The organism is Acinetobacter sp. YH01004, from assembly GCF_013420455.1.
Lineage (GTDB): Bacteria > Pseudomonadota > Gammaproteobacteria > Pseudomonadales > Moraxellaceae > Acinetobacter > Acinetobacter towneri.
The window spans coordinates 1-57671 of sequence record NZ_VOXZ01000001.1 but is presented as its reverse complement, the minus strand read 5'-3'; the positions used below and the strand labels follow the sequence as shown (position 1 = coordinate 57671).

Below are 57671 nucleotides of genomic sequence, written 5' to 3'. Positions count from 1 at the left end.
TTGGTTTGGGTGAAGATGGTCCAACACACCAACCGATTGAACAAATTGCATCTTTACGTGGTACGCCAAACTTAAATACATGGCGTCCTGCAGATACCGTTGAAGCGGCTATTTCTTGGAAATCTGCATTAGTACGCAGCGAAGGTCCAACTGCTTTAATTTTCTCACGTCAAAACTTGCCATTCCAAACTCGTACTCAAGCGCAAATTGAGAACGTGGCAAAAGGTGGTTATGTCTTGGCTGAAGAAAAAGGTGAATTGAAAGCCATTATTATTGCAACAGGTTCAGAAGTGGGCTTGGCAATGGAAGCATACGCGCAGCTTGAAGGTGTACGTGTTGTGTCTATGCCGTGTGCAGAAGAATTTGTGAAGCAAGATGCAGCATATCGTGAAGCGGTATTGCCATCACATATTCGTGCACGTGTTGCGGTTGAAGCAGCGCATGTAGACTACTGGTGGAAGTTTGTCGGCTTAGACGGTAAAGTTATTGGTATGACAACTTATGGTGAATCTGCACCTGCAAAAGACTTGTATCAGTACTTTGGCATTACCACTGAAGCGGTTGTTGCTGCAGTAAAAGAATTAACAGCTTAATTTTTTAATCCAGTGTTTTTAAAGGCGTTCCTGCAAAGGGACGTCTTTTATTTTTGCATATTTGTTTGGTATTCGATGTGATGATCCAACAAATTTTGTCAGTGTAAGTCAGGTTTGTGAATAAACCTCTGTGTAATTGAGTGAGATGAGAAATGAGTTTGTACGAGCAAATTAATGATGAAGTCACTTTAATGGATGCGGGTGAGCAAAAGTGGATTGGACAAGATTTACCACTTGAAGCTATGGTGGCGGTAGAGTTGTTGTTACAGGATTTGGCTGAAGATCAGCAAATCAAAATTCGCCGTAAGAACCATGAAAAGCAATCAGGCTTAAAGCAGGTTGATCGTATTTTGATTGAGAAGCTTTAATCTATTGCGATGAATACGGTGCATTAAAAGGTGTATCGTCAAAAACAGCTTTATTCTATGCGTAGGGTAAAGCTTTTTTATTGCTGAAAAATAGTGTATAAAATAGCCTAAGCATAATATGAATTGTGCATAATTAGTAAAATGATTCGATGCAAAAATAATCAGGCAACATCAAAGCTTGCAGACAACTATATTAGATCGTCAATTTAAGCACATCGACATTGTAGCGTTAAGTGAAATCCAATTTGAGCAATGGCAACCACTTTGGCAGGGTTATCAGCAATTTTATCAGGTGCAATTAAGTGATGAGGTTACGCAAAATACGTGGTCAAAACTAATTAATCCACACAGTACGCATATTTATGGTTTTGCTGCCGTATATCAAACTCAAGTTGTCGCCATTGTGCATGTAATTGAACATGACAGTTGTTGGACGCTTAAACCTTATGCCTATTTGCAAGATTTATATACCTTGCCTGAGTACAGAGGGATGGGAATTGCTCAGCAGCTTATTCAGCAGGTGAATCAAACAGCGCAACAGCGTGAATGTGATCGGGTATATTGGCTGACTCATGAAGATAATTTACAGGCACGGCAGTTGTATGATCGTGTCGCAAAAAGAACAGGTTTTATTCAATATCGCAGCCCTGCAACAGCGATGTAAAACGCGCATGCATATTTTTACAAATTTATCGTTTCAGTCATGCAACATACTGTTTTATCTTTAATCCTGTATTTGCAGCAAAAATCTATAAACTAAACCTCATTGAAACGTATCAACACTTTTAGAGATGAACAATATGAACATGAAATCAATTGCTTTAGGTTTGGCTATCGCGTCTGCAGCAACAATGACAATGGCTAAACCAGTGGCTTATCAAATTGACCCAACGCATACTGCTACTGTATTTACTTGGGATCACTTCGGTTTTTCTACGCCATCAGGTAACTTCTCAGACATTCAAGGTACTATCAACATTGATGAGAAAAAACCTGCTAACTCATCTGTGAATGTGACGATTCCATTAAGTAGCATCAACACCAACGTAAAAGCTTTAGATGAGCACTTAATGGCAGCAGATTGGTTTGATGCAGCAAAATATCCAACCATTACTTTTAAAAGTACAAAAGTTGAAACTCAAGACAAGAAAAACTTTAAAATCACAGGTGATTTAACAGTTAAAGGTGTAACTAAGCCAGTGGTACTTGACGCAGTATTGAACAAACAAGGTCCACACCCAATGACTCAGGCAGCGACTGTTGGTTTTAATGCAACAACATCATTCAACCGTTCTGCATTTGGTATCGCAAGCTATGTACCAAACGTAGGTGATAAAATTACTGTCAACATCACTACAGAAGCGTCTGTAGCTGCTAAAAAATAAGTAGTAATGATTTGATCAAAAAGCATCATTTTAAAAATGGTGCTTTTTTATGTCTGTGATTTTTATCCATGATTTTAATGTCAGCAACTTGAGGTCTATGGCTTTAAAATCTGTTTGGATGAATGGCTTTTTTATTTTACTTTTTGTCCATTCGTATATCCAAAACATAAAAAATGCGAACCGAAGTTCGCATTTTCATTCATCATGTTAAGGTTGAATTAACCAACTTAGAAGAAGCCAGCAGGTTTAGTTGAGTAGCTCACCAACAAGTTCTTGGTTTGTTGATAATGTTCTAACATCATCTTGTGGTTTTCACGGCCAATACCTGATTTTTTATAACCACCGAAAGCGGCATGCGCAGGGTAGATGTGGTAACAGTTCGTCCAAACGCGACCCGCCTGAATAGCACGGCCTGCACGGTAAGAAGTGTGCGCAGAACGTGACCAAACACCTGCACCTAAACCGTAAATGGTGTCATTGGCAATTTTAATGGCTTCATCAAAGTCTTTAAATGTAGTCACAGAAAGCACTGGGCCGAAAATTTCTTCTTGGAAAATTTTCATGTCATTGGTGCCTTTGAAAATTGTCGGCTCAATATAGAAACCACTGCCAACTTCATGACGTTCACCGCCACCTGTTAAAACTTGCGCACCTTCGGCACGACCTGTCGCAATACAACCCAAGATTTTGTTTTGTTGTTCTTGCGATGCCTGCGCACCAATCATAGTTTCAGTATCAAGCGGGTGACCTGTTTTAATACGTTTAACACGTTCAATGGCTTTTTCAAGGAAACGGTCAGCAATACTTTCCTGTACGAGCGCACGTGATGGACAAGTACAAATTTCACCCTGATTCAGCGCAAACATAGCAAAGCCTTCGAGTGCTTTGTCTAAGTAGTCGTCATCTTGCGCCATAATATCTTCAAAGAAAATATTTGGAGATTTACCACCAAGCTCTAAAGTCACTGGAATGATGTTTTCAGTGGCGTATTGCATGATCAATTGACCGACCTGGGTTGAACCTGTGAATGCAATTTTGGCAATACGTGGATTGGTTGCCAATGGGCGACCCACTTCTACACCGTAACCATTGACTACGTTTAATACGCCTGCTGGCAATAAATCTTGAATCAGTTCGACCAAAACTAAAATACTAGCAGGGGTTTGCTCCGCAGGTTTAAGTACAATACAGTTACCCGCAGCCAAAGCAGGTGCAAGTTTCCATGTTGCCATTAAAATTGGGAAGTTCCATGGAATAATTTGCCCCACAACGCCCAACGGCTCATGAAAGTGATAGGCAATGGTATCTTCATCAATTTCAGAAATTCCGCCTTCTTGGGCACGAATACAGCCTGCAAAATAACGGAAATGGTCAATCGCCAATGGAATGTCGGCAGCCAATGTTTCCCGAACAGGCTTACCATTATCCCATGTTTCTGCCACTGCCAATAATTCTAGATTTTGTTCTAAACGATCTGCAATTTTAAGCAGAATGTTGGAGCGTGTGGTTGGAGATGAGCTGTTCCATTGTGCTTTGGCTTTATGGGCTGCATCTAAAGCCAGTTCAATGTCTTCTGCCGATGAGCGTGGGACTTTGGTAAATACTTTGCCATCTACAGGAGAGATATTTTCAAAGTATTCGCCTTTTACAGGGGCGACCCACTCGCCACCAATAAAGTTTTCGTATTGTGCTTTAAATTGAACTTTTGAACCGGGTTGATTGGGATCTACGTAACGCATAATTCTCTTCCTTTGATGGTTTTTTATAATCTGCCGTCATCTTTACCTTTTATCACAATCCTGTGTCTAAAATCAGGTTAAATTTACGGCTAAGGTATAAGGTACTTTAGTACGTTATTTGATTAGCATACCAATATAAGGTTGGAAAAAGGTTGGAAAAAGGTTGGAAAGTTGCAGGTTTACAAGCAGCGAACAAATCCTTACAAAAGTAAGCAGTACAATGGATGTAATGCCCACAGGATTGTGAGAATCAGTCATGATGAAAAAACAAGATCTATTGGAAAAAAAACTGCATATTGAACGGTTTAGACAAAGCAGTAGTTTATCGCCGCTGCATGCGCAGCAAATTCAGCAGAGTATTCTAAATTCTTGGCAACGCTCTGAAATTGCAGAAATTCCTGTAGATCGGCAGGCTGCTCCGTTAAATTCCAGTTTATCGCATCCGCAAGGCGGTTCGGCTTTACAGAGAGCTGTGCAAAATTGCGCAGAAGATTTAAAACATATCGCGCAGCAGTCCGACATGGTGGCAGCCGTGGGCGATGTGGGCAGTACGATTATTTGGACGGCAGCGAGCGCTCAAATGCGTAATGTGGCGGAACGAGTACATTTTGTAGAGGGTGGACAGTGGCGTGAAGAGTTGGTGGGTACCAATGCTTTGGCTTTGTCACTCAAAACTCAGCAAGCCAGTTGTGTGTTTTCCAGTGAACATTATATGTCATCGTTACATGACTGGGTTTGTTATGCCGCACCAATTTTAGACCCACATTCCAAACAAGTGTTGGGCGTGATTGATTTATCGACCACTTGGAAAAATCATAACAGTTTGGGTTTGTTGGCAGCAGAGCGCTGTGCTTCTTTAATTCAAAATGCGTTGCTGGAACAGCAAAAACAGCAGCTTTATATTCGCGCGTTTCGTGTGCCACAGGTGTTATTTAATGGCAAAGTGGTGGTGATGACACCGCGTCAAATTGAAATATTGGTGATTTTGGCACTTTGCCCACAAGGCATGAGTTTAGACACTTTACACCAAGCACTATATGGTGAGCGTAAAGTCAGCATGGGAACGCTAAAAGCTGAAATGTCGCAATTACGCGATATTTTAGGGGGGATGCTCGGCTCGCGTCCTTACCGAGTTTTGGCGCATATTGAAGCCGATTTTTTACAAGCTGAGCAGGCTTTAGATGCAGGTTATGTGCAGTCTGCCTTGCAAACGTGTGCAGGGGTATTTTTGGCGAAAACTGAAAGTCCATTTTTATGCGCATGGCGAGATTGTTTAGAATCACGCCTGAGTGATGCCATTTTTAATGCACAAGATACCGATGTATTGCTGAAACATTTGGCGCATAGCCCTGAAGCGATTGATGCGGTAGAGCGTTTAATTGAACTGATGCCAAAGCATCATCCTGCACATCAAATTTTATTAAAATACAAAGCCTAAATGACGAATCAAGTCTTTAGGCTTTCATTTCACTGTCCTTTAGTCTTACTGTTTTTTTTAGTTTTTACAGCCCTTTGCGGTTTAACCAGTCAAACAAGGACTGATACACTTCCGCGCGGACTTCTGGCGCAGAAAGCACCAAATCATGCACGCCATCTTCAATTTGGCAAAGCTGAATATCGCCATGCATGTGATGCCCATATTTTTGCATATCTGCAACATTTAAAATTACGTCAGTGCGTTGCGCAATCTCATTCCATTGGCGTGGATAACTACTTTGACTCGCATGCATAATTAAGGTGGGTACACCCAAATGCACACTGGCATGAATTTCTTTTTGCGCTTCATGAATTGCACGTACAAAACTTAATCGTACTTTAGGATAGCGTGGCTTTTTCCATTCCAAATTAAATAACCATTCACCATGATATTGCTTGTGTAGACTTGGTACATAAAATGGATTGAGGCGGCTTGGAAATTTCATTTCTGGCAGCAATTTGCCCAATTGGCTTAAGCGCGGAATACCGACTTTTTTCTCAATTTCGCTCATATTGAAATCATAAAAAGGGCTGTTACACCATAAACCACGAATCAGTGGATGATTGGGATGATGTGCTACATATAACGTGGTGATTAATCCACCTGTTGAATGTCCCGCCAAAATCACTGAGTCATGTTCTTCTGCGGCAATTTGCTCAAGTGCAGCGGAAATTTCTGCATCATATTCAGACAAGCTGCGCACGTTGTACCAATGCTGATGTGACAAATGCGAACGCCCGTATTTGCGCAAATCTAAGGCATAAAAGTCGTAGCCGTACTGATTAAACTGGTCTGCCATTTCAGTTTGAAAGAAATAGTCAATAAAACCATGAATATAAAGTACGGCTTTACGGGTTTCCTGTTCAGCTTTTTTGCGTACCAAGGTAGCAATCACTTTGCCTTCATAATCAGATGGAAAATCCAGCGTCATTTGTTGGTAATCGGCACCCAAAATATCGGGTTGATAGCTTGGTGTTGTTTTTTGTTTTTTACTTAACAGCATAAGGTGTTCGTCATCCATTTTATTTTGACTATATCCTTGATGAGCTGTGCGCATTTGTCAAATTGAATTATGCAAACCCTCTGCATCTAAATCGCTTTAGTTTTATGCTGCGAGTTCATTTTGTTCTGAACAGCAAAAAAAGCAGAACGCATCTGAGATGGTTCTGCCAAATGGAAGGATAAAAATAAAACAGCAAAAGAGGAAAATTGAAAAAAAGGATGGGAGATGCTGAGCAAATCTTGATTCACTCAGCAGGAGATTCAAATTACATCGCGGCTTTAAAAATTTCGACCACTTGTGCATGATTGGCTTTACGTGGGTTGGTGAGCATGCAGGCATCTTTTTGTGCATTTTCAGCCATAATCGCCAAGTCATCTTCTTTCACGCCTAACTCTGCTAAACCTGTTGGAATACCAATTGAGCTAGATAATTCACGAATTGCATCAATTGCGGCATAGGCGGCTTCTGTGGTGGTTAATCCGTCAGTATTGACTCCCATCAATTCTGCAATATCTGCATAACGCTCAGGGCAGGCAATCAGGTTAAATTCGCAAACATGCGGCAGTAAAATTGCATTACAGACGCCGTGCGGCAAGTTGTAGAAACCACCGAGTTGATGCGCCATGGCATGCACATAACCCAATGAGGCATTATTAAATGCCATACCAGCCAAATATTGCGCATAGCTCATGGCATCACGTGCTTCAATATTTTCACCATTTGCCACGGCAGGGCTAAGCCACTGGCTAATCATACGAATAGCTTTTTCAGCGCAGGCATCGGTAATAGGATTGGCTGCAGTTGAAACGTAGGCTTCTACAGCATGGGTTAAGGCATCCATGCCTGTTGCTGCGGTTAAACCTGCAGGTTTGGCAATCATGAGTTTTGGATCATCAATGGCGATGAGTGGTGTGCAGCGCCAATCGACAATTGCCATTTTAACGTGCGTGTCGGTATTGGTAATGATACAGAAACGGGTCATTTCCGATGCTGTACCTGCTGTGGTGTTAATGGCAATTAGTGGAGTCATTGGCACGGTACTTTTATCAATGCCTTCATAATCACGAATATGCCCACCACCTGCGGTAACTAAGCCAATGCCTTTGGCACAGTCGTGTGAAGAACCGCCACCTAAAGACACAATAAAGTCGCATTGATTGGCATTGTAGGCATCGACACCTTTATGTACGTTAATGTCGGTTGGGTTTGGCTCAGCACCTGCAAAGATATGGCTAGCAACGCCTGCTTCGGTGAGATAGCCTGCAATGGTATCGGCTACGCCAAATTTAAACAGTCCTTCATCTGTCACAATCAGGGCTTTTTTAGCACCTAAATTTTGCGCTCTTACGCCAATTTCTTTGGCACAACCAGGGCCGAAGAGAGACACACAAGGAATATAAAAACCGTTGGTTTGATCTGCAATATTTTTAAAAGCCATGCTCAGATTCCTTCTTGCATTGGGTATTGGAATAATGTGTTGTTATCGCGGTGTTGAACCGTGATTTGAGTATTCAATGCTTTGTGGTGAAATCCTACCTACCAAACACCAACCCTATTTTCTGAGTAAATAATGCAAACTAATCAATTGAAATTTATTTGTTTTTTAATGGGTTTTTATTTTTTCTGAAGTTGTGCGCAGGCTATAGGCAAGGGCTTAAATCTTGTTTATAGTGTTTTTGTATCTCTAATTTTAAGGTGTAGATACCGTTCACATAAATTTCAGGTGTAATTCAATTAATAAGTGGCTTAAGCTCGATTGAAGAATTGTCCACTTTTTGCAGATGGAAATAAAAAACAAAAAATAGGGATGTATCACGTGATGGGTCTAGTCGGTGCAATCAAATAAAAATAAGATGACACTTAGATAGACCGCACTTAAGCATGAGGAGCGTATATGCAGCCAATTTGCCAGCATAGCCAGTTGCATGCCGTTGCACAGCAATTGGTTCGTATTTCCAGTGTGGCCGCAGAAATCTATCAAGATCAAATGGATTTGGTTGGACATTTTACAGCACAAAATTTGTTTCGGATCGATCCTTTGCAGCATCGGGTTGAATTGCTAAACGGTCTATTTAGCCTTGAATTTTATCCGCCTAAATCTAACCCTAGTTTAATTCAGACGCAGTTTGAGTTTGCGGGGCTGCATCAAGAAGCGTTTGAAGATTTTTTTCTGCATGATTTACAGTTTCACACGGGCGATTTAAAGCCACAACACTCCTTATTTTTGCGTAATCAGGCGCAGCAATTACGACATCTGATTATGCAGCAAGCCTATATGTGGGTGGATGGTGCTGCACGTGTTCAACAGTTGCTGCTGCATTTAGATGGTGTACAGGCTCAGATTTTAGATCAAGCCTTGATTCAGTCTGATTATGCCCAACACGCTGTTTTTACAGGTGCTGTACAGCATGGTGCGGTCATTCCAGAGGAAACTTTGACTGCTTTATCTGCATTGTGTGCTTTAGAATTTATTGAGGGTGATACCTTTTTGCCTGTGCAAGCCTTAATGCACAGTTATGATGATTTTTGTTTTAGTGCAGCACAGTTTTTGCCTAAAGCCATGTATCGTATTTTGGCGGTGTCCTTTCCTGAGCGTTTTAATTTACAAGATTTAATTGACCATCAGGATGATATTCAGTTGTTGTATCGGCATGCCGAAGAACATGGTCATTTACTGGGTTTTGCCCGTTTAATGCACCGAGAAGTGTGGCAGCGTTCCGATGCATTGGCAAAACCGCATTTCTTAAAATCCTGTCCTTTAATTTGGCAAAAGAAGGTTGCCAAACTGCCGTTATTTGATTATCCACGAGCGGTGAACTGGCTGTTTAAACAGTCTGCACAAGTGTTGGATTGGCTCAGTTTAAATATGCAGCACACCAGTGTGCGGGTCGCAGTGACAGCGCTCAGTTTTGTCGATTGTAGTCAGGCACATCCACGGATTATTTTGGCAACTTTGCAATATTTTCAATATTCTGCGGCGCGTATGTTTATTCAAAGCTGTAATGTGTATGCGACACAGCAGGCGTGGTTTGCGCATGCACATAATGTCAGCCTAATGCCACATGGTGAAAAACAATCTGTAGATGATCCACGCGTTGCGATTAGTCCTTCCATTTTGTATTTGGATGAATGGATGAGTTTGCTAAAAACAGTGGCGCAGCAAGATGAGTATTTGGTGAAACATGTATTTAGACGTTTGAGTCGTGTCATGCAAAGTTATATGTTGTATTTACAGCAAATCACACAGGATTTACCACCCGCTTTGTTGGATTATATTCAGCCCGAGAGTCAGCAGCAGCGTGACTTTTATACGGTATTGCAGCGTTATCAGCTTCAACCCGATGATTTTAGGCAGCGTTTTTATTTACGGGCGCAGCATACGCGAGTTTCAGTGTTTGACAGTTATGTACGTGACTATTTACTGGAATATTTTGCAGCGCATACACATATTCCTAAGAGTCTGAGTTGGTTGGGGGTATTTCATCAGGCGGTGCGTTGGCATCAACAGGTCTACAAAGCAGAACTGATGGCCAAATTAAAAAAGGAAATTCAGTGCAGTGCATGGCAGGCCAAAAGCCCTATGCCAACGCTAAAATTTTCAGGCTGGTGCTTTGAGGAAATGATTCATTTAGACCGTATTATTGAAGAATCACAAAACTTTAAACACTGTTTGGCACTTAGCTATGCCAAGCTAATGAGTGAAGGGCAATATGTGGCTTTTCACATGGCATCGCCACATTATGCGCAGCAATTGACTCTGGGCTGTCATTTTCGGCAGGGGCAACTTGAATTTGATCAGTTGGAATATCCGAATAATCAAAAAGCGGAACAGTTACTGGTGACCATTGCAGAGCAGTTTATTGCATGGCTGAATCCACAATTGCAAGCTAAAGCATAAGACAACAGTTGTCGTATTCGCAGACTTGAGCCTTAACTTTTAGGCAAAAACTCGTTAGGCTATAGCCGTTCAGCAATGGTATAGGTCTTATGAAACAGGAAACTGCACTTAAACTTTTAAAAGCAGGCGAAAATGTCTTTTTAACAGGCTCTGCTGGTGCGGGTAAAACCTATACCCTGAATCAATACATCAATTATTTAAAAGCACGAAAAGTACCTGTAGCCATTACAGCATCTACAGGTATTGCTGCAACGCATATGAATGGCATGACCATTCACACGTGGGCAGGTATTGGTATTAAAGACTTTTTGTCCGATGCCGACCTAAAAAATATGAAAGAGCGCAAATATCTCAAAGAACATTTAGAAAATGCGCAAGTGTTGATTATTGATGAAATTTCGATGTTGCATGCCAAGCAACTGAATTTAGTCAATCAGGTTTTAAAATATTTTAAAGACAGTGATGAAGCCTTTGGCGGCATTCAGGTGATTGTTGCAGGAGATTTTTTCCAGTTACCGCCTGTAGGAAAAAACGATGAGCGCAATCGTGACAAGTTCTGTTTTATGTCAGAGGCGTGGGTCGAAGCTAAATTTCGAGTCTGTTATTTAACTGAGCAGCACCGTCAGGGCGACGATTATTTAAATGACATTCTCAATGCAATTCGTGCACAAAGTATTGATCATCAACATATTCAGGCTTTGGAGCACACCCGCCATCAAGATATTGGCGACACTTTCACACGTTTATATACGCACAATATGGACGTGGACAATATCAACTTTAAGCATCTGAATGAAATTGAAACTGAGAGCAAGCAGTTTGATGCCGTGTGTGATGGCAATGAAAAGTTGATTGAAACGCTGAAATCATCCGTACGTGCGCCTGAAATTTTAAATCTAAAAAAACATGCCAAAGTGATGTTTGTTAAAAACAACTTCGATATGGGCTATATCAACGGCAGTTTGGGCGAAGTGATTGGCTTTGAAGAAGATGACGATCACGGTATTTTGCCTAAAGTAAAATTGACCGATGGCACAGTATTACTGGTCGAGCCTGAAACTTGGTCGGTGGATAATGATGCAGGCAAAACCATTGCCAGTTTCCAGCAAATTCCGCTGCGTTTGGCATGGGCAATTACCATCCACAAATCACAAGGTATGACCTTAGAAGCGGCAGAAATCAATCTTAGCCATACTTTTGAAAAAGGGCAGGGTTATGTGGCGTTGTCACGATTAAAATCGTTAAGCGGTTTGCGTTTATTGGGATTTAATAGCCAAGCTTTGGAACTCGACAGTTTAGCGATTAAGGCTGACCGCCGTTTTCAGGAATTGTCTGAAGAAGCTGAAACGCACTATGAGCTGATGGATTTAACACCACAACATAATGCATTTATTCGTCACTGTGGTGGCACGTTGAACGAAACCGAAATTTTGCGCAATGAAAAGAAAATTGCCAAAGGTGAAAAAACCAATTATGCGACTGCCACGTTAGATGAAACCCGCGCTTTATTTGAAGAAGGTTATGATATTCAGGATATTGCAGTAGAGCGAGGTTTAACTCCTGCAACTATTATCAACCATTTGGCACGTTTGCAAAAAGAACAAAATCTGGATATTTCAGTGGCACATCCAGGTGAAGAAGTGGTGGAAGAGGTCCGTAAAATTTATAAGCGATTAATGAAGCGTCAAAATGCAGAGCACTTCAGCGATGATGGCGCAATTAAACTGCGCCCGATTGTTGAAGCGACTAGTCCACGCATGGGCTATGATCAGGTGCGTTTAGCATTGCTGTTTATTCAGTAGTTTAGTCATTTGGATAATGATGACTTATACTGCAATTCTGCATTAAAAATGCCCGCTTAACGTCACATAAAATACTATCGTTTTGAGAAAAACTTCGGTTAAACTGCCATCACTGTAAGCCTTAAAATATAATATTCGGTATGGCATTTACACCGTGGTACACATTTCGAAAATTTGTCTATAACAACTTACACGACGATGACTATGAAACATGGTTTAGTCGTTGCATTAACTATTTTTTAATTTTACTGATTTTAGGCAATGCCAGTGCGGTTATTTTAGAGTCGGTGAATGATGTCTATCTTGCCTATCAGGTATTTTTTGACCATTTTGAAAACTTTTCCATCGCAGTGTTTACGCTTGAATATTTGCTGCGGATTTGGAGTATTGCCGAAAAAGACCCGTTTATTTCGCCGTGGAAACAGCGTGTAAAATGGCTTACCAGCGGTGGGGCAATTATAGATTTGTTGGCGATTCTACCTGCTTATATTAACTTCTTTGTGCATCTAGATTTACGGTTCCTAAGAATTTTACGTTTGCTGCGTTTGTTAAAACTGACACGTTACTTTGTATCATTGCAAATTTTATTAAGAGTGATCGAACGGGAAAAAGGATCATTTCAGGCAGTCATTTTTATTCTCTCTATTATGATTGTGATGTCTGCCGCAGGTGTGTATGTGGTGGAAAGCAAGGCACAGCCTGAAGCCTTTAGCTCAATTCCCGCTTCGATGTGGTGGGCAGTGGTGACTTTAACCACAGTCGGTTATGGCGATGTCACACCAATTACCCCTTGGGGCAGAATTTTAGGTGCGTTAATTACGGTATTGGGTGTCGGCTTGGCAGCATTGCCTGCAGGTATTTTAGCCACAGGTTTAGCCAACGAACTTGAACAACGTAAGCAGCATTTAGGGTTGAAATTTAGAGAGCTATTGCAAAATAGTGAGATTGATCTGTTAAATGATCAAGAAAAAATTGAAGATTTACGCAAACAAGTCGGTTTAACCACTGAGCAAACCCAAGATATTTTATTGCAGTTAATTCGTGAGCGTCGTGAAGAAGAGCTGCGTTTAGAACAGGAGCCTTATAAATACTGCCCACATTGTGGAGAGAAGTTGTCGGAGTAAGCGAGGCTTGGGTTAAGAATTTCAATTCTAGTTTGGCTCTGCACGTTGGAAGCCTAAAACATGCTTGCTGAAAGCCATATTATTTTTATGGAATTGTATTGATTTCGTAGTAAATATCATCGAATAAAAACTAAGATGAAGAAAACTCATTATTTACATGCTAAGATTAAATTAATTCATTATTAAATTGAATCATGTTTGGCTTTGTTTCTTATTTTGCAAAATAAAAATGCGACCTAGGTCTAAACATGCAGTCAATAACTTGAAAAACTAGGAACAAGCAATGCTTGAAATTCGCCACTTAAAAACGCTATCAGCCCTGCGTGAACATGGTTCTTTGGTTGCTGCCGCCAATGATTTATGTCTGACGCCATCTGCCATTTCTCATCAACTCAAAGAACTAGATCATTGGTATGGCGTAGAAGTGGTGAACCGTCGTAGTCGCCCTGTGACATTTTCCAATGTCGGACAGCGTTTATTGAAACTGGCGGATGATGTCCTGCCACAAATTCAAATCACCCAAACTGATATTACCCGCATTGTGCATGGTCAAACGGGGCGAATTATTTTTTCTTCGGAATGTCATAGTTGCTTTGACTGGTTGATGCCGCTGCTGAATCAATATCGTCAGCAATACCCTGATGTAGATTTAGATTTTGCTTCAGGTTTTGAAGCCAATCCGCATGAATTATTGCAAAACGCAGAATTTGATTTATTGATTACCGCAGACCCGATTGCCTTAAAAGGTATCGAATATTTTCCAATTTTTGAATATGAATCGCGTTTGGTGTTGTCAAATACTCATCCTTTAGTACGTGCCGAGCGCATTACCGTACAGGAGTTGGCAGAAGAAACCCTGATTACCTATCCTGTCGATAAACACCGTTTAGATATTATGTCTAAGCTATTCATTCCAGCCAATATTCAGCCAAAAGCTATTCGTACTACAGATTTAACCCAAATGTTGATTCAACTGGTGGCGAGTGGGCGAGGGATTGGCGCATTGCCAGATTGGGTGGTGAATGAATATGAGCAAAAAGGCTGGGTAACTTCACGTCGTTTAGACTGCGTTGCTGCGGGAGGATTACGCCGTACCTTGTATGCGGGTTATCGTAGCGAAGAAAAAGAAAAGTGCTATTTTGAAGGCTTTTTGAAGCAATTAGAGAAATTTTCCCAAAAACGCACGCAGTATTATTCAAGTTAAAAATCGTACGATCAGCATCGTAAAGAGAATGCTAATTTATCGCTAAAAACACTAAGCTCATCTAAATCTCCACTAAAAACAGTGAGATGTTCTTGCTAAGCTTGCCTTGCGAAAATTAAGGGAGAGCGCAGTGAGTTCGGTACGTTGGCTGACAAAGGATTTGTGGATTGTTGCTGCGGGTTTTATGGCAGCAATGCATATTGGCAAGTTGCCACCGACTGTACCCATCCTACAAGCTGAACTCGGAATTAGTTTGGTTCAGGCAGGTTTTTTGCTGTCTTTGGTACAAGCTGCGGGCATGTCTTTGGCGTTGTTGCTAGGCAGTTATACCGCAAAAATTGGCTTAAAACGCTGTGTACTTTTGGGTTTGTCTTTATTGGCAGGTGCAAGTTTTGTTGGTGGTTTTGTACATAGCTTTTCCGCACTATTAAGTCTGCGTGTAATTGAAGGTTTTGGCTTTTTACTGATTACACTCAGCGGCCCTGCATTTATTCGTCAACTGGTTGCAGTGGAGCAGTTGCCTGCCAAAATGGGGCTGTGGAGTGCCTATATGGGCGGTGGGATGGGTATTGGTTTACTAAGTACGCCGTTTTTACTGCCCATCTTGGATTGGCAAGGCGTGTGGATGTGTTTGGGATTGTTATCCTTTGCGCTCGCAATCATCATTTATAAAGCCGTACCAAGTGTGCAGATCAGCACGCAAGCCATTGCCATCTTTGAACTGATTAAAAGCACTTTGAGCCATCCACCCGCATGGATATTGGCTTTGGTTTTTGGTGTTTATGCAGGGCAGTGGTTCAGTTTGGTGGGTTTTTTGCCGACCATTTATCAGCAATATCAAATATCTTTACAAACCGCAGGTGTGCTCACAGCTATGGTTGCAATGGCAAATGCGGTGGGTACATTTGTATGTGGGTTGTTATTACAGCGTGGGCTGAGAGCGCAAGTGTTGATGCAAATGGGTTTTGCGGTATTGATGCTATGCGCACTGAGTTTTTATATTTTGCGTGATGTTTTACCATTCATTGTGCAGTTTTTATTGGTCATCCATTTCTCTTTATTTGGTGGTTTAGTCGCAGCTGTGGTATTTGCGCAAGTACTTAATTTTGCACCACAACCGATTGCGATTAGTACCACCGTAGGTTTGGTGTTGCAGTGCTCGGCAATTTCACAATTTTTATTGCCGCCTGTGGTCGCAGCTATCGTATCTGCCACAGGAACATGGCTTTGGGTTGGTATTTTAATGGCCGTTTTATCTGCAATGGGAATGATATTAACATCTATCTTGTTTCGCAAAGTGGCTTAGATTTGGATGGTTTTTATTGAAATTGGTTGATACAAGACGATGAATTCAAGCAAAACCATCTAAACCAAGCGTCCCTAAATCTATGTTAAGAATAGCCAATAAACAAGGTGAGAATTCCTGCTGCAATCAGTGGTCCCACAGGCACGCCACGTAGCACAGCAACACCTGCGACTGTACCAATCAATAAGCCTGCGACCACATCAGGCTGATTGGTCATGAGCTTGACACCACGCCCGCCTAACCATGCCACAAAAACACCAATTGCAATCGCAAGTAAAGATTTCCAACTCAGGAAAGATTTTAGAATTGCTTCGCCTGGAAGTTTGCCACTGGCAATGGGTGTCAGTACGCCAATGGTGAGAATGATAATGCCCAGATTTAAGCCATGCTGCTGCAATAGTGGGAAAAATTCACTTAGCGGCGTAATTCTAAAAACAATCAGTACTGCTGCGGCAATGGTCACAGCCGTATTTTGGCTAAAAATACCGCATGCGAGTAGAACGATCAGCACCATCAGGTTAAGGTCTAATTGAGAGAGCATGGTGATCCATAAAAGGGGAAATAAATTGGAAAAGTGCAGTTATTGTAACTGTTTTGAACTACAAGCGGGCAAGGTACGCAATGTGTTCAGAATTTACGGTGTATTTGGTTTAGAATAGCAGCAAATATATTTATACTTTTTATCATTAGGTCGCTCATCATGTTGTTGGAAAAAATGTTGCAATCACAAGGCTTTGGATCACGTAAACATTGCCAACAACTCATTAAAAATGGTGCAGTCACCATTATGGGCGAAACCCAAACCAATCCTAAATTCGCGATAAAAATTGCGCCTGAAACGGTTTTGCAATTTTCGGTGTATGGGGAAAATTATCAATATCGTGAAAAGGTCTATATCGCCTTACATAAACCACAAGGCTATGAGTGTTCGCATCAGGCGACCCATCATTTTAGTGTGTTTGACTTGTTTGATGATGTATTGCTGAATCGTGGTTTGCAGTGTGTTGGACGCTTAGATCAGGACACCACAGGGCTGTTATTGCTGACGGATGATGGACAGTTTTTACAAGCATTGACCCATCCTAAAAAGCATGTGGCAAAAGTGTATGCTATGCACACCGCAGACCCGATTAATGCAACACAAATCCAGCAACTTGAGCAGGGTGTCGCATTGCGCAATGAATCAGGGACATTTGCTGCAACAGAGGTACAACAGCTTGCTGAACATGAATTGCAGATGACCATTCATCAAGGTGTTTATCACCAAGTTAAACGTATGCTGGCAGCAGTGGGCAATAAAGTAGAACAATTACATCGTCAGCAAGTTGGTGCATTAAACTTGACTGATTTGGCTTTAGATGTGGGTGAATGGATGTATTTAAGCCCTGAACATGTCGAGTTGGCAAAAAGCCGTATGGAATAACATGAGTTTAGCTGAGCTTTCATCAATAGCTTATGAGCAATGGCTTGGGCTAGGTTAAATTTAAATCCATTGTCTAACTCTGCAATCGTCAGATCAGATGACTATTTTAAAAAGCAGTGATAGGTTTGAAATTCATCATCTTTGACAAAACCCATCTTTTCATACAATTGGTGGGATTGGTAATTACTTTTCTGTGTTTCAAGGCTAATCCGTAGCGCATTTTCATGTCGTGCAAATAAAATTGCAGTATCAATGAGCTGTTTGGCCGAACCTTGTCGTCTAAAAACAGGGGTGACATAAACGTCATCTAAAATATAGTAGGTCGAGCAGGCAACCGAAGAAAAGCCTAAATAAAGTAATACAAATCCAGTGATTTTTTGATCTTTGATATGAATGAAAATCACACTTTCCTGATTTTCAAAACGCTGTTTTAAGAATGCTGCTGAAAGGCTTAAATTCGAGGATGCACCATAAAACTGACGATACTCATCGAACAATACAGCAAGCTGGTCTAAGTCTTCTAAAGTGGCACGTCTTACAATCATTACGATACTCCATGCTTTTTTATTGTCCTTGCATGAAGCATAGCTAAGTTTTTAAAGTAAATTTTTAAAGAATTGTTTAAAAATGCAACACTGTTAATTTTTGTCAGTTTCACCCAAAATTGCATTGAGTTCATCAAACAAGTCTAGATGTTCATCATCCAGTTCAAAATCTTCAACACTATTATTGCCAGTTACAGATGCTTCATTGCTTGGGGTTGCATCCACTAGCGTTGCTTTTTGCTCTTGTTTTAATTTGCGTAACTTAATCAATTGTTCCAGATTAATATTCTGATTTTCAATTGAAAAGGGAATTGATTTAGTCAGCACGACTTGCTTAAAAAACAAACGTACCGCTTGCGCAGGCGTAATCCCCAACTGTTTAAACACAGCAAAGGCTTGTTTTTTCTCTTGAGAGTCCAAGCGTACTTGATAGACTTCAGTTTTTCTCATAATTTTTAATAGAAGGAAGTAGATTTAAATTTTAGCAATATTGTAAACAATTCATTTGTAATTTCAATATGACTACAACGAAAATCCACTATTTTGTAATGACAAACATATTACAATGTCAATTCTTGCTGTGCGCTAAAGTGGAATTGTTGCTGGCTAATCGGGTCAAAAAAACTTAAATGCTTGGCAAGCAATTGTAGCGGTGCAGAAAAATCATCTGCTTGTTTGTGCTGTAAAATGGGATAAAACGGGTCGTTCTTAATCGCAATACCTAAGCTATTTAAATGCACACGCAGTTGGTGCTGCTTGCCTGTTGTAGGCTTTAATTCATATTTTGCCCATGTTTGATTATGTTCAAGCAAACGAATTTCTGTTTCGCTGTTAGGTGTGCCTGCCACGACGTGCATCAAATAAAAAGGTTCACCTTTTTCCATGCGTAATTGCACAGTACATGGTAGTGACAAATTAGCTTGATAAGGCGCAATGGCATGGTAGGTTTTTTGCACCTGACGTTCTGCAAATAATTGCTGATACACCGCCCGAGTTTCTGGTTGTTTGGAAAACAGCACCACACCCGCAGTTTCGCGGTCTAAACGATGAATAGGTGTGAGCTGCTCATTCTGTGTTTGTTTTTTTAAGCGTACTAATAGGGTTTCTTGTACATATTGCCCTGTAGGGCTCATGGTCAAAAAATGTGGTTTATCTACAACCAATAAGTGTTCATTTTCAAATAAAACTTGATGCTGAAAAGGCACGGCAACTTCATGCGCTAAAAAACGATAATAAAAAATATCCTGATGTGCGCTATAAGGTGTATCTAAATCTAAACGCTTGCCTTCGGCATCATAAACCAGACCATCCTCAAAGCGTTGCAGCCATTCCTGTGCAGAAATATGGGCAAACTGGGCACATAAATAACGAAAAATTGATTCAGGCTGTGTGCTTAATTTGGGTAAATGCAATTTGCTGGCGCTCACACCATCTAGCATGGGTGGAACAAAGGTGTTGGGATGAGTCGACTTCATCTGCAAATTGCTCATATTCAGGTGGGAGAGTTTCTTTTTCATCATATTGAAAATAGCCTAAGCAGTTTGGGTGCTAAGCTTAATAATCTTGATTCATTGCCTTGTCTAAACTTGTTATAAATTGTCCACATTTACACAGTTTTATCCATCAGTACATAGGCTTTAAAGCAGTGCGATGCTATCATAATTGGTCTTTTGAATCATGTCGTGAGCGTTATGCAGTATTCATTTAATTTGGCTTTAAATAATGAGCAAGATACCCAAAATCTGGCGCAGGTTTTGGCAACGCATTTTCGGTCGGGTGTGATTTATTTAATTGGTGATTTAGGCGCAGGAAAAACCACTTTATCGCGTTATTTTCTACAGCATTTGGGGCATCAGGGCGCGGTTAAAAGCCCGACTTACACCTTGGTGGAACCTTATCAAATACAAGGACAAGATATTTTTCATTTTGATTTATATCGTTTAAATGATCCTTATGAATTAGAGCTGATGGGCATTCGTGATTATTTAGAAACCCCAAATGCCTTGTTTTTATTTGAATGGCCATCAAAAGGTGGCGATGAAATTCCGCCCGCAGACCTGATCATTGAAATTAAAAAATCGGAAGATGAATTAAGCCGTACTGCAACGCTAAGTTCGTCTTCGGTTGCATTACAACAAGCTTTGGAGCAACAATTTAATCATGCCTAATGATGTGTTAAATCTACGTCGGATCCACACGCTTGAACCTGCCTTAGCCAACCAAATTGCTGCAGGTGAGGTGATTGAACGTCCTGCCTCTGTGGTCAAAGAACTACTAGAAAACTCCATTGATGCAGGTGCAACCGAGCTAATTATTCGGGTGGCACAAGGCGGCAGTACACTCATTGAAATTATTGATAATGGTCGTGGCATTCATGCTGAAGATTTGCCTTTGGCGGTGACTCGTCACGCGACCAGTAAAATTCAAACGGCTGATGATTTACATGCTATTGTCAGTTTAGGCTTTCGTGGTGAAGCACTGGCATCAATTGCAGCAGTATCGCGTTTGACTTTGGTCAGCAGCCAAACTGAAGATGGTGTTGGTTATCAGGTTGAAGTCAATGGCACTGCCTTTGACCATCAAGATATTCAGGCCGTTGCTGCACAAAAAGGCACCCATATTCGGGTGCAGGATTTATTTTTTAATGTGCCTGCACGACGTAAGTTCCTGAAAAAAGCAGGTACAGAATTTGGACATATTGAAGAAATTGTCCGTCGTTTGGCGCTGACACATTTTGATATTCGTTTTGTTTTGGAACACAACGACAGCATTAAACTGAATTTACCCATTGCAGACAGTGGCGAATTGCGTTTTCAGCGCGTGCAGCAACTTTTAGGACGAAACTTTGTCGAAAATGCCTATTGGATTGATGCTGATAGTGTCACCATGCGCTTATCGGGTTGGTTGGGGCATCCTTCCGATGCACGTTCACAAGCCGATTTACAGTATGTGTATGTGAATGGACGTATTGTAAAAGACAAGACCATCTCCCATGCTTTGCGTATGGCATACGAAGGTATTTTGCATGGACATCAACATGCTGCATATTTGCTATTTTTAGAAGTAGAACCTGAAAATATTGATGTCAATGTGCATCCGACCAAGCATGAAATTCGCTTTTTAAATCAGCGAGAAGTTCATGAGTTTGTAAGACATTACGCCAAAGAAACCTTAGCGCAATTTCAAACTGCAACTGCAGATTTAGCTACAGCCATGAAAGCCGATCCTATCGAACAAGCTGCGCCTTATGTGGTGCAACCGCGTTATCAGGAACAATTTTTACTGCACAAACATGCCGAGGCAAATCCTTACAATTCCGCTGACGATGCAGTAGATGCGTACACGATGCAGCCTGCTTCACAAGCGGGAAGTGAGTTACTTACCGATTTTAATCAGAGTCAGCCGCAGACAGTTCAATATAACCGACCTGTGCAGAGTAATTATCAAGGTTCGCAACAGCTCAACAATGCTTTAAAAAGCTATCTCGCGCCTTTACGTGATCTAGATCAAGACTCAGCCAATCTTACGCAAACAAACACAACACCTGCGGTGGATGAGCATCCGCTCGGCATTGCAATTGCGCAATTGCATGGTATTTACATTCTGGCGCAAAACAGTGAAGGCTTGATTATTGTAGATATGCATGCCGCCCATGAACGAATTGTGTTGCAACAGATGAAAGCCGCTTGGGATAAACCTGAGTTTTGGACTTCGCAGCAATTGCTGATCCCCAAAGTTATCAGCATTAGCCGCATGCAAGCCATGCGGGTGGATGATTTAAAAGAACAATTGGCACGACTGGGCTTGGAAATAGACCAATATGGCGATGAACAGGTCATTGTGCGCGGTGTGCCCGCGATTTTGCATAAGGCAGATTTTGCCGAATTAATTCCTGAATTACTTGATGATTTAGACCCAAATGATGAAGCGCAGGCGTTACTGCAAAAGCGTGATCATATTTTGGCGGGAATGGCATGTCATAGTGCAGTACGTGCACATCGGATGTTAAGTCTTTCTGAAATGAATGCCTTATTGCGTCAAATGGAACAAACCGAATTTGCTAGCCAATGTAATCATGGTCGCCCGACTTGGCGTGCCTTTCCATTGGCACAACTAGATAAACTTTTTGCTCGAGGAGAGTAGCGTTACATGTCAAATCAATTGCCGGTCATCAATTTAATGGGACCAACTGCAAGCGGTAAAACTGCTTTGGCATGTGAGCTGTATGAAATGGGGCATTTTGAGCTGATTTCAGTCGATTCTGCGCTAGTTTATCGAGATATGGATATTGGTACAGCCAAACCAACTAAAGCGGAACAGGCGCGTTATCCGCATCATTTGATTGATATTATCAGCCCGCTTGAAGTTTATTCTGCTGCACAGTTTGTGGAAGATGCTTGTGCCTTAATTGATGATATGCACGCGCGTGGCAAAACCCCAATTTTAGTGGGTGGAACCATGCTGTATTTTAAAGCTTTGCTTGAAGGACTATCTTCCAATTTACCCAGTGCCAATTACGACGTCCGTGCAGAAATTGAAGATAAAGCTGCACGCGAAGGTTGGGAAGCGGTCTATGCAGAGTTGTGTGCAGTAGATGCACTGGCGGGTGAAAAATTTAAGGTATCAGATAAACAACGTATTATTCGTGCACTAGAAGTTTATAAATTAACAGGAACGCCAATTACCCAGCTTCAGGCGGAACAACCCAAAAATGTACCATATCGTTACACTTTTCATAACCACGCCTTGATGCCTGATCGGGTAGAATTACATCAGCGTATTCAAAAACGCTTAGAGATTATGTGGGAAATGGGTTTTTTGAATGAGGTGCGACATCTTATTGAAAATTACGATTTAGATGCTAATTTACCCTCTATGCGTTCAGTTGGCTATCGTCAAGCTTTAGAGTTTTTGCAAAACGGTGATGAAAGTCGCGAAAAAATGCAGGAAATGGAGGATAAGGCGCTATTCGCGACACGACAACTCGCGAAACGTCAATATACTTGGCTCAGATCGTTGCAAGAATCGCATAAATTTCACACATATTTTACGATAAAGCAGGCTCAAGAAGACTTGCGAAACTGTTACGGATAAAGCAAAATTTACCTACTGTCTTTTTTATAATTTTTAATTGAAAAATAGAGATAGTTTTTGCGCTGATTTTTAATTATTTTTGGAGTTATAACATGTCTAAAGGTCAAACTTTACAAGATCCGTTCTTGAATTCTCTCCGTAAAGAACGTATTCCTGTTTCTATCTTCCTTGTGAACGGTATTAAGCTACAAGGCCATATTGAATCTTTTGACCAGTATGTTGTTTTATTAAAAAATACGGTAAGCCAAATGGTTTACAAACATGCAATTTCTACAGTTGTTCCTGCACGTAATCCACGTCCTGCTGGTGCACCTGCTGGTGGTCAAGGCGCTGGCTTTGGCGGTCAAGGCGGTGGCTTCGGTGGTCAAGGTGGTGGCTTTGGTGGTCAAGGCGGCTTCGGTGGTCAAGGTGGTGGCTTTGGTGGTCAAGGTGGCGGTTTCGGTAGTCAAGGTGGCTTTGGTGGTCAAGGCGGTGGTTTCGGTGGTCAAGGCGGCGGCTTCGGTGGTCAAGGTGGCTTCGGTGGTCAAGGTGGCTTCGGTGGCGGTCAAGCAACTGGCGGTTTTGACAACGATTCTAAATTTGAAGAATCTTCAGAAGACGATAACAACCGTTAATTGATCTTCTTAAAAAACCTCTCGAAATGAGAGGTTTTTTTATGTCTATGGTTTTTTTATCAAAGTCGTATTTTGGTAGTGGCTAAGATGAAGTGCATATGGTAAAAAAGCATAAAAAACCAGTGTTGCTACACTGGTTTTAATTTTGGAAATAGCAGAAAACTTAAGCTTAGTTTTTCTTGCGGTCTAAGCTTGGGTCTTTAATTTCTACAAAAGCATTGTTACGTGTTTCACGTAACCAGCTATCCAATTCAGTATCAAACTGGCGTTCACCTAGTATTTGACGTGCCATACGTTCTTGGTATTCACGAGTCATATCTTGCTGGCGTGTATCGGTCACTTGCAGTACATGCCAACCAAACTGGGTTTGGAATGGTGCGCTAATTTCACCTTTTGCAGTATTTTTCATTTGATTTTCAAATTCTGGCACCATCACGCCAGGATTCACCCAGCCTAGACTGCCGCCATCACGTGCAGAGCCAGCGTCATTAGAGAACGTCGCTGCTAAGGTTGCAAAGTCTTCACCCGCTTTTAAACGGTTGTGAATACTGTCAATCATGTGTTTCGCATTTTCAGGGCTTACGACTTCACTTGGCTGAATCAAGATATGTCGAGTTTGATATTGTGGAACTAGTGCACGTTGCTCAGTACTTTTGCGCTCCAGTAATTTTACGACATGAATACCATCACGGACTTCAATCAGTTCACTGGTTTGCCCCACATCTAATGGCGTAATACGTGCAGCAAGTTCCGCGGGAATATCGGTCAAGTTACGTAAACCCATGTCTGCAGACTGAACGGTTACACCATTGCCTGTATATTTTTTACTAATGGCTTGAATGTCATTGTTCTGCGCCAATTCAGCTTTGACTTGTTGCGCAACTTGTGCGGCATTTTCTGCTCCAGAAACACGCACATGCAAAATATGTACTTGATTGCCTAAGGCAGCCTGACCTTGTGGTGTTTTCAGGAAATTATCAACATCTTGGTCGCTAATTTGAATACGTGACATTACGACTTGCTGACGTAAGCGATTCATTGCCAAATCTTCAGCAATACGGTTACGTAAAAACGCATAACTGCCTGGTGCAGATTTATCTAATTTTTGCTGAAAAGTTTCTAGGCTGTTTGCGCCATTTTGCTGTGCAACTTTTAACACAGCTTCATTCAGGGATTTTTCATCAGCTTTAATGTTATAGCGTTTTACTTGTTCTAATTGAGCCTGACGTACAATTAATTGCTCTAAGGCTTGTTGTTCTAAAATTTGTTGAGGTGGAACAGGGCGCTTTTGCATTTCAAGCTGTTGCTTAAGTTCAACCACGCTTTGCGCTAAATCACTTTTTAAAATGACACTATTGTCAACTACAGCCACAATTTGATCATTCGCAGCGGCAAATGCAGGCAGGCTAACAGCCATGCTCAGTGCCAAGGTAGATGCTTTTAAAAATCGTTTTAACTGTACTGTCTTCATTAACGTTGTGTCCAAGATTGATTAATTTTATTAAAACCTAAAATACGGTTTTCAAGCAAAGAAGCAAGTTTATTATTGAAACTGCCTAAACCTTTTAAATTTAGCTCTGCCATAATGGCACGTTTTGGTTTAACACCTGCATCTGTCACATCGTCCAAGTCGTTATAGTAAGAGCGACCATAGACTGAAATACCCCAGCAGCATGATTCGTAATTTACACCCAGTAAATACTCACGTGCCACACTGTTATCTAAGTCATATTGTGCGTGACCTAAAATACGCCAGTTGTTGTGAATGGGTTGAATGAATGATGCAACCACTTGATCATAATGGTCTTGGCGGTTTGGAATATAACGACGGTTAATATAGCCAAAGTTATATAAGTTACCCTGATCGCCAGCGTAAAGCAGATTTACATTACGCTGAGCATTGTCGCCATTAGACATCCAAGCAGCATTGGCACCCACACTGAGGTTTTGACTTAGCTGACTGGTTAAGCTCACAATTGGCCCAGTACGGTTTTCCGTATTAAATTCGTCTTCGGTATTATCCAACGTGACACGACGATCTTCAAAGTAAAAACTTTGACCAATTCCTGCTCTAAGGCGTTCTAAACCAATTTCATCAAACAGGCTATAGCTTAAGCCTAAAGATAAGAAATTATTATCTTCTAAACGGTCATGTCCATAGAAACGGTTTGGACTGAATAATTGATCATAATTGATTGATGCTGTTGCAGAATCAAAGTTAGGGTGATCATTTTGATTTTTATACGGTGCATAGGCATAGAATGCACGTGGCGTAATCGTTTGTAGGAAGCGACCATTTTTTTCAAAGGTAATCCCTGTGTCCAATGTAAATTGTGGCACAGTGACAGATTCACTTTCACTAGATGAGTTATATTGATTCAACGCATTTCGAGTGTCTTTGTCATAGAAGGTGTTAATGTTGCGTAAAGACACTTCTGGAATAACAAATGACCACGGATTGCGGTAGTTATAACGCACTGCAAAGTCGTTATAAATACGGGTGCCGCTTGGTTCGCCTACATCTAATGCACCAATGTCTTTTTTGAAGTAAGCCGTGTCGTTATTAAACTCGACTTGGAAACCTTGAGGATTACCTGTTTTATAATTCAACAAGAATTGTGGTAAACGTGCATAAGGGCGTTTTTCATAGGCAATAGATTGATCCAGCGTTTGGAAATCTTCAACTTTGAGCTGAGCTTTTAAGCCAGGAATACCATTGCGATAGTTAAGTTCCCAAGCACGACGTAAATTAAGATCGGTTTTGGAGTTCGGGTTGTTATTTAAATCGGCAAAGTAGTCTTTGTCCGATGCATAGTTATATTCTAGGTTGGTTGAAAATTGCTCGTTAATTTGCCAGCCGTGTAAAAAATGTAGATCTTTACGGTCTTGATCAACATATTTGGCATCCGATGCTAAATAACCGCCCCAAATTTTACCTGAACCAAAAATTTCAGTTAAATAACGGAATTCACCTTCTAGCATCGCGCCACGATCGGCAATATAACGCGGGCTAACGGTTGCATCAAAATTCGGTGCAAGGTTTAAATACACAGGCACAGACAGCTCGACACCACCATCATTGGTAAAGCCAAAACTAGGCGTCAAAATACCTGTGGTACGGCGGTCATCAATTGGGAAATTGAAGTAGGGTACAGCTAAAACTGGTACATTTTTCACATACAATTTGGTGCCGCGTGTTTCACCGCGTCCCGTTTCCTGATTCAGCTTAATTTCATTGGCTTGAATTTTCCAGGTTGGCGCTTGCTCGGGTGGGCAGGTGCTGTAGGTGGCGTTATTGAGTACCATGGTATTGGTTGAGGTACGTGCAATTTTTTCTGCCATGCCATGCGCATGCTGTTTTTCAGCAATATAAAAACTGTTATTTAAATCGCCTTGCTGATTTTTAAGGTTGTAGTTAATTTCATCACTTTGCGCAAGTAAACCAGCTTGTGCCATTTGTACACGACCTTCGGCTTTGGCAAAGGTTTGGGTTTGATCAATGGTAATTTTATCGGCGCGAATTTGACGGCCTTGCTGGTCAATCAGGACATTGCCTTCCAAGACGGAATCGCCATTTGGGTCATAGTGACCATAATCGGCAGTAACGGTAGAGGTCGCTTCTGCAGCATCTACGGCAACGGTGCTTGAGCTGATTGGCGTTAGCCATGCACCTTCACAATAGGCAGAACTTTGAGTGTGCCCAAATTGTTGTTGTGCTTCAGGTGCAGCTTTATCAACATAATATTGCTCAAAGAACTGCTGCCCAGGATAAGCTTCCTGAATGGTGTGTTTAAGCTGCTGGTTATTGAGATTTGTGACAGATGAAGTCTGATCTGTGGTCTGCGCATAGCTGGAAACAGAGTGACCACATAACAGAGTTAAGACCGCAGTCGCTAAAGGATTAAATTTAAACTGATGCTTCATTTATCTCATCAACCAAGAATGCTTAATCGCAATTAATTATTGTCGCATCATAGAGAAAAAGCGCAGAAGTAGCTACACTTAGCACTTTAAAAACTCAGCCTGTATTAGAATTTATTGCAAATGAATACACAACGCGAACAATTGATACAAACATGGATAACATCTGTACTTGGTTCAGATCAATTTGAAACTCATTTTTTAGCAGGCGATGCAAGTTTTCGTCGTTACGCACGAATCAAGTTGAATAATAAAACATTTATGCTCATGGATGCACCACCAGAAAAAGAAGATTGTGGTCCTTTTGTGACGATTGATGAATTTTTTGCTGCCCATGGCGTGCGCGTGCCAAAAATTGTAGCCAAAGACCTGACACAAGGCTTTTTGTTGCTTGAAGATTTTGGTGATGTCTTATTATCTACCTTGCTGAATGATCAGACTGTAGATGACTACTATGCGCAGTGTTTTAAGCAGTTAATTCAATTACAAGATATTGATGGTACGGCACATTTCCCTGAATATTCCTATGACAAACTCATCAGTGAAATGGAGTTACTCACCGATTGGTTATTGCCTGCCTTACAGATTCAGCCAACGGCTGAAGAAAGTGCATTAATTAAACGTACATTTGCAATTTTGGCCAATGCCGCTTTGGCTCAGCCACAAGTGATTGTGCATCGCGATTTTCATAGTCGTAACTTAATGAAAATTAATGATGATACCGAGCTAGGTGTAATCGATTTTCAGGATGCAGTGATTGGTGCAGACACCTATGACCTGATTTCAATTACGCGTGATGCTTATGTACAGTGGAATGCTGAGCGTGTGTATCGCTGGTTTAAAATGTTTTATGACTTGTTGCCGGCAGCATCTAAGCAAGACCGTGATTTTGAACAATTTAAAAAAGATGCCGATATGATGGCGATTCAGCGTCATATCAAAATTTTAGGTATTTTTGTGCGTTTATTTGAGCGTGATGGTAAATCGGGTTATCTCAAGGATTTACCGCGCGTAATGTGGTATTTACTTGAAGAAAGTAAACCTTATCCAGAATTACAACCATTTATGCACTTTATTCACACGACAGTAATGCCAAAATTTACAGCCAAATATGGTCAGTATGAGGTGGTTGCCTAAATGAAAGCCATGATTCTTGCTGCAGGCATGGGTAATCGTATGCGTCCTTTAACGTTGCATACACCTAAGCCATTATTGGAAGTCGGTGGTAAGCCTTTAATTGTGTGGCACATCGAAAAATTACAAAAGATGGGTGTGCAGGAAATTGTCATCAATACGGCATGGTTGGGTGAAAAACTTGCAGATGCTTTGGGTGATGGTTCGCAATTTGGTGTGAAAATTTTGTGGTCGCATGAAGGCGAAGGCTTAGAAACTGCAGGTGGCATCATCAATGCGTTGCCATTATTGGGCAATGAACCTTTTATATTGGTGAATGGCGATGTTTGGACCACCATGGATTTTGCGCCACTATTAAATGTGCAGCTTCAAGACGACTTGGCACATTTGGTTTTGGTGGAAAACCCTGTGCAGCATCCGCAAGGTGATTTCACTTTGGCTGCAAACAAAGCCTATACTTTTGAGCAAGCACGCTCAGGTGAAAATCTGACTTATAGTGGCGTGGCGGTGATGCATCCGCAAATGTTTAACGGTTTGGAATCGGGCAAACGTCCGCTTGCGCCATTGCTCAAACAAGCCATGCAGCAAGAAAAAATTTCTGCACAGAAATTGCAGGGTGTTTGGGTGGATGTTGGCACTCCTGAACGATTAAATACGCTAGATCAACAAATTCAGCAGGGTGTGTACGCTTAAGTGCATATTCACTAAGCATTCGCCCCTATGACTGCAACTATAAATCGGTATACTTCCATTAACTTTTTCGAGATGTGAATTGTGATGCATTCGTTTTTTCAGGAACTCAAGCAAGGTAGTCAGGCTTTAGGTTTAGAGCTCAGTGATGAGGCTTTAAATTTATTACTCAAATACCAAGATGCTTTGGTGCTATGGAACAAAGCGTACAACCTCACTGCAATTCGTGACCCGAAAGAAATGCTAGTGAAGCATTTGCTAGATAGTCTGAGCATCCTCAAAGATTTGCCTGCAGGTCGTTTACTGGATATTGGTACTGGCGGTGGTATGCCGGGCATGATTATTGCCTTGTGTCAGCCTGAGCGCGATTGCGTGTTATTGGACTCGAATGGTAAAAAGATTCGTTTCTTAAAACAGTTTATTGCCGATTTAAAACTGAAAAACGTCGTGGCAGTTCAGACCCGTGTTGAAAATGAAGACAGCATCCGCGAGTTAGGTCAGTTTGATGTAATTACCAGTCGTGCTTTTGCATCTTTAACTGACTTTGTAGCCGCGTCAAAACCATTTATGCATGAGCAAAGTATTATTGCATCTATGAAAGGTTTGATTCCTGCCGATGAAGTAGAGGCATTGAAAGATGAATTCAGCTGTGAAATTATCGAGCTTAAAGTTCCGCGCTTAGACGAACAACGTCATTTACTTTTATTAAAACGTATCTAATTTTCAAAGGACTGGGGTGATCATGGCACAAATTATTGCGATTGCGAACCAAAAAGGTGGTGTCGGAAAAACCACAACCGCAGTAAATTTGGCAGCATCTTTGGCTGTTTTGAAAAAGCGCATTTTATTGGTCGATATGGACTCACAAGGCAATGCCACCATGGGTTCAGGCATTCAAAAAAATGATTTGCTGTATTCAGTGACCGATGTATTGTTGGGCGAAGTGCCGATTGAAACTGCAATTAGCAAGGCAGAAGTTGGTTATAAAGTTTTGGGTGCCAATCGTGATTTGGCTGGGGTTGAATTGGTGATTGCTGAGCAAGAGGGGCGTGAGTTTATTTTGCGCAATGCCTTGCAAGAAGTTGCCAAAGACTTTGATTATATTATTGTCGACTGTGCACCAAGTTTAAGCTTAATTACAGTAAACGCTTTAGCAGCAGTGCAAAGTGTAATCATTCCAATGCAGTGCGAATATTATGCACTTGAAGGTTTGGCTGACCTGACGCAAACCATTGACCGTATTCAACAAGCACTCAATCCTGATTTAGAAATTATTGGTGTATTACGCACCATGTATGATGCGCGCAATGCCTTAACCCGTGACGTGTCTGAAGAATTATCGCACTATTTTGGTAAAAAATTATACGATACCGTGATTCCGCGTAATGTACGCTTGGCAGAAGCACCTGCACACGGTTTACCCGTCATTTATTTTGAAAAAAGCTCGAAGGGTGCAGTTGCCTACCTGAATTTAGCAGCTGAAATGTTGAAAAAAAGCAAAGTGAAAAAAGGAAGTAAAGCATGACCACAAAAAAACGCGGATTAGCCAAAGGTCGTGGTTTGGATGCCTTATTGGGGTCAATCCAGAAAGAAAAATTACAACTTGAAGTGCAATCTTTAGATCATGGTCAGCTCAAACAAATTGATGTCAATTTATTAAAACGTGGTGAATATCAACCGCGTCGTTTTATTCAAGAACAAGATTTGCAGGAACTGGCGGCATCTATTGAAAAACATGGTGTAATGCAGCCAATTGTGATTCGTCCTATTGATGACGAACTACATCCTTATGAAATTATTGCAGGTGAACGTCGCTGGCGTGCTGCACAGTTGGCTGGTTTAACTGAAATTCCAGCAATTGTGCGTGATTTGACCGATCAGGTCGCGATTGCTTTGGCATTAATTGAAAACATTCAGCGCCAAGATCTTAATCCGATTGATCAGGCAATGGCGCTGCAACGCTTTCACGATGAGTTTGGCTTGAGTCATCAAGAAATTGCCGAAACAGTAGGTAAAGCACGTACCACGGTCAGTAATTTATTGCGTTTACTCACTTTGGCTGAGCCTGTTAAAGAGTTGATGCAGCAAGGCTTGCTAGATATGGGTCATGCACGTGCTATTTTAACTTTGAAAGCTAAAGATCAGCTCAAAGTCGCGCAGCATGTAATTGAAAAGAATTTATCGGTACGTCAAACCGAACAGTTGGTACGTGACTTTAATGCGCCAAAACAAGAAAAGCCGAAAACGGCTATTGCGCCTGATATTCAACAACTCACGCAACGTCTTTCTGAGCGTTTTAGTGCAGATGTTAAAATTGATTATAACAAGCAAGGTAAGGGCAAATTGACCATCAGTTATCACTCTCTGGAAGAGCTGGATGGTATTTTAAATATTTGCCTGTCCGATTAATTTTAATTCGTATTTTATTGGGGAAAAGCGAATGTGGGAATTGGTAAAAGCAGGTGGCTGGCTGATGCTGCCGTTGGTATTGTGCTCGGTATTTACCGTTGCAATTACCATTGAGCGTTTTATGCGTTTAAAGAGAGCAGGTATTTTGCCCAATGCGTTGTTGCTCAACCGCGGGCAAAGTTTAGCGACTGTGTTGCAACAACTGAATCAAAGTGCCAACTTAAAAAACAGTACATTAGGCCGTATTTTTGAGGCGGGTGCGCGTAACAAACAACAATCAGAACACTATGCGCGTGCACAAATGGAAGCGACAGCTTCACAAGAAATTGGTTATTTAGAAAAAAATATCAACTTCTTGGGTACGCTCAGTGCAGTTGCGCCATTATTGGGTTTATTGGGTACAGTGCTTGGGATTATTGAATCATTTTTAGTGATTGATGTGGGTGCAAGTAATCCAACCTTAATGATTCCAGGGATTTCTAAAGCCTTAATTACCACTGCTGCAGGTATGTTAATTGCAATTCCAGCCTTATTTGCCTATCGTTATTTTCAGCGTTTGGTGCAAGAATATACTGCTGAGTTAGAGCAGCAAGCGACTTTGTTTCACGCAGGATTATTTCATCAGAGTCAACCTCATCAGCTTGATGCGGATGTGCAAGATGTGAAAAAAGTAAGCTAAGGTGAGTTTATGAAATTCAAACGCTCGCAAGTTGAAGATATTCATATTAACCTGACCCCAATGATTGACTGTTTGCTGTTCATCTTGGTGTTTTTGTTGCTTTCGACCACATTTAACCAATTTAGCCGTATGAATTTAACTTTGCCAGATGCGCAAGGCGTACCACCAAAATCTTATGAACATAAAATTGAAGTCGTGGTAGATTCTTCAGGGCATTATTCTGTCAATGGTCAGGCACTTTCGACTAAGGAAGTGGCAGATTTAAGCACAGCAATTAAACAAATTTCTCAAGATCGACGTGATTTAATGTTTATCATTGCTGCAGATGCCAAAGCCACTCATCAAGATGTGATTCGAGTGATGGATGTCGCAGGACAACTTGGTTTCGTCAACATCAATATCAGTACGAAAGTCCCAACTCGAGGTTATTAGTGAAGAAGGATTTACAGGTCTATCGCCGTCTTCTGAGATATTTGCTCCCATTTTGGGGCTTGGCAATCTTGGTGATTATCGGTTTCGCCATTAATGCAGCCACAGAAGTATCTGTTGCAAAACTCTTGGAAAAAATTATTAATGCCATTCAGGAGCGTGACCAATCTTTCACCACACTATTTCCGCTATTAGTCATTGCACTGATGTTTTTCCGTGGTTTGGGAACTTTTATTGGCGGTTACTATACCGCAGTGATTTCACGTAATTTGGTATTCAATATCCGTCAGGAAGTCTTTGCTAAATTGCTGCGTTTACCTGCACAGTATTACTTAGATAATACCAGTGGGCACATTACTGCCAAAATTATGTATAACGTAGAGCAGTTGACCGCTGCATCTACAGAATCGCTGCGTACATTGGTACAACAGGGTTTGATTACACTCGGCTTGCTCGGCTATTTGCTGTATACCAACTGGCGTTTGACCCTCTGTATTTTGGTATTTGGCCCATTAATTGGCTTGCTGATTCGTAAAGCTGCAAAACGCATGCGTCGTTTATCTATTCAAGTACAAGACACCATGGGGGATGTAAACCACGTGGTGCAAGAAACGGTGAATGGTAATTTGGTCGTCAAAGGTTTTGGTGGTCAGACCTATGAACAAAGCCGATTTAAAGAAAACTCTTTAGAAAACCTGCGTCGTGGTTTAAAGATGGTGGCAGTGCAGCAATTGAACAGCCCTGTGGTGCAGTTCATTATGTCCATTGCTTTGGCAATTATTATCTGGATTGCCTTACGCCCAGAAATTCTACGTGATATTTCAGCAGGCGAGTTTGTAGCCTACATTACTGCCGCAGGTATGTTGAGCAAACCAATTAAAGCCCTTACCGATATTAATGAAAAATTACAACGCGGTTTGGCAGCAGCGCATTCGGTTTTTGAATTGCTCGATATGCCTGAAGAAGACAATCACGGGACGCTTACACCAGACCTAAAAGGCAATTTGCAATTTAAAAATGTGAATTTGGTGTATTCCGATGGACACCATGCCATTCATGATTTCAATCTAGATGTCAAAGCAGGCGAGACAGTGGCTTTGGTCGGTCGTTCAGGTGCGGGTAAAACCTCATTGGTCAATCTGTTGGTACGTTTTCAGGAAGTATCTTCAGGGCAAATTTTGTTTGATCAGCATGATATTCGTGACATTGAGCTGAATAGCCTGCGTTCACAAATTGCTATGGTCAATCAGCAAGTGGTATTGTTTAACCGTACAGTGCGTGAAAATATTGCCTATGGTCAGCTTGAAGGTGCGAGTGATGAAGCAGTGATTGCTGCAGCCAAAGCGGCTTATGCACATGACTTTATTATGGCTTTACCGCAAGGCTACGACACAGCATTAGGTGCGCAAGGTTTGAATTTGTCGGGTGGTCAGCGACAGCGTATTGCCATTGCACGTGCAATCTTGAAAAATGCACCGATTTTAATTTTAGATGAAGCCACCAGTGCTTTAGACAATGAATCTGAATACTTTATTCAACGTGCATTTGATGCGGCCATGCAAGACCGTACCACCATTGTCATTGCACACCGTTTATCTACCATTGAAAATGCTGACCGTATTGTGGTGATGGATCAGGGGCGTATTTTAGAACAAGGAACTCATCAGGAACTCATAGCGCAAAAAGGCGCGTACTTCCAGTTGCATCAACGTAACTTCGAGGAACATTAACTCATGGCTTTGGCACAATTTATTCAGGACGCTTGGCAGCAACAGGCCAAATGGCTGGTTGTGCTTAGACCCTTGTCTTTATTGTACCGTGGTGTGAGTTTGCTCAATCAAAATTTATATCGTTCAGGTATTAAAACCGCTTATACCGCGCCCGTACCTGTGATGGTGATTGGCAATATTACTGTGGGTGGCAGCGGCAAAACCCCTTTGCTGATTCACTTGGTCAAATATCTACAAAGTTTAGATGTTCGTGTTGGCGTGATTAGCCGTGGTTATGGCGGAAAAGGCCCATTTCCAGCCTATGTCAGCATTGACGCTAATGTTGACGTAGTGGGCGATGAACCGACTTTGATTGTGCAATCTACAGGCGTACCGATGGCTGTGGGGCCAAATCGTCAAAAAAGTATTGAATTGTTACTTGCACAGCATGAATTGGATTTAATTATTAGTGATGATGGTTTGCAGCATTTGGCTTTAAACCGTCAATTGGAATGGATTGTTTTAGATAATAATCGTGGTTTGGGTAACGAGAAAATATTGCCCGAAGGTTATTTGCGTGAACCAAAATCTCGATTAGAGCATGCCACGGTGATTGAACATGCAGCGCAACCGAGTTCTGAATTAAATATGCATTTGGCCGTTGCAGCGCCATACTTATTGCATCCCGCACAAGAATTAATTTTTGATCCGACCCAAAATTTTTATGCTGTCGTGGGCATTGGCTTTCCTGAGCGGTTTTATAAAACTTTAGAGTCGATGGGTGTGACCCAATTTCAATGCCATGAGTTTCCAGACCACCATGACTATGAAATTACCGATTTGCAGTTTGAAGATTCGCAACCGATTATTACCACAGAAAAAGATGCAGTAAAGTTATTGCCTCTGTTAAAACAATATCCAGATTTTCAGCGTGAAATTTGGGTTGTACCTGTAGATGCAGTATTGTCATCGGCCTGCTATGTCACCTTACATCAACAATTGAAACAATTGGGTTTAAACCTGCCTGAAAGACCATGATAAGGAAAATTATGAAGCACATTGTTATCCCTGCACGTTATGCTAGTTCACGCCTGCCAGGCAAACCTTTACTGGAAATTCATGGTCGTGCCATGATTTTACGTGTGGTTGATCAGGCAAAAAAAGTGGCAGGTTTTGATGACTTGTGTGTGGCGACCGATGATGCTCGTATTGCAGAATTATGCCGTGCCGAAGGTGTAGATGTAGTGCTGACTTCGGCAGACCATCCATCAGGTACAGATCGTTTAAGTGAAGTGGCGCGCATTAAAGGTTGGGATAAAAACGATATTATCGTCAATGTGCAGGGCGATGAGCCACTTTTGCCTGCGCAATTGGTGCAACAAGTGGCGCAGTTGTTAGAAGCTCAACCTGAATGCTCGATGTCTACGCTATGTGAGCCGATTCAGCAACTAGATGAATTTACTCGCGACAGCATTGTTAAAGTGGTCATGTCTAAACACAATCAGGCTTTGTATTTTAGCCGTGCCACGATTCCTTATGACCGCGATGGTGCAAAAGCAGCGACACCACAATTGCATGCACATGCTTATCGTCATTTAGGCTTGTATGCGTACCGTGTGGAATTGCTACAAGAATATGTGACTTGGGAAATGGGAACATTGGAAAAGCTGGAAAGCCTAGAGCAATTGCGTGTATTGGAAAATGGACATCGTATTGCCATTGCAGTTGCAGAAGCCAATTTACCACCGGGTGTAGATACCCAAGCAGACTTAGACCGTTTGAATGCAATGGATATTGCGCATTTTGAGTAAGTGAAATACCTACCATGCAACGTGATGTAATTGGACAAGTATATCCATGGCAGCAACAAGTTTGGGAAAACCTGACAGGGCGATTTCCCAAAATGGGGCATGGTTTGTTATTTTTTGGCAAACAGGGTTGTGGTAAAGAAGCCTTCGCACAGCAATTTGTGGCTTGGATTTTGTGCCAGCAGCGTGATGTGCAATCACAGCCTTGTGGTGAATGTAGTAGTTGTCAGTGGTTAAAATCAGATACACATCCAAATTATGTCTATATCAGCACCGATGAAGAGAATAAAAAGCAAAACGCGAAAATTAAGATCGAGAAGATCCGTGATTTATTACCTTTTGTCCAGCAAACGGTAGATGGCTGGCGGGTGATTGTGATTGAACCTGCTGAAGCCTTAAATATTGCATCTTCCAATGCGTTGTTGAAAACCCTCGAAGAACCGGGTGATCGCATCGTGATTATTTTGCTGGCAGATCATTATCTTAAATTGCCTGCAACCATTCGCAGTCGTTTACAGCACTTTGCTTTAGACCGGATTGATGCTGCACAGGCTACGGCATATTTGCAGCAACATTTACCTGATGTAGATGCGGAAAAGCAGCAATTATTGATGAATTTATCTAATCAAATGCCGTTGCAGGCTTTACAGTTGGCTCAGGTGGAATGGCTAGAACAGCGTACAGATTTTCTCAAAGACTGGTATAAACTGGTGACGCAAAAAAATATGCCGCTGGCAATCGCAACCAAGTGGAACAAGGCGCTGAGCTTTACTGATTTTAGTCAGATGTTTGAATACTTGTTGTGTGATTTAATTTGTGTCAAGCTAAATCAAAGCATTAAAAATTTGGATTTAAGCACCGCTTTGCAGCATTTGGCTGAACAATATGACTTGGAAAGTCTGTTTGGTTTATATGCAGAATTACAGCAAGCCAAGCCAATGCTTGAGCAAAACGTGCAAAGTAATCTGGTGCTTGATCAGCTATGTATTAAGTTAATGAATATTTAAGGGGAACATGATGCAACCACGTATGGGCGGTATTATTCAGGCCAATATTCCTGATGTCGAAACGCTATATTTAAGTTATATGCCATACGTTGTGGGTGGTGGCTTATTTGTACCCTCAAAACAACCTGTAAAAATGGGTGAAGAAATCTTCGTACTTGCAACTTTGCCTGAACAATCACAAAAAATTCCACTTACAGGAAAAGTCATCTGGATTTCGCAAAAGCAAAATGGCATTAAATTGCAGGGCTTTGGCATTCAACTGAGCGGTGAAAAAGGCGTTTATTACAAATCTGAAGCCGAAAGAATCCTTGCGGGGCTTAAGTCTGACAACCGTAACAGTTACACTATGTAGGTTGTTTGCTTTTAGGAAAAAATCGTGTTTGTAGATACACATTGTCATTTAACGATGCTGGATTTAAGCCCTTATGATGGTGACTTAGACGCAGCAATTGCTCAGGCACGCCTAGCGGGGGTGTCTAAAATTATGGGTATCTCTGTCGATTTAGACGATCATATTGCATTGTCAAAAATTGCAGCACGTCATGCCGATGTCGGTTATAGCGTGGGTGTGCATCCTTGTGAAAACGCTGAAAATATGGCACGCGCCACCACCGAGCAACTGATTGCTTTGGCACAAGCAGACAAAGTCTGGGCTTTGGGCGAAACAGGTCTAGATTATTTTCACAGTACCGATTTTGTCGCAGAGCAAAAAGCCTGTTTTGCACGGCATATTCATGCGTCACAAGCTGTAAAAAAACCTGTGGTGGTACATACCCGTGCTGCTAAGCAAGATACGGTAGATATTATCCGTGCAGAAAAATCGACACATGGTGTATTACATTGCTTTACTGAAGACTGGGCAACCGCCAAAGCGGTGTTAGATTGCGGTTATTATGTGTCGTTTTCAGGCATTGTTTCCTTTAAAAATGCACAAGATTTACGTGATGTGGCTAAGCAAGTACCTTTAGACCGTGTCTTAATTGAAACTGATAGTCCATATTTGGCACCTGTGCCATATCGCGGTAAGACAAATGAGCCAAAATACGTTCCGTATGTAGCCAAAGCCCTAAGTGATGTATATGATAAGTCCTTAGAGGAAATGGCTTTCATAACAACACAAAACTTTGAAAACCTGCTCAAAGGACATTAATTTGCATAGTGGAATGATGCAAAAATTTAATGTTCTGGTGATATTAAAAATTTCCATTGATTGAATAGTGAAAAGAGAGTTTATCGGGTGAAGATGGATCGTCAGGCTCAGTTTCGAGCAAGAGAAACGTTAATTTTCCAAGTGGCAGAGCAGTTGCTTTTGGAAAATGGTGAAGCAGGAATGACCCTTGATGCTTTGGCAGCAGAACTGGATTTGGCCAAAGGTACTCTATATAAACACTTTCAAAGTAAAGATGAACTATATATGTTGCTTATTATTCGTAATGAGCGCATGTTGCTAGAAATGATTAAAGATGCGGAAAAACAGTTTCCTGAACATCTAGCATTTTTTATGCTGCATCACTTACATCATCCTGAACGTACTGTGCTTTTTCATCAAATTGAAGAACGCCTTTCTACAACGGGTGTTGGCATTGGCTTGTTGTTTAGTGAACTATATCAGGTTCGTAAAAGCCGATTACGCATCATTATCCGTATGACTGAACAATATTTGGAATCTATTAATAGTCACATGGAAGTGCGTGATTATCTGGCTTCAATTTGGGCACTTACGCATGGTGCGGCAGCCATTTTAAACTCAAGTTTCTATCAGCGTTATTTAGGTTCCCGGGATACTTTACGTGTGGCCTATATCGATCAAGCGTTGGCGATGCCCAAACAAGCACAATCTTTCGAGCAATTGAATTAATACGCTATGAACACACCACTATCTTCGGTTCGCGGTTTTACGCTCATTGAATTGATGGTGGTGATAGTCATTATGGCGATTATGGCATCGCTGGTTTTAATGAATATCGGTGGTGTTGATCAGCGTAAAGCCATGCAGGCGCGGGAAGTGTTTTTATTGGATTTGCGTAAACTGAATCGTGAAGCCAATGATCAAGCGCGTATTTTTGCACTCAATTTGCATCAAGCAACCGATGTTTCACCTGCGCGATATGATGTACTGGAATATCAGCCTTATGCTTCAGAACAACAATTAACCCTGCAAAATAATCAAAAATGGCAAAACTATGGCGAATTTAAAAGCAGAACGTTGCCTGAACAAGTTTCTATCCAAATTTTATCTTTAGAACAAAGCTATCCGAATGCTAACAATAGTGAGTTGCTGCAAGGTAATGCACCCGCACTGATTTGGCTGGGCAATGGTGAAGCCAAACCTGTGCGTATTCAGTTCTATTTAGAACAGCGTCCTGTAGGTGCGGAAATAGAGGTCGATCATTTAGGAAAAATCCATGAAAGCTAAAGGATTTACACTACTTGAAGTTATGGTGGCTTTGGCAATTTTTGCAACAGTAGCTATGGCAATGACCAAAGTGGCGATGCAATATACCCAATCCACCGCCAATGCAATTTTAAGAACCAAAGCACAATTTGTGGCTTTGAATGAAGTGGCATTGATGGAAATGAATCGGCAATGGTTAAGTGGAACAGAGTCAAAGCAAGTGACACAACAGGGCGAAACATGGCAAATTGACAAGTCCACACAGCCAACCATTAGTCCGAATGTGCAACGTGTCGATCTTCAAATCAGTTTATATAATCAAGACACAGGACAAGTTGAAGCAGGAGTGACTTCTTTGGTGTTTTTTAATGCCCGTGAGCAGCAATCATGAGTACAAAGAAAGGCTTCACTTTAGTTGAGTTGCTAGTCGCTATTGCAATTTTTGCAGTGCTGTCTGCTTTGGGTTGGAAAGTATTTGATTATCTCGCCAAAGTCAAAGATCGCAATGCGATGCATGAAGCCAATCTAGAACAGTTGCAAGAAAGCTATCAACAAATATTACGTGACACGATGCAGGCTGTTCCATTAACGGCCAATGTCAAAGGGCAGCAACAACCTGCTTTGGTTTTACAAAATGGACGTTTTAATTTCAGTAAAACAGGGGTGACCGATCCTTTGCAGCAGAGTATTTCACCCCATGAGCGTGTTGAATATCAATATCGTGCCGATGAAAAAAAATTGTATCGTTTAAAATATCGTAATTTGCATCAAACGGGCAATGATCAGCCTGAGTCGAGCGTGATGTTGGATGAAGTCGAAGCCTTTGAGATTATGGTTTTGAATCCAAATGAATTGAGCAGTTGGCCTGAAAGCAGTGTCGATTCGCAGCAAACTGAACAATTAAGGCTACTCCCGAAAGGAATAAAAATAAATTTAACCGTGCGTGACGTGCAATACGAATGGATATTTAGCTTATTGCAGACTGATTTTTTAAAGAAGAAAGACAATTAAAGGCACAGTGGCAATGTATTCAAAATCGACTCAGCGCTTAGGTAGCATCATCAAATCACAACAAGGCATCGCCTTGATTACGATTTTGATGTTGGTTGCCTTAGCTACGATTTTGGCAGCGACCATTGCCAAGCGGCAAATGTACACCAGTGAAAATACCGCCTATTTGATGCGTCAAAATCAGGCATTGTTATATGCCAAAAGTGCTGAAGTATTTTTTGCAGAATTACTGCAAGATGATGCTGAAAATGCAGGCCAAGTTGATCACTTACAAGAGAACTGGGCAAAACCGATGCCGCCATTTCCAGTCGAAGATGGTTATGTATCGGGCGTGCTGCAAGATGAGTCAGGGAAATTTAATTTAAATAGTTTGCTGACAACCGAAGATCAAGTAAACGAAAAAGCAAAAAAATATTTTGAAAAATTATTGCAGCGTGTTGGGCTACCTGCGCAATTAAGTGAAGCTGTGATTGATTGGCAAGATGCAGATGATGAACCGAGTGGTGCTATGGGTGCAGAGTCGAGTTATTACCAAGGTTTGCCAATTCCTTATTTACCGCCCAATAGCTTGTTTCATAGTGCGGAAGAATTAAAACAAGTCCGTGGTTTTGAAGGTGCGAAGTATCAGCAAATTGCACCTTATGTGAGTGCCTTGCCAAAACGAGATACCACTATCAATATTAATACCGCACCTGCTTTAGTTTTGGCGAGCTTTGATGAAAAATTGGATGTGGTTGCTGTGCAAAATCTACTTGATCGTCGTAATGCCAATTTAGAGCACTTTAGCAATGTAAATGCTTTGTGGGAGTTAGATGGCTTTCAAGCTGTCGATAGCGCGATACGCAATGAATTTACAAGTTTATTGGGTGTGCAATCCCATTATTTTAAAGCCAAAATTGAAGTGGTATTGGGCGAGCGCAAACGTCAATTTAGCAGTGATTTGGTGCGTAGCGAAAAATCTGTCAATGTCAGTGGGCGAAGTCTGGCGCCATTTTAAGTATTAGCATTAACCTTGACTTAGTTGCTGTTATTCGGATGCAAATGCATTGCATATCTGTACTGAAACTGATCATTACGATTTTTGTCTGGCAATCTGCGGGCTAAAATTGGCTTATTGTTCACGTTTTGCATTATAATTAAAAAGAATATCCCCCAAATATTTTGATGACGTTAAGACCCATGTTAATTCGAAAGTTATTTAAGTTTGAAAATGCGCATATTGTGCGTAATTGCACTTCAGACCGCTGTAAGCGCTCGATTCATGGTCATAGCTATAAAGTAGAATTATTACTGAAAGCTTCAAAACTTGATCATGGACAAATGGTGTATGACTTTGGTTTGCTTAAAGGTGTAATCAAAGAATTATTTGATGCCTTCGATCATGCCATTTGTTTTTGGGAGCAGGATGACCCTGCATATATTCAAGCCTGCAAAACGTTCAGCGCACGTTGGGTATCTTTACCAGTATCGCCATCAGCAGAGCAGTTTTCACGTATTTTCTTTTATTTGGCACAACAAGTTTTGGCATCAACCATCACACAAAATGGGGAAGGTGATGTAGAAGTCTATTCTGTGATTGTACATGAAACTGATACAGGCTATGCACAAAGCTTTTTGGAAGATATTGAAAATGCGCAGATGGGATTGCTAAGTCTGGATCAAATTCATTTCTCTGAGCAAGTACAGACAGAATGGTCAGACCCACAAATGTATGAAAAATTAAAACAGGGGATGACATTCCAAAACCCGAATGTCGAGTTACAAGTTAAACTTTAAATCACATCATTAGACATCAACAAGGATTGATAGCGGTATGTCTTTTACTGAGCAGCAATATGCGAGCTTAAATAAAGTTCAGTTAGATGAGAGTTGGAAATACAATCTAGCTGAATTTTTATTGAGTCCACAAATGGATGCGCTACGCGATTTTTTGTTGCAGGAAAAACAACAGAATAAGGTGATTTATCCACCAAGTTCACTGATATTTAATGCTCTAAATACCACGCCTTTAAATCAGGTGAAAGTCGTGATTATTGGGCAAGACCCTTATCATGGACCTAATCAGGCACATGGACTTAGTTTTTCTGTACAAAGAGGGGTTGCATTGCCACCATCTTTGCGTAATATTTTCCATGAGTTACATACAGATTTAGGTGTGCCTATTCCAAGACACGGTGATTTAACCCATTGGGCAGAGCAAGGGGTATTGCTGCTCAACAGCGTGTTAACAGTAGAAGCAGGACAACCAACCTCGCACCAAAAGCAGGGTTGGGAAGATTTTACAGATCATGTGATTGATGTGTTAAATCAACAACGTGAGCATATTGTGTTTATTTTGTGGGGCGCGTATGCACAACGTAAAGGACAACGTATAGATCCAAATAAACATCTGATTTTGAAGGCAGCGCATCCATCCCCATTGGCAGCAAACCGCGGTGGTTTTTTTGGATGTAAAGTATTTTCAAAATCAAATAATTATCTTAAACAAAATGGCATTGAGCCTATAGACTGGCAGCTGGACGCATGACACATTCTCCCATTTCTAAAGAATATCATCCGGATTTAATTGTCGAAGAAGCAAATAACGGTTGGCGCATTGTACGTTTGAATCGCCCAAAATCTTTGCATGCTTTAGATGAATCTATTGTTTCTGCATTATTGGCAGTATTTGAAGACTTTCATACCGATGATAGCGTAAAAGCAATTTGGCTAGATTCGACCACACCAAAAGCATTTTGTGCAGGCGGTGATGTGCGTAAATTACGTCAGCTTGTCATTAATGATGAGGTTGCAACTGCCAATAAATTCTTTGAGCAAGAATATGCGTTGGACTTGTTGCTACATAACTATGCCAAGCCTGTTTTAGTGTGGGGTGAAGGTTATGTCATGGGTGGTGGCTTAGGTCTATTTATGGCTGCACCATTCCGTTTGGTGACACCGTATTCACGTTTAGCTATGCCAGAAATTAACATTGGTTTATACCCAGATGTAGGGGCAACTCGTTTCTTGGCTGACCGTGGTGCGATTGGCTTGTTCACAGGTTTAACGGGTTCAATTATGACTGCTGCAGGTGCGTATGGTATTGGTTGGGCAACCCATATTTGTGATGCACAACGCGCTTCTGTATTAGAAAAAGTCATTAATATTGACTGGAATCATTACCCTGCAGGTGACTTCCGTGCCATTGATGATACCTTGAACAGCATGCACCGTCCTGTAGGGCCTGGGCCGCTACAGAATTCTTTGGATGTGATTCAAAGCGTGTGCCGTGGTGTGAGTTTTGAAAGTGATTATGAATCCATCATTGGTCTAAGCGATGCACGTAGCGATTGGTTACGTCAAGCCAGTGAAAACTTGCAAAAAGGTTCACCAACCACAGCAGCTTTAACGTGGTTACTATGGCAATGGGGTAAGAAGGTTCACGCTTGGAATGAAGTGTTTGAACTGGAAACGCAAATTTCAGACTGGAAAATTCGCCACGCAGATTTTGTCGAAGGTGTGCGCGCACGTTTGGTCGATAAAGACCTTGCACCAGCTTGGCAGCAAAATGGGCCAGTGCAGCTCAAAACCATTTTTGCAGACAATCCACCTGTGACGAGCATTGAAAGCTGGAATGAGTTATTGAAACAATACGAGATTATTTAATTCGTATTGATTTTTACTCATATTTAAATGTCAGAACAGAACTATAGTGATGAAGACTGGATGCAGCTTGCCTATGCGCAGGCTGCTTTGGCTACAGCACAGGGGGAAATTCCTGTGGGGGCTGTCATCGTTAGTCAAAATCAAGTGATTGGCGCGGGTTATAACGCGCCTATTTCCTTACACGACGCAACCGCACATGCCGAAATTGTGGCAATCCGTGCAGCATGTGATCATATTCAAAATTATCGTTTGCCTGAAGATGCCACGCTTTATGTCACACTGGAGCCTTGTACCATGTGTGTGGGTGCGCTCATTCATGCGCGAATCAAACGTGTGGTATTTGGAGCAACTGAACCCAAAGCCGGCTCATTGATCAGTGCTAGAAAGCTTTTAGAGTCAGGCTATTACAATCATATTTTTGAGTATCAATCAGGTTGTTTAGAGCAGCAATGTTCAGCCCAGTTGAGTGATTTTTTTAAGATGCGCCGTGCGCAAAAGAAACAACAAAAGCAGCAATAGTTGATAAATGACCTCCATGATCAAAACCAGTTCTGAGTTTTAGGCTTGATTTGCGTTAAACTAAATCAAACACAACATAGCATTCATCATCAGGGCAAACCATGCACGCTATTCAAATTAAAAAAGAATTTAATGCGCCAGTTGCGCAAGTATTTGAATTACTTTCTAAACATGCAACTTATAATATTGCGTTTGCACCAATGCAAGTGGTGCGCATTAAAGACTCTGCTGACCCTGAACGTCCAGATGGTGTAGGTTCGGTGCGTCGTATGGGGATTGGGCCAATTAAACCTTTGCAAGAGCAAATTACCGTGCTTGAACCGAATCAGCGGATTGAATATAAAATCATTAAAAATCCATTGATCAAACATCATTTGGGTACCATTGAATTTCAGCAAGTGGCAGATCACAAAACCTTGGTCACGTATAGCATTGAGCTACAAGCGCGAGTTCCGTTTGTGAGCAAAGCTATTCTTGCGCAGTTGAAAACTGCAATTAAAATTGGTTTATCCAAACTCGCAAAATCTCTCTAATCATTTCGGAAACAGCATGACGGTTCAAATTATTACCATTGATGGCCCTAGCGGTTCAGGTAAAGGCACACTCGCGGCAAAATTGGCAGCATATTATCAGTTTCATTTACTCGACTCTGGTGCGTTGTATCGTTTGTTGGGTTTGGCGTTACATAAGCAGAATTTGCTAGATAAACTTGATACTGAACTGAGTCAATGCGTTGCCATTGCAACACAGCTCAATATTCAATTTGTGACCCAGCCAGATGGCACACAAGTGTTGCTTGATGGTGAAGATGTCACGCAAACCATACGTACCGAACGTGTGGGGGAATATGCCTCAAAAGTTGCGGCAGTACCTGAATTGCGCACAGCATTACTTGCACGTCAGCATGCCTTTGCCCAAGCACCAGGCTTGGTTGCAGATGGACGCGATATGGCGACCAGTATTTTCCCAAATGCGCAGGCTAAAATTTATTTAACTGCTTCGGCAGAGTCACGTGCACAAAGACGAGTAAAACAGTTGCAGGGTATGGGGCTGGATGCTAAAATAAGCGACATTTTAGCGAATATACAGGCTCGCGACAAACGAGACATGGAGCGCACAGTTGCTCCGCTCAAGCCCGCAGAAGATGCTTACATCATTGATAGTTCTGAGTTGAACATTGATGAAGTGTTTGCATTAATGACGGCTTATGTCGATCAGAAGCTTGCTATTTGCCGCGCTTAACCGCGTGAAATAAACCTATTCAGCGAACGCATAGCTTGATCAGTTCTATACGGACTATGTAGACGCTTAACTAAACCGGCCTTGTCTGATCCAAGACCGCTGACTTTATCAGGTATATCATGACCGAATCTTTTGCAGCCCTCTTTGAAGAAAGCGAATTAAACCTCAACGTTGAAAAGGGTGCTGTCATCCAAGGCGTTGTAGTAAGCATCGACTCTGACTGGGTAACAGTTGATACTGGCCTTAAATCAGAAGGCGTTGTTGACCGCGCTGAATTCTTAAACGAACAACGCGAACTTGAAGTTCAAGTTGGTGACACCGTTGATGTTGTTGTTGAAGCACTTGACAACGGTATGGGCCAAACTGTTTTATCACGTGAAAAAGCGAAACGTGCTGAAACTTGGACTAAACTTGAAAAAATCTTTGAAGACGGCGAAATCGTTACTGGTGTTATCTCTGGTAAAGTTAAAGGCGGTTTCACTGTAGACATCGGTCCAGTTCGTGCGTTCTTACCAGGTTCTTTGGTAGACACTCGTCCTATCCGTGACACAACTCACCTTGAAGGTAAAGAGTTAGAGTTCAAAGTTATCAAACTTGATGCTAAACGTAACAACGTTGTTGTATCTCGTCGTGCAGTTATGGAAGCTGAATCTTCAGCTGACCGTGAAGCGCTTCTTGCTCAGCTTGAAGAAGGTCAAACTGTTACTGGTACGATTAAGAACCTTACTGACTACGGTGCATTCGTTGACCTTGGCGGTATTGACGGTCTTCTTCACATCACTGACATGGCTTGGAAACGTATCAAGCATCCATCAGAAGTGGTTGAAGTGGGTCAAGAAGTTACTGTTAAAGTACTTAAATTTGACAAAGAGCGTAACCGCGTATCTTTAGGTCTTAAGCAATTAGGCGAAGATCCATGGTTAGCGATCATGAGCCGTTATCCTAAAGGTTCTATCGTTAAAGCTCGCGTAACAAACTTAACTGACTACGGCTGTTTCGCAGAAATCGCTGAAGGCGTTGAAGGTTTAGTACACGTTTCAGAAATGGACCACACTAACAAAAACATCCACCCATCTAAAGTTGTTCAGATTGGTGACGAAGTTGACGTTATGGTTCTTGAAGTGGACGAAGAGCGTCGTCGTATTTCTCTTGGTATCAAACAAACTCGTGCTAACCCATGGGAAGAGTTTGCTAAGAACCACGACAAAGGTGAAAAAGTTTCAGGTACAATCAAGTCAATCACTGACTTCGGTATCTTCATCGGTTTACCAGGCGGTATCGATGGCCTAGTTCACTTGTCTGACATTTCTTGGAACGAGCAAGGCGAAGAAGCTATTCGTCGTTACAAGAAAGGTGACACTGTTGAAGCGGTTATCCTTTCTGTAGACGCTGAAGGCAACCGTATCAGCCTTGGTATCAAGCAATTGAACAGCGATCCATTCAACGATTTCTTAGCTGCTAACGAACGTGGTGCTTTGGTTAAAGGTACTGTAACTGCTGTTGATGCTCGTGGCGCAACTGTTAAGTTAGCTGACGAAGTTGAAGCAACACTTAAAGCATCTGAAATCAACCGTGATCGCGTTGAAGATGCAACTAAGTTCTTGGAAGTTGGTCAAGAAGTTGAAGCGAAAATCATCAACGTAGACCGTAAATCTCGCTCTATCAACTTGTCTATCAAAGCGAAAGACGAAGCTGAAGAGAAAGAAGCTGTTGCTAACTTGAAAACTGCAACTAGCGGTCAAGACAATGGTCCTAAGACAATTGGTGACTTGATCAAAGCTCAAATGGGCAACTAAGTTGCGGGTAAACTGTATGGTTAATGTAAATTAGCACATACTTTTTACACAAATACTGTAAACGGTAGCGTAGTATTCAATTATTACGCTACCGTTTTGTATTTAAACAGGTTATTATCAGTTTAGGTAAAAGTAGCTTGATAATTAAAGAGGTCGCAGATGACTACTGAAGCACTTAATAAGTCTGACTTGATAGAACGAATTGCTTTGAAAAATCCACATTTGGCTGAGCCATTGGTGGAAGAAGCTGTGAAGATCATGATTGATCAAATGATTGCATCACTATCGGCAGATAACCGAATTGAAATTCGTGGATTCGGTAGTTTTGCATTGCATCACCGTGAACCACGTGTAGGTCGTAACCCAAAAACAGGTAAGTCTGTAGAAGTTGCGGCTAAAGCTGTACCGCACTTTAAACCAGGTAAAGCACTACGTGATGCAGTAAACGAGTCTGTAAATAAATAAAATTCCTAGGGGTGTTTATGCGTTACGTTCTAGTCGCTATTTTAGTTATTCTATTTGGATATTCTCTGGCATTGGTTTTGCAAAACGGCACTGAACTTTCAGTTGACCTGTTATTTACTCAAGTGCCTGCAATGCGTTTGGGTCTATTGCTACTGATTACATTGGCACTTGGTTTGGTGCTAGGGTTATTGTTGGGCGTGCAGGTTTTCCGTGTATTCCAAAATAGTTGGGAAATTAAGCGACTACGTAAAGATATTGAATACCTACGCAAAGAGCAAATTCATGCAGCTCAACTGGCTGCTGCTGAAGCTGCTGCGCATACTCGTCATGAAAAAACGGTATTAGATGTGCATACTGAAGATCGTTCTTCTAATGCACTTTAATTTGCTCTGTTGACTGAATTGATCATCAACACCTCAAGGTTATCTTGGGGTGTTTTTTTATGTGTGCCTTTGACGAATGGCTGATTATCGCTGCGATGGTGGATAAGCTGTCTTTTTGACTATCTGCTTGGCACGAATCACTTTATAATAGCGACTCTTTGTCAAATCCATAGGTAATTCTCTTGAGTATCATTGTTGCCCTCGATGCTAAAAGCCAATATGACGCCTTAACCATTGCAGAACAATTAGACCCTGCATTATGTCGAGTAAAAGTTGGTAAAGAGTTATTTACCCATGAAGGTCCAGCAGTCGTGAAAGCCTTGCATGACAAAGGTTTTGAGGTTTTTCTAGATTTGAAATTTCATGATATTCCAAATACAACAGCTCAGGCTGTATGTGCTGCAGCAGATTTAGGCGTATGGATGGTCAACGTACATGCTTCAGGTGGTCGCAAAATGATGGAAACCTGTGTGGAGCGTTTAAAAGCAGGGAATTATCAGACGCAACTGATTGCAGTGACTGTACTGACTTCTATGGGGCGTGAAGATTTAAAAGATTTAGGTTTAGATATTGAGCCTTTTGAGCAAGTTCAGCGTTTAGCTAAACTCACTAAAGAAAGTGGTTTAGATGGTGTGGTGTGTTCTGCGCAAGAAGCCAAAATGCTGCGTGAAACCTTAGGGCAAGATTTTGCTTTAGTAACTCCAGGGATTCGTCCTGAAGGCTCAAATGCCGATGATCAAAAACGTATTGTGACTCCCAAACAAGCTATGCTGGATGGTTCTACGCATTTGGTGATTGGTCGTCCAATTACAAAATCTGAAAATCCACGTCAGACTTTGAAAGATATTTTAGCGACGCTTTAATTTTACTATCGCTGACTCTCTAAAAGGGAGATAAGCCCTCTCTCTAACTCTCGCCTAAATAGAGCGCAAACCCTCTCTCCAACTCTCTCCCAGAGGGAGAGAGGACAATTGTTGATTCTTTTTAAATAGCAGCCAATACACTTACAGCAATGGGTGCAAGGATTGACAATACAAATCCACTGACCATGGCATGTGGAATAAAATCGTTGCCACAGGCTTGTTTTACCATGGGCAAAGTGACGTCCATGGCAGTTGCGCCTGCGGCAGAAATTGCAGCACGTGGATAACGCCATCCCAAAATATACATCAGCAATATCGCAAAAATCTCTCTGAATAAATCATTCATTAACGCAATACTACCCAATTCGGCATTGCGAAGTTCCGACACCACAATCCCGCTCATGGAATAAAATCCATAACCTTGTGAGAGCATAAGCAAATCTTGTAGAGCGATGGGGAGCCAAAGTGCGCAAAGTAGTACCCCTGCAACTGAACCGAAAATACAGCCTACGGGCACCATTAAAATTTTCCAATTCAGCCAAGAACGATCTAAAGGCGAATAAGCGAGATCGAGTCCAATCATCCACATAAACAGCAACAGTAAATACCAAGTGTTGATCTGAACTTGGAAATCCATAGCACTAAAAAGTAGATGCAGCACGTAGCCTGCCAAAAGTGCAAAAAAGGCATAACTGATGTTGATGCAGGATTGAATCAACAACTGTAATGAAACTTTGCCTTGCGTTGCTTGCAGCCCCAAACCTTTGTAAAGCAAATAACAACACAGAAAAGCACCAATTGATGTAGCAAATGCAATCTGTAAAGCTGTAGATAGAATATGCGATGGTTGCTGTAGTGAACCGAGCGTTTGTGAAAATTCCATCGCAATTGCAATTAGCAGGATATAGCTAAAATATGGAAGCAGTTGAAACGCAATTTTTTCGATTATTCGAGGGAGGCGTTTTGCCAGTACAAAGCCTAGACATAAACAGCAGAGTAATTGGAAAATCAGCCAAAGAGATTGCATGAGATCAACAGGTGGGAGATAGATAAAAACCTGTTGATTATGCCAGTTTGCTTTTAAAAGCGGAAATTTATGCCGCTTTACTGATTAATCTGAAATCACTCGGATGCAGCGACTTGGTTTTTAGCCAATATTTCCAAGTATAGGTTGGCCAAAGTGCAAAGTTTTTTCCACCATCTTGTTGATACCAACTTACACAGCCAGATTGCCAAACCGTGTTATTTAGCATGTCTTGCACATCGTGGTTAAATTGATCTTGTACTTGATCTTTTACTACAATTGCATTGCTCTGTGATTGTGCCACCAAATCCATCATTTGCAGAATGTAATCGACTTGCGATTCGATCATAAAAATAACCGAGTTATGCGCCAAAACTGTATTTGGCCCAAGCAACTGAAACAGGTTCGGAAAACCTTTGTGGCTAATGCCGTAATAGCTTTCTGCGCCATCTTTCCATGCCTGTTTTAATTCAACGCCATGTTCACCAATGCAGCTAAATGGCTGTAGATAGATACGCGGATCGGTAATAAAGCCTGTGCCATAAATCAGACAATCAATTTTTCGCATTTTACCATCTTTGGTGATGATGCTGTCTGCAGTCAATTCCTGTATTGCATCAGTCACTAATTCGACGTTGTCACGGTTAAAAGTTGGGAAGTATTTATTGGACACTAAAATACGTTTACATCCCATAATGTAGTCAGGCGTGAGTTTTTGTGCCAATTGTTTGTCTTTGACCTGAAAACGAATAAAGGCTTCTGCCAGTTTTTGGGTATATTTCATCACGCTAGGTTGCATGATTGGAATTGCACGTGATTCATTCGACCAATACAAACGCGCACGATGCAATTTTCTAAACCAGTCTGCTTGTTTAAACAGTTTTTTCTCAATATTCAGATATTTGCGTTCATCTCGTGGAATGACCCATGCAGCTGTACGTTGCATGACATATAACTGTTTAACTTGAGGTGCAATTTCAGGAATGTATTGAATCGCGCTGCCGCCTGTGCCAATAGATGCCACAACTTTGCTATTTAAGTTGTATTGATGATCCCATTGAGACGAGTGAAAAACCTTGCCCTGAAACTTTTCAATGCCTTTAATGTGCGGGATTTGTGGCACATGCAGTGGGCCAGAAGCAAAGACTAAATATTGGCAACTCAATTGTCTGCCATCTTTTAACGCAACATGCCATACACAGTCTTTTTCATGGTATTCGGTATGCACCACTTCGCTGTTAAATTGGCAATATTCACGCAGATTAAATTGTTGCACCACATCTTGAATATATTGAAAAATTTCTGGTGCTTCGGCATAGCGTTTTGACCAGTCAGTTTTGGGTGCAAATGACAATGAATACAGATGCGACTGCACATCACAAGCCGCACCAGGGTATTGATTTTCACGCCAAGTACCACCCACTTCATCAGACTTTTCTAAAATCACAAAGTTATGAATATTGCGTTGTAGTAAACGAATCGCCATGGCTAATCCGCCAAAGCCTGCACCAATAATTGCGACTTGATAATACGCTGCTGCATCCTGCATGAAGATATCCTTATATTTATTTTGTTTGATTTGAGTTTGTTTGAGTCAGGATAGAATAAGCCAGCATGCGGTAACATGATCGTGCTGACATAAAAATTGATATTTTCGGCAATTTCTATCTGTGGACGAATCGGGTAAAAAGGATATTCCGTTTCGCACTGTTCATTTTATGAAAAGATCCATACTTGGCTTAATGTATTTAATACAAGGCATGCGTAAAGCAGGCGTTGATGTCGATGCAAAATTGCAAAGTATCGGCTTGCGTGCAGATGCGCTAGATACCAGTTCAATCATTCATCCGAGTTTGGAATGGGATATTCTAAAAGTGATTGGTGAAGATGTAGAACCTGAAATGGGGCTGTTTATTGGACAGCATTATGCTTTGGCAGGTTATGGTCCTTTATTGATGTTATTGGTGACCAGTCCAGATATTGCCACTGCATTAGAAAAAGGGATTCAATATCAGGGATTGACGCATTTAAGCGGGAAACTAAGTTTACAACATAGCACGCGACATATTGCATTGTGTTATCAACCCAATGATTTACATAGTAGTTTAGGTGTATTACGTGCGCAGTGTGAAATTTCAGGCACATTCAAATTTATTCAAGACCTATATAAAATGATGGGGATGAGTGCGCCACGTATTCGCATAGAATTGCCATTTGTACAGCCGCAGCAAAGTGAAGTTTTGCAAACTTTTTATGATTATTACGGTCAAGATATTGTTTTTAATCAATCACAAGCAGCATTTTGGTTTGATGATGCAGTTCTCACAGCACGTATTCCCTCTGCCGATGCAGTCACTTTTAGCAGTTATGAAGCCAAGTGTGTGATTGAGTTAGAGCGACTTAAACTTGAAGATGATGCGCCTTCGGTAGTGCAGCGCGTAAAAGATTATTTGGAGTTACAACAGGGCAGTATGCCGAGCATGGCAGAAACAGCACATGCTTTGCAAATTCCTGAACGGACATTGCGCCATCAACTGCAACAACTGAACACCAGTTATAAACAAATTCGTGAAGATCTCATCAAAGATAAAGCATTGCGATTAATTGAATATCAGGAATATTCAATTGAAATGATTGCAGAGTTACTTGGTTATTCAGAACCCGCAGCATTTAATCATGCCTTTAAGCGGTGGTTTGGACAAAGTCCACGCCAATATACAAAATAGCCTAAGTATTTTGCAAACTATGCCAAAGTGCTATATCTCGTGATTCGATCTTCGTTATAATCTATTTGCCCAAATAAGTACTGATGAATATGTCTGATTTTAATTCGCCACAAACCACAGCCTTTACTCCATTATCGCCTGCGGAGCGTTATGCACAAGCGTTAGCCTCTGGACAATTTATGCCAGATGATGCGCAGGCGCAGGCTGTACACGAACTTGAGCGTGTGTGGCAGGAATTAATTCAACGCTATAAAGCATCAAAAAAAGCGTTCCGCCGTTTCCGCCGCCAAACAGCACCACAGGGTGTTTATATGTGGGGTGGTGTAGGTCGTGGTAAAACATGGCTCATGGATCAGTTTTACGACTCGATTCCATTTAGACGTAAAACACGTATGCACTTTCACCACTTTATGCAGCATGTGCATCGTGAACTGAACAAACTTTCAGGGCAGCGTAACCCGCTCGATTCTGTTGCAGACCAAATTTATAAAGATGCAGTGGTGATTTGTTTCGATGAATTTTTCGTATCTAACGTGACTGATGCGATGATTCTGAGTGACTTGTTCCAAAAATTATTCCATCGTGGCATTACTTTGGTGGCAACATCTAACATCGCCCCAGACGGTTTATATAAAAATGGTATCCATCGAGATCGTTTTATTCCAACCATTGAAATGGTCAAAAAACATTGCCAAGTGCTAAATGTCGATGCTGGTGTAGATTATCGCTTACGTGTTTTGAAACAGGCGCAATTATTTAAATCGCCTTTAACGCATGATAATCAAAACTGGATGGCACAGCGTTTCAGTGCTTTGAGTAATACACAACATTATTCTTCTGAGCCAATTATTATCAACCAACGTATTGTTGAAACAATTGCGCATACTGAAGATGTGTTGTGGTGTGAATTTTCAGAACTGTGCTTTAAACCGCGTAGTCCTGCAGACTTTATTGAAATTGCCAACATCTACAACACGGTTTTGGTGAGCAATGTACCGCATTTAACAGACTTCTTGTCTGAAGGAACACGTCGTTTTATTTATTTGGTCGATGAATTTTATGATCGTGGTGTCAAGTTATTACTGACTTCTGAAGATTCGATTATTGAAATTTATCAGGGCGAAAAACTGGCATTTGAAATTGAACGCACACGTTCACGTTTATTGGAAATGCAGTCTGATGATTACTTAAATGAAGAACATCGACAGATACAGGCCACCGAAGCCAAACATCAAATCAGTTGATCTTTTAAGCGCCTAGAACTAGGCGCTTTTTTATGATAGAAAAGATGTGACTGTTGGTTTTATCGACATTTTGTCATAAACATGGCTTAATCTTGAAGGGTTGCAATAAGACTGACGTCGATTTTTACAACAAAATCTGAACTTAAGTCTAATTTCGACATTTCAAAAACTTTATACACTGTAAAAGTGTATTTAGATGAGTAATAGTGTCGTGTTTCTGATCAGGATTTATGATGATTGTTGTCATTCATCTTGTAATAAATGATCGTTATTTTGAAATGTGATAATACTATTCAGCTAAATATAAATCAGTATACTAGAATCTCTTGTATAAAAAGTAGCAATATCAGGAAAGACAATGACTGCACGTATTCAAAAAGGCAAGTTAGCGATTGCTAAAGAACTTTACGATTTCATCGAAAATGAAGCATTACCAGGTTCTGGTTTGGACAGTGATACATACTGGAAAAACTTTGAGCAAGTCGTTGTCGATCTTAGCCCTAAGAACAAAACATTACTCGCAAAGCGTGATGAGCTTCAGGCTAAAATTGATGAATGGCACCGCAATAATACATTTGAATTAGAAGCTTACAAAGCTTTCTTGACTGAAATTGGCTACTTATTACCAGAAGTAGAAGATTTTCAAATTACCACCGAAAATGTTGATGAAGAAATCGCATTATTGGCTGGTCCACAGCTCGTAGTACCTGTACGTAACGCACGTTATTGCTTGAACGCAGCAAACGCACGTTGGGGTTCGTTATATGACGCACTTTACGGTTTTGACGTTATTTCTGAAGAAAATGGCGCAGAAAAAGGTAAAGGCTACAACCCAGTTCGTGGTGAAAAAGTAATTGCATTCGCGAAAAACTTCTTAAATGAAACTTTCCCATTGGCGCAAGGTTCACATGCCGACGCGACTCAATATGCTGTAGAAGCAAACAAACTTGTTGTTCGCCTAAAAGATGGTTCTACAACAACTGTTGCGGATAGCTCTAAATTCGTTGGTTACAATGGCGAAGCTTCTGCACCAACTGAAATCGTACTGAAAAATAACGGCCTGCACGCAGTCATCCAGATTGATGCAAACAGCCCAATTGGACAGACAGATGCAGCTGGCGTGAAAGATGTTGTGCTTGAAGCGGCTGTAACGACGATTCAAGACTTGGAAGACTCTGTTGCAGCAGTTGATGCTGAAGAAAAAGTTGAAGGCTACCGTAACTGGTTAGGCTTGATGAAAGGTACGCTTGAAGAGTCTATCGAGAAAAATGGCAAGACCATTACCCGTAAACTAAATGCTGACCGCACCTTCAAAAATGTTGAAGGCGGTGAGACCAAGGTTCATGGCCGTTCATTGATGCTGCTTCGTAACGTGGGTCACTTGATGACAAACCCGGCGATCCTTGTAGATGGCGAAGAAATTTATGAAGGCATCATGGATGCATTGGTCACTCCATTGCTTTCTGTGGCTGATATCCGTGGTGAGAACACGATCAAGAACTCACGTACCGGTTCTATGTATATCGTTAAGCCAAAAATGCACGGTCCAGAAGAAGTAGCATTTGCGGTTGAGCTGTTTGAACGTGCTGAACAAGCGCTTGGCTTACCTGCTAAAACCCTGAAAATCGGTATCATGGATGAAGAGCGTCGTACCTCTGTTAACCTGAAAAACTGTATTGCTCAGGCGAAAGACCGTACCATCTTTATTAACACCGGTTTCATGGATCGTACAGGTGATGAAATCCATACCTTCATGGAAGCAGGTCCATTTGTTCGTAAAGGCGAAATCAAAGGCCAAAAATGGTTCCCAGCTTACGAAAACCGTAACGTCATGGTAGGTCTACAAACAGGTCTACGTGGTAAAGCACAGATTGGTAAAGGCATGTGGCCAAAACCAGACATGCTGTTAGACATGTACAAAACCAAGACTGAACATCCTGAAGCAGGCGCAAGCTGTGCATGGGTTCCGTCTCCAACAGGTGCAGTGATTCACGCGATTCACTACCATCAAATTAATGTAGCAAACCGTCAGCAAGAATTGCTTGCAACTGAAGCATTGCCTTTAGATGATTTGTTAACTCCACCTCTTGCAACTGATACCAACTGGTCTGAAGAAGAGAAACTAAAAGAACTGGAAAATAACTGCCAAGGTATCTTGGGTTATGTCGTTCGTTGGGTTGATCTGGGTGTAGGTTGTTCTAAAGTTCCAGACATCAATGATGTGGGCCTGATGGAAGACCGTGCAACTTTACGTATTTCTTCTCAGCACGTTGCCAACTGGTTACGTCACGGAATTGTAACGCGTGAACAGGTTGAAGAAGTAATGCAGCGCATGGCGAAAATTGTAGATCAACAAAATGCTGATGATCCACTATACACGCCTATGTCTAACGACTTTGCTAATAACATTGCATTCCAAGCTGCATCTGACTTGATCTTCAAAGGTGGCGAGCAACCTTCTGGTTACACAGAGCCACTTTTACACGCAGCGCGTTTAAAGTTAAAAGGTTATACAGGTGATTAATCCTTTAGGATTTGATTTACTGATTGTGTAATACAAACAAATGAGCCTCTTCGGAGGCTTTTTTGTTGCCTGTATTTTGCTTATGGTTTTTTGAAAATTTTGCAGCTGAATAGTTACAGGATGTACTTGCTGCTAGAAAAACATCAAGCTGCGGAGTAGAGTGAAAGTCATATATAAAAAGTAGCGCAAGGACAAATACATGCCAGCATATCAAGATTTGAATCAACAATTTATTGGCGGCAAGTGGTCGGTTGGGACATCTACTAAAACCATTCCAAACTTGAATCCATATCATCAAACTACAATTTTTGAGATGCAGGGCGCCAGCGTGGTAGATGTTGATAGTTGTCTTGTCCTGAAATAGATTGACAGTATTCCACTTCAAACCGAGTTAAGCAATTAGCTCGGTTTTAGTTTGCTCATACATCTGATTCGGGGTGTTCATATTTAAACTTAAATGTGGTCTATAGCAA

General features: G+C 41.4%; 57 protein-coding genes and 1 pseudogene (1 of these 58 running past the window's edge). 47 read left to right on the top strand and 11 right to left on the bottom strand.

The window, feature by feature from the left end:
- The 4 genes from tkt to FTT71_RS00275 form a co-directional block, all read left to right on the top strand.
- On the top strand, window positions 1-593 hold the 3' portion of the coding sequence (tkt, locus tag FTT71_RS00290; protein ID WP_004976881.1) for a transketolase. Its footprint begins 1396 nt before the window's first position; 593 of the gene's 1989 nt are visible here — the last part of the coding sequence; its start codon lies beyond the left edge, outside the window; its stop codon occupies window positions 591-593.
- Between the two features lie 152 nt (window positions 594-745).
- A complete protein-coding gene (locus FTT71_RS00285) occupies window positions 746-961 on the top strand; it encodes a hypothetical protein (RefSeq protein WP_004976879.1) in 216 nt (71 codons plus the stop codon).
- Window positions 962-1139: 178 nt separating this feature from the next.
- On the top strand, window positions 1140-1625 hold the full coding sequence (locus FTT71_RS00280; RefSeq protein ID WP_218947074.1) for a GNAT family N-acetyltransferase: 486 nt from the start codon (window positions 1140-1142) through the stop codon (window positions 1623-1625).
- A 136-nt stretch (window positions 1626-1761) separates the two neighbouring features.
- Window positions 1762-2346, top strand: a complete 585-nt coding sequence (locus FTT71_RS00275) for a YceI family protein (protein ID WP_004976875.1) — start codon at window positions 1762-1764, stop codon at window positions 2344-2346.
- A gap of 227 nt (window positions 2347-2573) precedes the next feature.
- Here FTT71_RS00275 and FTT71_RS00270 read toward each other — a convergent pair whose 3' ends face one another.
- Window positions 2574-4085, bottom strand: coding sequence for an aldehyde dehydrogenase family protein (locus tag FTT71_RS00270; RefSeq protein ID WP_004976873.1), 1512 nt, complete (start codon window positions 4083-4085; stop codon window positions 2574-2576).
- A 256-nt stretch (window positions 4086-4341) separates the two neighbouring features.
- Between FTT71_RS00270 and FTT71_RS00265 the strand changes: the two genes are divergently transcribed.
- Complete coding sequence (locus FTT71_RS00265) at window positions 4342-5523, top strand: hypothetical protein (RefSeq protein WP_004976871.1); 1182 nt, start codon at window positions 4342-4344, stop codon at window positions 5521-5523.
- 64 nt (window positions 5524-5587) lie between these two features.
- Here the strand turns inward: FTT71_RS00265 and FTT71_RS00260 are convergent, their stop codons facing one another.
- Both FTT71_RS00260 and FTT71_RS00255 read right to left on the bottom strand, forming a co-directional pair.
- Window positions 5588-6583, bottom strand: a complete 996-nt coding sequence (locus FTT71_RS00260; RefSeq protein ID WP_180160628.1) for an alpha/beta hydrolase — start codon at window positions 6581-6583, stop codon at window positions 5588-5590.
- A 247-nt stretch (window positions 6584-6830) separates the two neighbouring features.
- The gene (locus FTT71_RS00255; RefSeq protein ID WP_004976867.1) at window positions 6831-8003 is read right to left on the bottom strand and encodes an iron-containing alcohol dehydrogenase; all 1173 of its coding nucleotides are present in this window, start codon (window positions 8001-8003) and stop codon (window positions 6831-6833) included.
- 456 nt (window positions 8004-8459) lie between these two features.
- On the opposite strand from FTT71_RS00255, the gene FTT71_RS00250 reads away from it, so the two are divergent.
- The 5 genes from FTT71_RS00250 to FTT71_RS00230 all read left to right on the top strand — a co-directional run bounded on the left by FTT71_RS00250 (window position 8460) and on the right by FTT71_RS00230 (window position 15899).
- The gene (locus FTT71_RS00250; protein WP_180160627.1) at window positions 8460-10463 is read left to right on the top strand and encodes a hypothetical protein; all 2004 of its coding nucleotides are present in this window, start codon (window positions 8460-8462) and stop codon (window positions 10461-10463) included.
- 89 nt (window positions 10464-10552) lie between these two features.
- Window positions 10553-12265 carry an AAA family ATPase gene (locus FTT71_RS00245; RefSeq protein WP_180160626.1) on the top strand — a complete coding sequence of 571 codons (1713 nt, stop codon included), beginning with the start codon at window positions 10553-10555 and terminating at the stop codon, window positions 12263-12265.
- 140 nt (window positions 12266-12405) lie between these two features.
- A complete protein-coding gene (locus FTT71_RS00240; RefSeq protein ID WP_096901190.1) occupies window positions 12406-13389 on the top strand; it encodes an ion transporter in 984 nt (327 codons plus the stop codon).
- 283 nt (window positions 13390-13672) lie between these two features.
- Entirely contained in the window at window positions 13673-14593 is a 921-nt protein-coding gene (locus tag FTT71_RS00235) for a LysR family transcriptional regulator (RefSeq protein WP_131261626.1), read from the top strand.
- A gap of 130 nt (window positions 14594-14723) precedes the next feature.
- Window positions 14724-15899 carry a CynX/NimT family MFS transporter gene (locus FTT71_RS00230; RefSeq protein WP_154320808.1) on the top strand — a complete coding sequence of 392 codons (1176 nt, stop codon included), beginning with the start codon at window positions 14724-14726 and terminating at the stop codon, window positions 15897-15899.
- Between the two features lie 85 nt (window positions 15900-15984).
- Here the strand turns inward: FTT71_RS00230 and FTT71_RS00225 are convergent, their stop codons facing one another.
- Window positions 15985-16440: a DUF441 domain-containing protein gene (locus FTT71_RS00225; RefSeq protein ID WP_004976854.1), complete on the bottom strand. Its 456-nt coding sequence runs from the start codon at window positions 16438-16440 to the stop codon at window positions 15985-15987.
- Between the two features lie 159 nt (window positions 16441-16599).
- Between FTT71_RS00225 and FTT71_RS00220 the strand changes: the two genes are divergently transcribed.
- Entirely contained in the window at window positions 16600-17322 is a 723-nt protein-coding gene (locus tag FTT71_RS00220) for a pseudouridine synthase (RefSeq protein WP_131261624.1), read from the top strand.
- 101 nt (window positions 17323-17423) lie between these two features.
- Here FTT71_RS00220 and FTT71_RS00215 read toward each other — a convergent pair whose 3' ends face one another.
- The 3 genes from FTT71_RS00215 to FTT71_RS00205 form a co-directional block, all read right to left on the bottom strand.
- Window positions 17424-17867 (bottom strand): GNAT family N-acetyltransferase, encoded by a 444-nt coding sequence (locus FTT71_RS00215; protein ID WP_004976850.1) that lies wholly within the window; start codon window positions 17865-17867, stop codon window positions 17424-17426.
- A gap of 93 nt (window positions 17868-17960) precedes the next feature.
- A complete protein-coding gene (locus FTT71_RS00210; protein ID WP_004976848.1) occupies window positions 17961-18317 on the bottom strand; it encodes a type II toxin-antitoxin system RelB/DinJ family antitoxin in 357 nt (118 codons plus the stop codon).
- A gap of 110 nt (window positions 18318-18427) precedes the next feature.
- Window positions 18428-19342, bottom strand: a complete 915-nt coding sequence (locus FTT71_RS00205; protein ID WP_154320807.1) for a pseudouridine synthase — start codon at window positions 19340-19342, stop codon at window positions 18428-18430.
- Window positions 19343-19558: 216 nt separating this feature from the next.
- On the opposite strand from FTT71_RS00205, the gene tsaE reads away from it, so the two are divergent.
- The 4 genes from tsaE (at window position 19559) to hfq (ending at window position 23575) form a co-directional block, all read left to right on the top strand.
- Window positions 19559-20035, top strand: a complete 477-nt coding sequence (tsaE, locus tag FTT71_RS00200; protein WP_096901184.1) for a tRNA (adenosine(37)-N6)-threonylcarbamoyltransferase complex ATPase subunit type 1 TsaE — start codon at window positions 19559-19561, stop codon at window positions 20033-20035.
- Complete coding sequence (mutL, locus tag FTT71_RS00195; protein ID WP_154320806.1) at window positions 20028-22010, top strand: DNA mismatch repair endonuclease MutL; 1983 nt, start codon at window positions 20028-20030, stop codon at window positions 22008-22010. The genes tsaE and mutL overlap by 8 nt, the downstream gene beginning before the upstream one ends.
- 6 nt (window positions 22011-22016) lie before the next feature.
- Entirely contained in the window at window positions 22017-22961 is a 945-nt protein-coding gene (gene miaA, locus FTT71_RS00190) for a tRNA (adenosine(37)-N6)-dimethylallyltransferase MiaA (protein WP_167845959.1), read from the top strand.
- Window positions 22962-23053: 92 nt separating this feature from the next.
- Window positions 23054-23575 carry an RNA chaperone Hfq gene (gene hfq, locus FTT71_RS00185; protein WP_104851882.1) on the top strand — a complete coding sequence of 174 codons (522 nt, stop codon included), beginning with the start codon at window positions 23054-23056 and terminating at the stop codon, window positions 23573-23575.
- A gap of 169 nt (window positions 23576-23744) precedes the next feature.
- On the opposite strand, the gene FTT71_RS00180 is transcribed toward hfq, so the two are convergent.
- Together FTT71_RS00180 and FTT71_RS00175 are read right to left on the bottom strand one after the other, a co-directional pair.
- Window positions 23745-25046: a peptidylprolyl isomerase gene (locus FTT71_RS00180; RefSeq protein WP_180160625.1), complete on the bottom strand. Its 1302-nt coding sequence runs from the start codon at window positions 25044-25046 to the stop codon at window positions 23745-23747.
- Window positions 25046-27499 (bottom strand): LPS-assembly protein LptD, encoded by a 2454-nt coding sequence (locus FTT71_RS00175; protein WP_180160624.1) that lies wholly within the window; start codon window positions 27497-27499, stop codon window positions 25046-25048. The genes FTT71_RS00180 and FTT71_RS00175 overlap by 1 nt, the downstream gene beginning before the upstream one ends.
- Before the next feature lie 120 nt (window positions 27500-27619).
- On the opposite strand from FTT71_RS00175, the gene FTT71_RS00170 reads away from it, so the two are divergent.
- From FTT71_RS00170 to pyrF, 28 genes are all read left to right on the top strand, one after another.
- A complete protein-coding gene (locus FTT71_RS00170; protein ID WP_131261487.1) occupies window positions 27620-28633 on the top strand; it encodes an aminoglycoside phosphotransferase family protein in 1014 nt (337 codons plus the stop codon).
- Window positions 28634-29323 carry an N-acetylmuramate alpha-1-phosphate uridylyltransferase MurU gene (gene murU / locus FTT71_RS00165; protein WP_131261486.1) on the top strand — a complete coding sequence of 230 codons (690 nt, stop codon included), beginning with the start codon at window positions 28634-28636 and terminating at the stop codon, window positions 29321-29323.
- An 84-nt stretch (window positions 29324-29407) separates the two neighbouring features.
- On the top strand, window positions 29408-30040 hold the full coding sequence (rsmG, locus tag FTT71_RS00160) for a 16S rRNA (guanine(527)-N(7))-methyltransferase RsmG (protein WP_131261485.1): 633 nt from the start codon (window positions 29408-29410) through the stop codon (window positions 30038-30040).
- 22 nt (window positions 30041-30062) lie between these two features.
- Entirely contained in the window at window positions 30063-30845 is a 783-nt protein-coding gene (locus tag FTT71_RS00155; protein WP_096901175.1) for a ParA family protein, read from the top strand.
- Window positions 30842-31729 (top strand): ParB/RepB/Spo0J family partition protein, encoded by an 888-nt coding sequence (locus FTT71_RS00150; RefSeq protein ID WP_131261484.1) that lies wholly within the window; start codon window positions 30842-30844, stop codon window positions 31727-31729. Before FTT71_RS00155 ends, FTT71_RS00150 begins: the two co-directional genes overlap by 4 nt.
- A gap of 31 nt (window positions 31730-31760) precedes the next feature.
- The gene (locus FTT71_RS00145) at window positions 31761-32408 is read left to right on the top strand and encodes a MotA/TolQ/ExbB proton channel family protein (RefSeq protein ID WP_004976814.1); all 648 of its coding nucleotides are present in this window, start codon (window positions 31761-31763) and stop codon (window positions 32406-32408) included.
- A 9-nt stretch (window positions 32409-32417) separates the two neighbouring features.
- The gene (locus tag FTT71_RS00140; RefSeq protein ID WP_004976812.1) at window positions 32418-32840 is read left to right on the top strand and encodes a biopolymer transporter ExbD; all 423 of its coding nucleotides are present in this window, start codon (window positions 32418-32420) and stop codon (window positions 32838-32840) included.
- Window positions 32840-34567: a lipid A export permease/ATP-binding protein MsbA gene (gene msbA / locus FTT71_RS00135; RefSeq protein ID WP_179990134.1), complete on the top strand. Its 1728-nt coding sequence runs from the start codon at window positions 32840-32842 to the stop codon at window positions 34565-34567. The genes FTT71_RS00140 and msbA overlap by 1 nt, the downstream gene beginning before the upstream one ends.
- A gap of 3 nt (window positions 34568-34570) precedes the next feature.
- Window positions 34571-35584, top strand: a complete 1014-nt coding sequence (gene lpxK / locus FTT71_RS00130; protein ID WP_179990275.1) for a tetraacyldisaccharide 4'-kinase — start codon at window positions 34571-34573, stop codon at window positions 35582-35584.
- A gap of 11 nt (window positions 35585-35595) precedes the next feature.
- Complete coding sequence (gene kdsB, locus FTT71_RS00125; RefSeq protein WP_004976805.1) at window positions 35596-36357, top strand: 3-deoxy-manno-octulosonate cytidylyltransferase; 762 nt, start codon at window positions 35596-35598, stop codon at window positions 36355-36357.
- Between the two features lie 14 nt (window positions 36358-36371).
- Complete coding sequence (locus FTT71_RS00120; RefSeq protein ID WP_131261482.1) at window positions 36372-37361, top strand: DNA polymerase III subunit delta' C-terminal domain-containing protein; 990 nt, start codon at window positions 36372-36374, stop codon at window positions 37359-37361.
- Window positions 37362-37371: 10 nt separating this feature from the next.
- Complete coding sequence (locus FTT71_RS00115) at window positions 37372-37713, top strand: PilZ domain-containing protein (RefSeq protein WP_026438361.1); 342 nt, start codon at window positions 37372-37374, stop codon at window positions 37711-37713.
- Between the two features lie 24 nt (window positions 37714-37737).
- Window positions 37738-38511, top strand: coding sequence for a TatD family hydrolase (locus FTT71_RS00110; RefSeq protein ID WP_004976800.1), 774 nt, complete (start codon window positions 37738-37740; stop codon window positions 38509-38511).
- A gap of 93 nt (window positions 38512-38604) precedes the next feature.
- Window positions 38605-39219 (top strand): TetR/AcrR family transcriptional regulator, encoded by a 615-nt coding sequence (locus tag FTT71_RS00105; RefSeq protein ID WP_004976797.1) that lies wholly within the window; start codon window positions 38605-38607, stop codon window positions 39217-39219.
- A gap of 6 nt (window positions 39220-39225) precedes the next feature.
- The gene (locus FTT71_RS00100) at window positions 39226-39777 is read left to right on the top strand and encodes a prepilin-type N-terminal cleavage/methylation domain-containing protein (RefSeq protein ID WP_131261481.1); all 552 of its coding nucleotides are present in this window, start codon (window positions 39226-39228) and stop codon (window positions 39775-39777) included.
- On the top strand, window positions 39767-40147 hold the full coding sequence (gene gspI / locus FTT71_RS00095) for a type II secretion system minor pseudopilin GspI (RefSeq protein WP_179990279.1): 381 nt from the start codon (window positions 39767-39769) through the stop codon (window positions 40145-40147). The genes FTT71_RS00100 and gspI overlap by 11 nt, the downstream gene beginning before the upstream one ends.
- A complete protein-coding gene (gene gspJ / locus FTT71_RS00090) occupies window positions 40144-40767 on the top strand; it encodes a type II secretion system minor pseudopilin GspJ (protein WP_131261480.1) in 624 nt (207 codons plus the stop codon). The genes gspI and gspJ overlap by 4 nt, the downstream gene beginning before the upstream one ends.
- 13 nt (window positions 40768-40780) lie before the next feature.
- A complete protein-coding gene (gene gspK / locus FTT71_RS00085; protein ID WP_171501107.1) occupies window positions 40781-41764 on the top strand; it encodes a type II secretion system minor pseudopilin GspK in 984 nt (327 codons plus the stop codon).
- A gap of 182 nt (window positions 41765-41946) precedes the next feature.
- Window positions 41947-42543, top strand: a complete 597-nt coding sequence (locus FTT71_RS00080; protein WP_104851897.1) for a 6-carboxytetrahydropterin synthase — start codon at window positions 41947-41949, stop codon at window positions 42541-42543.
- Window positions 42544-42580: 37 nt separating this feature from the next.
- Window positions 42581-43294, top strand: a complete 714-nt coding sequence (ung, locus tag FTT71_RS00075; protein WP_004976786.1) for a uracil-DNA glycosylase — start codon at window positions 42581-42583, stop codon at window positions 43292-43294.
- Entirely contained in the window at window positions 43291-44412 is a 1122-nt protein-coding gene (locus FTT71_RS00070) for an enoyl-CoA hydratase/isomerase family protein (protein ID WP_004976784.1), read from the top strand. The genes ung and FTT71_RS00070 overlap by 4 nt, the downstream gene beginning before the upstream one ends.
- Before the next feature lie 27 nt (window positions 44413-44439).
- Window positions 44440-44931 (top strand): tRNA adenosine(34) deaminase TadA, encoded by a 492-nt coding sequence (gene tadA / locus FTT71_RS00065; RefSeq protein WP_180160623.1) that lies wholly within the window; start codon window positions 44440-44442, stop codon window positions 44929-44931.
- A gap of 101 nt (window positions 44932-45032) precedes the next feature.
- A complete protein-coding gene (locus FTT71_RS00060; RefSeq protein ID WP_019836521.1) occupies window positions 45033-45464 on the top strand; it encodes an SRPBCC family protein in 432 nt (143 codons plus the stop codon).
- Between the two features lie 16 nt (window positions 45465-45480).
- The gene (gene cmk / locus FTT71_RS00055; RefSeq protein ID WP_180160622.1) at window positions 45481-46173 is read left to right on the top strand and encodes a (d)CMP kinase; all 693 of its coding nucleotides are present in this window, start codon (window positions 45481-45483) and stop codon (window positions 46171-46173) included.
- 119 nt (window positions 46174-46292) lie between these two features.
- A complete protein-coding gene (rpsA, locus tag FTT71_RS00050) occupies window positions 46293-47969 on the top strand; it encodes a 30S ribosomal protein S1 (protein WP_004976774.1) in 1677 nt (558 codons plus the stop codon).
- 159 nt (window positions 47970-48128) lie between these two features.
- Window positions 48129-48434 carry an integration host factor subunit beta gene (locus FTT71_RS00045; RefSeq protein WP_004976773.1) on the top strand — a complete coding sequence of 102 codons (306 nt, stop codon included), beginning with the start codon at window positions 48129-48131 and terminating at the stop codon, window positions 48432-48434.
- Window positions 48435-48451: 17 nt separating this feature from the next.
- Entirely contained in the window at window positions 48452-48817 is a 366-nt protein-coding gene (locus FTT71_RS00040) for a lipopolysaccharide assembly protein LapA domain-containing protein (RefSeq protein ID WP_004976771.1), read from the top strand.
- A 182-nt stretch (window positions 48818-48999) separates the two neighbouring features.
- A complete protein-coding gene (gene pyrF, locus FTT71_RS00035; protein WP_178318417.1) occupies window positions 49000-49680 on the top strand; it encodes an orotidine-5'-phosphate decarboxylase in 681 nt (226 codons plus the stop codon).
- A gap of 121 nt (window positions 49681-49801) precedes the next feature.
- Here pyrF and FTT71_RS00030 read toward each other — a convergent pair whose 3' ends face one another.
- Both FTT71_RS00030 and FTT71_RS00025 read right to left on the bottom strand, forming a co-directional pair.
- The gene (locus FTT71_RS00030; protein WP_004976767.1) at window positions 49802-50707 is read right to left on the bottom strand and encodes a lysine exporter LysO family protein; all 906 of its coding nucleotides are present in this window, start codon (window positions 50705-50707) and stop codon (window positions 49802-49804) included.
- 67 nt (window positions 50708-50774) lie between these two features.
- Entirely contained in the window at window positions 50775-52253 is a 1479-nt protein-coding gene (locus FTT71_RS00025; RefSeq protein ID WP_154320792.1) for an NAD(P)/FAD-dependent oxidoreductase, read from the bottom strand.
- A gap of 169 nt (window positions 52254-52422) precedes the next feature.
- On the opposite strand from FTT71_RS00025, the gene FTT71_RS00020 reads away from it, so the two are divergent.
- The 4 genes and pseudogenes from FTT71_RS00020 to FTT71_RS00005 all read left to right on the top strand — a co-directional run.
- Window positions 52423-53430, top strand: a complete 1008-nt coding sequence (locus tag FTT71_RS00020) for an AraC family transcriptional regulator (protein ID WP_171501106.1) — start codon at window positions 52423-52425, stop codon at window positions 53428-53430.
- An 89-nt stretch (window positions 53431-53519) separates the two neighbouring features.
- On the top strand, window positions 53520-54674 hold the full coding sequence (gene zapE / locus FTT71_RS00015) for a cell division protein ZapE (RefSeq protein WP_004976758.1): 1155 nt from the start codon (window positions 53520-53522) through the stop codon (window positions 54672-54674).
- Between the two features lie 358 nt (window positions 54675-55032).
- Complete coding sequence (locus tag FTT71_RS00010; protein WP_004976757.1) at window positions 55033-57198, top strand: malate synthase G; 2166 nt, start codon at window positions 55033-55035, stop codon at window positions 57196-57198.
- A gap of 199 nt (window positions 57199-57397) precedes the next feature.
- Window positions 57398-57544, top strand: a pseudogene (locus FTT71_RS00005) (aldehyde dehydrogenase); the annotation flags it as partial.
- Window positions 57545-57671 lie beyond the last annotated feature (127 nt).

Excerpts from the sequence above, each read along its gene's own strand:
- rsmG (WP_131261485.1), top strand. The coding sequence starts at position 29,408 with ATGCATTCGTTTTTTCAGGAACTCAAGCAAGGTAGTCAGGCTTTAGGT.
- FTT71_RS00140 (WP_004976812.1), top strand. The coding sequence starts at position 32,418 with ATGAAATTCAAACGCTCGCAAGTTGAAGATATTCATATTAACCTGACC.
- rpsA (WP_004976774.1), top strand. The coding sequence starts at position 46,293 with ATGACCGAATCTTTTGCAGCCCTCTTTGAAGAAAGCGAATTAAACCTC.
- FTT71_RS00250 (WP_180160627.1), top strand. The coding sequence starts at position 8,460 with ATGCAGCCAATTTGCCAGCATAGCCAGTTGCATGCCGTTGCACAGCAA.
- FTT71_RS00030 (WP_004976767.1), bottom strand. The coding sequence starts at position 50,707 with ATGCAATCTCTTTGGCTGATTTTCCAATTACTCTGCTGTTTATGTCTA.
- cmk (WP_180160622.1), top strand. The coding sequence starts at position 45,481 with ATGACGGTTCAAATTATTACCATTGATGGCCCTAGCGGTTCAGGTAAA.
- tadA (WP_180160623.1), top strand. The coding sequence starts at position 44,440 with ATGTCAGAACAGAACTATAGTGATGAAGACTGGATGCAGCTTGCCTAT.
- FTT71_RS00060 (WP_019836521.1), top strand. The coding sequence starts at position 45,033 with ATGCACGCTATTCAAATTAAAAAAGAATTTAATGCGCCAGTTGCGCAA.
- gspJ (WP_131261480.1), top strand. The coding sequence starts at position 40,144 with ATGAGTACAAAGAAAGGCTTCACTTTAGTTGAGTTGCTAGTCGCTATT.
- miaA (WP_167845959.1), top strand. The coding sequence starts at position 22,017 with ATGTCAAATCAATTGCCGGTCATCAATTTAATGGGACCAACTGCAAGC.
- FTT71_RS00045 (WP_004976773.1), top strand. The coding sequence starts at position 48,129 with ATGACTACTGAAGCACTTAATAAGTCTGACTTGATAGAACGAATTGCT.
- FTT71_RS00115 (WP_026438361.1), top strand. The coding sequence starts at position 37,372 with ATGCAACCACGTATGGGCGGTATTATTCAGGCCAATATTCCTGATGTC.
- FTT71_RS00025 (WP_154320792.1), bottom strand. The coding sequence starts at position 52,253 with ATGCAGGATGCAGCAGCGTATTATCAAGTCGCAATTATTGGTGCAGGC.
- zapE (WP_004976758.1), top strand. The coding sequence starts at position 53,520 with ATGTCTGATTTTAATTCGCCACAAACCACAGCCTTTACTCCATTATCG.
- gspI (WP_179990279.1), top strand. The coding sequence starts at position 39,767 with ATGAAAGCTAAAGGATTTACACTACTTGAAGTTATGGTGGCTTTGGCA.
- FTT71_RS00275 (WP_004976875.1), top strand. The coding sequence starts at position 1,762 with ATGAACATGAAATCAATTGCTTTAGGTTTGGCTATCGCGTCTGCAGCA.
- kdsB (WP_004976805.1), top strand. The coding sequence starts at position 35,596 with ATGAAGCACATTGTTATCCCTGCACGTTATGCTAGTTCACGCCTGCCA.
- lpxK (WP_179990275.1), top strand. The coding sequence starts at position 34,571 with ATGGCTTTGGCACAATTTATTCAGGACGCTTGGCAGCAACAGGCCAAA.
- FTT71_RS00145 (WP_004976814.1), top strand. The coding sequence starts at position 31,761 with ATGTGGGAATTGGTAAAAGCAGGTGGCTGGCTGATGCTGCCGTTGGTA.
- FTT71_RS00255 (WP_004976867.1), bottom strand. The coding sequence starts at position 8,003 with ATGGCTTTTAAAAATATTGCAGATCAAACCAACGGTTTTTATATTCCT.
- FTT71_RS00265 (WP_004976871.1), top strand. The coding sequence starts at position 4,342 with ATGATGAAAAAACAAGATCTATTGGAAAAAAAACTGCATATTGAACGG.
- FTT71_RS00240 (WP_096901190.1), top strand. The coding sequence starts at position 12,406 with ATGGCATTTACACCGTGGTACACATTTCGAAAATTTGTCTATAACAAC.
- FTT71_RS00080 (WP_104851897.1), top strand. The coding sequence starts at position 41,947 with ATGTTAATTCGAAAGTTATTTAAGTTTGAAAATGCGCATATTGTGCGT.
- FTT71_RS00205 (WP_154320807.1), bottom strand. The coding sequence starts at position 19,342 with ATGAAGTCGACTCATCCCAACACCTTTGTTCCACCCATGCTAGATGGT.
- FTT71_RS00155 (WP_096901175.1), top strand. The coding sequence starts at position 30,063 with ATGGCACAAATTATTGCGATTGCGAACCAAAAAGGTGGTGTCGGAAAA.
- FTT71_RS00220 (WP_131261624.1), top strand. The coding sequence starts at position 16,600 with ATGTTGTTGGAAAAAATGTTGCAATCACAAGGCTTTGGATCACGTAAA.
- FTT71_RS00170 (WP_131261487.1), top strand. The coding sequence starts at position 27,620 with ATGAATACACAACGCGAACAATTGATACAAACATGGATAACATCTGTA.
- FTT71_RS00210 (WP_004976848.1), bottom strand. The coding sequence starts at position 18,317 with ATGAGAAAAACTGAAGTCTATCAAGTACGCTTGGACTCTCAAGAGAAA.
- FTT71_RS00150 (WP_131261484.1), top strand. The coding sequence starts at position 30,842 with ATGACCACAAAAAAACGCGGATTAGCCAAAGGTCGTGGTTTGGATGCC.
- FTT71_RS00225 (WP_004976854.1), bottom strand. The coding sequence starts at position 16,440 with ATGCTCTCTCAATTAGACCTTAACCTGATGGTGCTGATCGTTCTACTC.
- tsaE (WP_096901184.1), top strand. The coding sequence starts at position 19,559 with ATGCAGTATTCATTTAATTTGGCTTTAAATAATGAGCAAGATACCCAA.
- FTT71_RS00120 (WP_131261482.1), top strand. The coding sequence starts at position 36,372 with ATGCAACGTGATGTAATTGGACAAGTATATCCATGGCAGCAACAAGTT.
- FTT71_RS00070 (WP_004976784.1), top strand. The coding sequence starts at position 43,291 with ATGACACATTCTCCCATTTCTAAAGAATATCATCCGGATTTAATTGTC.
- FTT71_RS00040 (WP_004976771.1), top strand. The coding sequence starts at position 48,452 with ATGCGTTACGTTCTAGTCGCTATTTTAGTTATTCTATTTGGATATTCT.
- FTT71_RS00100 (WP_131261481.1), top strand. The coding sequence starts at position 39,226 with ATGAACACACCACTATCTTCGGTTCGCGGTTTTACGCTCATTGAATTG.
- FTT71_RS00105 (WP_004976797.1), top strand. The coding sequence starts at position 38,605 with ATGGATCGTCAGGCTCAGTTTCGAGCAAGAGAAACGTTAATTTTCCAA.
- FTT71_RS00285 (WP_004976879.1), top strand. The coding sequence starts at position 746 with ATGAGTTTGTACGAGCAAATTAATGATGAAGTCACTTTAATGGATGCG.
- mutL (WP_154320806.1), top strand. The coding sequence starts at position 20,028 with ATGCCTAATGATGTGTTAAATCTACGTCGGATCCACACGCTTGAACCT.
- FTT71_RS00180 (WP_180160625.1), bottom strand. The coding sequence starts at position 25,046 with ATGAAGACAGTACAGTTAAAACGATTTTTAAAAGCATCTACCTTGGCA.
- FTT71_RS00020 (WP_171501106.1), top strand. The coding sequence starts at position 52,423 with ATGAAAAGATCCATACTTGGCTTAATGTATTTAATACAAGGCATGCGT.
- FTT71_RS00245 (WP_180160626.1), top strand. The coding sequence starts at position 10,553 with ATGAAACAGGAAACTGCACTTAAACTTTTAAAAGCAGGCGAAAATGTC.
- FTT71_RS00260 (WP_180160628.1), bottom strand. The coding sequence starts at position 6,583 with ATGGATGACGAACACCTTATGCTGTTAAGTAAAAAACAAAAAACAACA.
- FTT71_RS00270 (WP_004976873.1), bottom strand. The coding sequence starts at position 4,085 with ATGCGTTACGTAGATCCCAATCAACCCGGTTCAAAAGTTCAATTTAAA.
- murU (WP_131261486.1), top strand. The coding sequence starts at position 28,634 with ATGAAAGCCATGATTCTTGCTGCAGGCATGGGTAATCGTATGCGTCCT.
- FTT71_RS00215 (WP_004976850.1), bottom strand. The coding sequence starts at position 17,867 with ATGATTGTAAGACGTGCCACTTTAGAAGACTTAGACCAGCTTGCTGTA.
- gspK (WP_171501107.1), top strand. The coding sequence starts at position 40,781 with ATGTATTCAAAATCGACTCAGCGCTTAGGTAGCATCATCAAATCACAA.
- FTT71_RS00010 (WP_004976757.1), top strand. The coding sequence starts at position 55,033 with ATGACTGCACGTATTCAAAAAGGCAAGTTAGCGATTGCTAAAGAACTT.
- hfq (WP_104851882.1), top strand. The coding sequence starts at position 23,054 with ATGTCTAAAGGTCAAACTTTACAAGATCCGTTCTTGAATTCTCTCCGT.
- FTT71_RS00235 (WP_131261626.1), top strand. The coding sequence starts at position 13,673 with ATGCTTGAAATTCGCCACTTAAAAACGCTATCAGCCCTGCGTGAACAT.
- ung (WP_004976786.1), top strand. The coding sequence starts at position 42,581 with ATGTCTTTTACTGAGCAGCAATATGCGAGCTTAAATAAAGTTCAGTTA.
- FTT71_RS00175 (WP_180160624.1), bottom strand. The coding sequence starts at position 27,499 with ATGAAGCATCAGTTTAAATTTAATCCTTTAGCGACTGCGGTCTTAACT.